Source organism: Klebsiella sp. 2019SCSN059 (assembly GCF_021739525.1).
GTDB lineage: Bacteria > Pseudomonadota > Gammaproteobacteria > Enterobacterales > Enterobacteriaceae > Klebsiella > Klebsiella quasipneumoniae.
The window spans coordinates 56,310-113,980 of the sequence record NZ_JAKKOM010000016.1 but is presented as its reverse complement, the minus strand read 5'-3'; the positions used below and the strand labels follow the sequence as shown (position 1 = coordinate 113,980).

At 56.0% G+C, this 57,671-nt stretch carries 51 protein-coding genes, 1 other RNA gene, 4 pseudogenes and 1 other annotated feature (1 of these 57 only partly in view); of the genes and pseudogenes, 31 read left to right on the top strand and 25 right to left on the bottom strand.

What is annotated here, in order from left to right:
* Positions 1-45 precede the first annotated feature (45 nt).
* From bamD to pheA, 4 genes are all read left to right on the top strand, one after another.
* The gene (gene bamD, locus L2I46_RS17350; RefSeq protein WP_004145664.1) at positions 46-783 is read left to right on the top strand and encodes an outer membrane protein assembly factor BamD; all 738 of its coding nucleotides are present in this window, start codon (positions 46-48) and stop codon (positions 781-783) included.
* A 271-nt stretch (positions 784-1,054) separates the two neighbouring features.
* Positions 1,055-1,390, top strand: a complete 336-nt coding sequence (gene raiA, locus L2I46_RS17345; protein WP_002914111.1) for a ribosome-associated translation inhibitor RaiA — start codon at positions 1,055-1,057, stop codon at positions 1,388-1,390.
* A gap of 105 nt (positions 1,391-1,495) precedes the next feature.
* Positions 1,496-1,620: a sequence feature (Phe leader region), on the top strand.
* A complete protein-coding gene (gene pheL, locus L2I46_RS17340) occupies positions 1,497-1,544 on the top strand; it encodes a pheA operon leader peptide PheL (protein ID WP_100250063.1) in 48 nt (15 codons plus the stop codon). (Overlaps the previous feature by 48 nt.)
* 24 nt (positions 1,621-1,644) lie before the next feature.
* Complete coding sequence (gene pheA, locus L2I46_RS17335) at positions 1,645-2,805, top strand: bifunctional chorismate mutase/prephenate dehydratase (protein WP_060589671.1); 1,161 nt, start codon at positions 1,645-1,647, stop codon at positions 2,803-2,805.
* Here the strand turns inward: pheA and L2I46_RS17330 are convergent.
* The 3 genes from L2I46_RS17330 to aroF form a co-directional block, all read right to left on the bottom strand.
* Positions 2,802-3,674: an SMP-30/gluconolactonase/LRE family protein gene (locus L2I46_RS17330; protein ID WP_101976862.1), complete on the bottom strand. Its 873-nt coding sequence runs from the start codon at positions 3,672-3,674 to the stop codon at positions 2,802-2,804. The two genes, pheA and L2I46_RS17330, sit on opposite strands and share 4 nt — an antisense overlap.
* Positions 3,675-3,736: 62 nt before the next feature.
* The gene (gene tyrA / locus L2I46_RS17325) at positions 3,737-4,858 is read right to left on the bottom strand and encodes a bifunctional chorismate mutase/prephenate dehydrogenase (protein WP_004206843.1); all 1,122 of its coding nucleotides are present in this window, start codon (positions 4,856-4,858) and stop codon (positions 3,737-3,739) included.
* 9 nt (positions 4,859-4,867) lie between these two features.
* The gene (gene aroF / locus L2I46_RS17320; RefSeq protein ID WP_023290684.1) at positions 4,868-5,938 is read right to left on the bottom strand and encodes a 3-deoxy-7-phosphoheptulonate synthase AroF; all 1,071 of its coding nucleotides are present in this window, start codon (positions 5,936-5,938) and stop codon (positions 4,868-4,870) included.
* Between the two features lie 342 nt (positions 5,939-6,280).
* Here aroF and L2I46_RS17315 point away from each other — a divergent pair, with 342 nt between their 5' ends.
* From L2I46_RS17315 to L2I46_RS17305, 3 genes and pseudogenes are all read left to right on the top strand, one after another.
* Entirely contained in the window at positions 6,281-6,790 is a 510-nt protein-coding gene (locus L2I46_RS17315; RefSeq protein ID WP_023290685.1) for a YfiR family protein, read from the top strand.
* Positions 6,783-8,005, top strand: a pseudogene (gene dgcN / locus L2I46_RS17310) (diguanylate cyclase DgcN). Before L2I46_RS17315 ends, dgcN begins: the two are co-directional and overlap by 8 nt.
* Before the next feature lie 13 nt (positions 8,006-8,018).
* Entirely contained in the window at positions 8,019-8,501 is a 483-nt protein-coding gene (locus L2I46_RS17305; RefSeq protein ID WP_023290687.1) for an OmpA family protein, read from the top strand.
* A gap of 8 nt (positions 8,502-8,509) precedes the next feature.
* Here the strand turns inward: L2I46_RS17305 and L2I46_RS17300 are convergent, their stop codons facing one another.
* From L2I46_RS17300 to ffh, 7 genes are all read right to left on the bottom strand, one after another.
* Positions 8,510-9,868, bottom strand: a complete 1,359-nt coding sequence (locus L2I46_RS17300) for a PepSY-associated TM helix domain-containing protein (protein ID WP_236948062.1) — start codon at positions 9,866-9,868, stop codon at positions 8,510-8,512.
* A gap of 57 nt (positions 9,869-9,925) precedes the next feature.
* Positions 9,926-10,384, bottom strand: a complete 459-nt coding sequence (locus tag L2I46_RS17295) for a DUF2946 domain-containing protein (protein ID WP_032453748.1) — start codon at positions 10,382-10,384, stop codon at positions 9,926-9,928.
* A gap of 119 nt (positions 10,385-10,503) precedes the next feature.
* Entirely contained in the window at positions 10,504-10,851 is a 348-nt protein-coding gene (rplS, locus tag L2I46_RS17290; RefSeq protein ID WP_002914145.1) for a 50S ribosomal protein L19, read from the bottom strand.
* Positions 10,852-10,890: 39 nt separating this feature from the next.
* Positions 10,891-11,658 (bottom strand): tRNA (guanosine(37)-N1)-methyltransferase TrmD, encoded by a 768-nt coding sequence (gene trmD, locus L2I46_RS17285; protein WP_002914147.1) that lies wholly within the window; start codon positions 11,656-11,658, stop codon positions 10,891-10,893.
* Between the two features lie 31 nt (positions 11,659-11,689).
* On the bottom strand, positions 11,690-12,238 hold the full coding sequence (gene rimM, locus L2I46_RS17280) for a ribosome maturation factor RimM (protein ID WP_004150977.1): 549 nt from the start codon (positions 12,236-12,238) through the stop codon (positions 11,690-11,692).
* A gap of 18 nt (positions 12,239-12,256) precedes the next feature.
* On the bottom strand, positions 12,257-12,505 hold the full coding sequence (rpsP, locus tag L2I46_RS17275) for a 30S ribosomal protein S16 (RefSeq protein WP_002914149.1): 249 nt from the start codon (positions 12,503-12,505) through the stop codon (positions 12,257-12,259).
* 306 nt (positions 12,506-12,811) lie between these two features.
* On the bottom strand, positions 12,812-14,176 hold the full coding sequence (gene ffh, locus L2I46_RS17270; RefSeq protein ID WP_002914152.1) for a signal recognition particle protein: 1,365 nt from the start codon (positions 14,174-14,176) through the stop codon (positions 12,812-12,814).
* A 163-nt stretch (positions 14,177-14,339) separates the two neighbouring features.
* Here ffh and L2I46_RS17265 point away from each other — a divergent pair, with 163 nt between their 5' ends.
* The gene (locus tag L2I46_RS17265; protein ID WP_002914153.1) at positions 14,340-15,131 is read left to right on the top strand and encodes a cytochrome C assembly family protein; all 792 of its coding nucleotides are present in this window, start codon (positions 14,340-14,342) and stop codon (positions 15,129-15,131) included.
* Positions 15,132-15,150: 19 nt separating this feature from the next.
* Positions 15,151-16,437 carry an HlyC/CorC family transporter gene (locus L2I46_RS17260; protein ID WP_023290690.1) on the top strand — a complete coding sequence of 429 codons (1,287 nt, stop codon included), beginning with the start codon at positions 15,151-15,153 and terminating at the stop codon, positions 16,435-16,437.
* A gap of 118 nt (positions 16,438-16,555) precedes the next feature.
* Here the strand turns inward: L2I46_RS17260 and grpE are convergent, their stop codons facing one another.
* Positions 16,556-17,146: a nucleotide exchange factor GrpE gene (gene grpE, locus L2I46_RS17255; protein WP_004174800.1), complete on the bottom strand. Its 591-nt coding sequence runs from the start codon at positions 17,144-17,146 to the stop codon at positions 16,556-16,558.
* Positions 17,147-17,270: 124 nt separating this feature from the next.
* Here grpE and nadK point away from each other — a divergent pair, with 124 nt between their 5' ends.
* The 3 genes from nadK (at position 17,271) to bamE (ending at position 20,385) form a co-directional block, all read left to right on the top strand.
* Positions 17,271-18,149, top strand: coding sequence for an NAD(+) kinase (gene nadK / locus L2I46_RS17250; RefSeq protein WP_163589320.1), 879 nt, complete (start codon positions 17,271-17,273; stop codon positions 18,147-18,149).
* A gap of 86 nt (positions 18,150-18,235) precedes the next feature.
* Complete coding sequence (recN, locus tag L2I46_RS17245; protein WP_004206849.1) at positions 18,236-19,897, top strand: DNA repair protein RecN; 1,662 nt, start codon at positions 18,236-18,238, stop codon at positions 19,895-19,897.
* A gap of 146 nt (positions 19,898-20,043) precedes the next feature.
* Complete coding sequence (gene bamE, locus L2I46_RS17240; RefSeq protein WP_004206850.1) at positions 20,044-20,385, top strand: outer membrane protein assembly factor BamE; 342 nt, start codon at positions 20,044-20,046, stop codon at positions 20,383-20,385.
* A 69-nt stretch (positions 20,386-20,454) separates the two neighbouring features.
* On the opposite strand, the gene L2I46_RS17235 is transcribed toward bamE, so the two are convergent.
* On the bottom strand, positions 20,455-20,745 hold the full coding sequence (locus L2I46_RS17235) for an RnfH family protein (protein WP_004206851.1): 291 nt from the start codon (positions 20,743-20,745) through the stop codon (positions 20,455-20,457).
* Positions 20,735-21,172 carry a type II toxin-antitoxin system RatA family toxin gene (locus L2I46_RS17230; protein ID WP_008806099.1) on the bottom strand — a complete coding sequence of 146 codons (438 nt, stop codon included), beginning with the start codon at positions 21,170-21,172 and terminating at the stop codon, positions 20,735-20,737. Before L2I46_RS17230 ends, L2I46_RS17235 begins: the two co-directional genes overlap by 11 nt.
* A 149-nt stretch (positions 21,173-21,321) precedes the next feature.
* Here L2I46_RS17230 and smpB point away from each other — a divergent pair, with 149 nt between their 5' ends.
* From smpB to L2I46_RS17210, 4 genes and pseudogenes are all read left to right on the top strand, one after another.
* Entirely contained in the window at positions 21,322-21,804 is a 483-nt protein-coding gene (gene smpB / locus L2I46_RS17225) for an SsrA-binding protein SmpB (RefSeq protein ID WP_002914164.1), read from the top strand.
* 144 nt (positions 21,805-21,948) lie between these two features.
* Positions 21,949-22,311: a transfer-messenger RNA gene (gene ssrA / locus L2I46_RS17220) on the top strand.
* Positions 22,312-22,505: 194 nt separating this feature from the next.
* Positions 22,506-23,722, top strand: a pseudogene (locus L2I46_RS17215) (integrase domain-containing protein).
* Positions 23,723-23,749: 27 nt separating this feature from the next.
* Complete coding sequence (locus tag L2I46_RS17210; protein WP_236948061.1) at positions 23,750-25,108, top strand: SIR2 family protein; 1,359 nt, start codon at positions 23,750-23,752, stop codon at positions 25,106-25,108.
* A gap of 97 nt (positions 25,109-25,205) precedes the next feature.
* On the opposite strand, the gene L2I46_RS17205 is transcribed toward L2I46_RS17210, so the two are convergent.
* The gene (locus tag L2I46_RS17205; RefSeq protein ID WP_147734092.1) at positions 25,206-26,102 is read right to left on the bottom strand and encodes a hypothetical protein; all 897 of its coding nucleotides are present in this window, start codon (positions 26,100-26,102) and stop codon (positions 25,206-25,208) included.
* Between the two features lie 473 nt (positions 26,103-26,575).
* Between L2I46_RS17205 and L2I46_RS17200 the strand changes: the two are divergent.
* The 6 genes and pseudogenes from L2I46_RS17200 to L2I46_RS17175 all read left to right on the top strand — a co-directional run.
* Positions 26,576-27,640, top strand: a pseudogene (locus L2I46_RS17200) (DNA primase family protein); the annotation flags it as partial.
* 691 nt (positions 27,641-28,331) lie between these two features.
* Positions 28,332-29,684 carry a hypothetical protein gene (locus L2I46_RS17195; protein ID WP_147734090.1) on the top strand — a complete coding sequence of 451 codons (1,353 nt, stop codon included), beginning with the start codon at positions 28,332-28,334 and terminating at the stop codon, positions 29,682-29,684.
* A gap of 1,029 nt (positions 29,685-30,713) precedes the next feature.
* Positions 30,714-30,833 (top strand): annotated as a pseudogene (locus L2I46_RS17190) (integrase arm-type DNA-binding domain-containing protein); the annotation flags it as partial.
* A gap of 120 nt (positions 30,834-30,953) precedes the next feature.
* The gene (locus L2I46_RS17185) at positions 30,954-31,694 is read left to right on the top strand and encodes an SDR family oxidoreductase (protein ID WP_048335038.1); all 741 of its coding nucleotides are present in this window, start codon (positions 30,954-30,956) and stop codon (positions 31,692-31,694) included.
* A gap of 401 nt (positions 31,695-32,095) precedes the next feature.
* Entirely contained in the window at positions 32,096-32,662 is a 567-nt protein-coding gene (locus L2I46_RS17180) for a helix-turn-helix domain-containing protein (RefSeq protein ID WP_048298702.1), read from the top strand.
* A 449-nt stretch (positions 32,663-33,111) separates the two neighbouring features.
* On the top strand, positions 33,112-33,474 hold the full coding sequence (locus L2I46_RS17175; protein ID WP_060591865.1) for a cupin domain-containing protein: 363 nt from the start codon (positions 33,112-33,114) through the stop codon (positions 33,472-33,474).
* Positions 33,475-33,617: 143 nt separating this feature from the next.
* On the opposite strand, the gene L2I46_RS17170 is transcribed toward L2I46_RS17175, so the two are convergent.
* Positions 33,618-34,418: a hypothetical protein gene (locus L2I46_RS17170; RefSeq protein ID WP_072413481.1), complete on the bottom strand. Its 801-nt coding sequence runs from the start codon at positions 34,416-34,418 to the stop codon at positions 33,618-33,620.
* A gap of 120 nt (positions 34,419-34,538) precedes the next feature.
* Positions 34,539-35,423 (bottom strand): LysR family transcriptional regulator, encoded by an 885-nt coding sequence (locus L2I46_RS17165; protein ID WP_072421409.1) that lies wholly within the window; start codon positions 35,421-35,423, stop codon positions 34,539-34,541.
* 211 nt (positions 35,424-35,634) lie between these two features.
* Between L2I46_RS17165 and L2I46_RS17160 the strand changes: the two genes are divergently transcribed.
* Positions 35,635-36,207 (top strand): flavin reductase family protein, encoded by a 573-nt coding sequence (locus L2I46_RS17160; protein ID WP_044524415.1) that lies wholly within the window; start codon positions 35,635-35,637, stop codon positions 36,205-36,207.
* A 19-nt stretch (positions 36,208-36,226) separates the two neighbouring features.
* Here the strand turns inward: L2I46_RS17160 and L2I46_RS17155 are convergent, their stop codons facing one another.
* Positions 36,227-36,580, bottom strand: coding sequence for a helix-turn-helix domain-containing protein (locus tag L2I46_RS17155; protein ID WP_032429203.1), 354 nt, complete (start codon positions 36,578-36,580; stop codon positions 36,227-36,229).
* Positions 36,581-36,912: 332 nt separating this feature from the next.
* Here L2I46_RS17155 and oqxA point away from each other — a divergent pair, with 332 nt between their 5' ends.
* Positions 36,913-38,088 carry a multidrug efflux RND transporter periplasmic adaptor subunit OqxA gene (gene oqxA / locus L2I46_RS17150; RefSeq protein ID WP_023290702.1) on the top strand — a complete coding sequence of 392 codons (1,176 nt, stop codon included), beginning with the start codon at positions 36,913-36,915 and terminating at the stop codon, positions 38,086-38,088.
* Between the two features lie 23 nt (positions 38,089-38,111).
* A complete protein-coding gene (gene oqxB / locus L2I46_RS17145; RefSeq protein WP_105491343.1) occupies positions 38,112-41,264 on the top strand; it encodes a multidrug efflux RND transporter permease subunit OqxB in 3,153 nt (1,050 codons plus the stop codon).
* A 63-nt stretch (positions 41,265-41,327) separates the two neighbouring features.
* Here oqxB and L2I46_RS17140 read toward each other — a convergent pair whose 3' ends face one another.
* From L2I46_RS17140 to L2I46_RS17125, 4 genes are all read right to left on the bottom strand, one after another.
* On the bottom strand, positions 41,328-41,807 hold the full coding sequence (locus tag L2I46_RS17140) for an RrF2 family transcriptional regulator (RefSeq protein ID WP_023290703.1): 480 nt from the start codon (positions 41,805-41,807) through the stop codon (positions 41,328-41,330).
* Between the two features lie 272 nt (positions 41,808-42,079).
* Positions 42,080-42,472, bottom strand: a complete 393-nt coding sequence (locus L2I46_RS17135; protein WP_023290704.1) for a C-glycoside deglycosidase beta subunit domain-containing protein — start codon at positions 42,470-42,472, stop codon at positions 42,080-42,082.
* 11 nt (positions 42,473-42,483) lie between these two features.
* Positions 42,484-43,497: a sugar phosphate isomerase/epimerase family protein gene (locus L2I46_RS17130; protein WP_105491344.1), complete on the bottom strand. Its 1,014-nt coding sequence runs from the start codon at positions 43,495-43,497 to the stop codon at positions 42,484-42,486.
* Between the two features lie 20 nt (positions 43,498-43,517).
* Positions 43,518-44,291, bottom strand: a complete 774-nt coding sequence (locus L2I46_RS17125; protein WP_050533618.1) for a TIM barrel protein — start codon at positions 44,289-44,291, stop codon at positions 43,518-43,520.
* Between the two features lie 220 nt (positions 44,292-44,511).
* Between L2I46_RS17125 and L2I46_RS17120 the strand changes: the two genes are divergently transcribed.
* The 3 genes from L2I46_RS17120 (at position 44,512) to L2I46_RS17110 (ending at position 49,112) form a co-directional block, all read left to right on the top strand.
* Entirely contained in the window at positions 44,512-45,969 is a 1,458-nt protein-coding gene (locus L2I46_RS17120) for an MFS transporter (RefSeq protein WP_044524423.1), read from the top strand.
* A 127-nt stretch (positions 45,970-46,096) separates the two neighbouring features.
* Positions 46,097-47,596 carry a GMC oxidoreductase gene (locus L2I46_RS17115; RefSeq protein WP_105491345.1) on the top strand — a complete coding sequence of 500 codons (1,500 nt, stop codon included), beginning with the start codon at positions 46,097-46,099 and terminating at the stop codon, positions 47,594-47,596.
* Between the two features lie 268 nt (positions 47,597-47,864).
* Positions 47,865-49,112 (top strand): MFS transporter, encoded by a 1,248-nt coding sequence (locus L2I46_RS17110; RefSeq protein ID WP_023290709.1) that lies wholly within the window; start codon positions 47,865-47,867, stop codon positions 49,110-49,112.
* A gap of 11 nt (positions 49,113-49,123) precedes the next feature.
* Here L2I46_RS17110 and L2I46_RS17105 read toward each other — a convergent pair whose 3' ends face one another.
* Positions 49,124-49,768 carry a TetR/AcrR family transcriptional regulator gene (locus L2I46_RS17105; RefSeq protein ID WP_012967405.1) on the bottom strand — a complete coding sequence of 215 codons (645 nt, stop codon included), beginning with the start codon at positions 49,766-49,768 and terminating at the stop codon, positions 49,124-49,126.
* A gap of 202 nt (positions 49,769-49,970) precedes the next feature.
* On the opposite strand from L2I46_RS17105, the gene L2I46_RS17100 reads away from it, so the two are divergent.
* Genes L2I46_RS17100 through L2I46_RS17090 form a run of 3 tightly spaced genes read left to right on the top strand, consistent with a single transcriptional unit; the run spans position 49,971 to position 54,128 of the window.
* On the top strand, positions 49,971-51,065 hold the full coding sequence (locus L2I46_RS17100; RefSeq protein ID WP_014907086.1) for an LLM class flavin-dependent oxidoreductase: 1,095 nt from the start codon (positions 49,971-49,973) through the stop codon (positions 51,063-51,065).
* Positions 51,066-51,085: 20 nt separating this feature from the next.
* A complete protein-coding gene (locus L2I46_RS17095; RefSeq protein ID WP_236948060.1) occupies positions 51,086-51,709 on the top strand; it encodes an NADPH-dependent FMN reductase in 624 nt (207 codons plus the stop codon).
* Entirely contained in the window at positions 51,684-54,128 is a 2,445-nt protein-coding gene (locus L2I46_RS17090) for a beta-glucosidase family protein (RefSeq protein WP_236948059.1), read from the top strand. Before L2I46_RS17095 ends, L2I46_RS17090 begins: the two co-directional genes overlap by 26 nt.
* A gap of 135 nt (positions 54,129-54,263) precedes the next feature.
* On the opposite strand, the gene L2I46_RS17085 is transcribed toward L2I46_RS17090, so the two are convergent.
* The 3 genes from L2I46_RS17085 to L2I46_RS17075 form a co-directional block, all read right to left on the bottom strand.
* Complete coding sequence (locus L2I46_RS17085; protein ID WP_236948058.1) at positions 54,264-55,574, bottom strand: carbohydrate porin; 1,311 nt, start codon at positions 55,572-55,574, stop codon at positions 54,264-54,266.
* A gap of 197 nt (positions 55,575-55,771) precedes the next feature.
* Positions 55,772-56,974 (bottom strand): MFS transporter, encoded by a 1,203-nt coding sequence (locus L2I46_RS17080; protein ID WP_236948057.1) that lies wholly within the window; start codon positions 56,972-56,974, stop codon positions 55,772-55,774.
* Positions 56,975-57,203: 229 nt separating this feature from the next.
* Positions 57,204-57,671, bottom strand: partial view of a cyclase family protein gene (locus L2I46_RS17075; protein ID WP_023290715.1) — the 3' portion only. The gene runs 324 nt beyond the window's last position; only the last 468 of its 792 coding nucleotides appear in the window; its start codon lies off the right edge, out of view; it ends in the stop codon at positions 57,204-57,206.

Here is a 57,671-nt window from a genome sequence, read left to right as displayed (position 1 = left end):
AACAGAGATTCTCCCGCATAAACATTTTGAGGAAGTCAAAACGTCATGACGCGCATGAAATACCTGGTGGCAGCCGCCACACTGAGCCTGGCTTTGGTGGGTTGCTCCGGCTCTAAGGAAGAGGTGCCTGATAATCCGCCGAATGAAATCTACGCGACCGCCCAGCAAAAACTGCAGGACGGTAACTGGAAACAGGCGATAACGCAACTGGAAGCGTTGGATAACCGTTATCCATTCGGCCCTTATTCCCAACAGGTACAGCTGGATTTGATTTATGCGTATTACAAAAACGCCGATCTGCCGCTGGCTCAGGCCGCCATCGATCGCTTCATGCGCTTGAACCCCACCCATCCGAACATCGACTACGTCATCTATATGCGCGGCCTGACCAACATGGCTCTGGATGACAGCGCCCTGCAGGGCTTCTTCGGCGTCGATCGTTCCGACCGCGATCCGCAGCACGCGCGCGATGCCTTCAATGACTTCTCCAAACTGGTACGTGGCTACCCGAACAGCCAGTATGCCACTGACGCCTATAAGCGCATGGTGTTCCTGAAAGATCGCCTGGCGAAGTATGAGCTGTCGGTGGTGGATTACTACACCGACCGCGGCGCATGGGTTGCCGTCGTTAACCGCGTGGAAGGTATGATGCGTAACTATCCGGATACCCAGGCCACCCGCGATGCCCTGCCGAAGATGGAAAACGCCTATCGTCAAATGCAGATGAACGCTCAGGCGGACAAAGTCGCGAAGATTATCGCCGCGAACAGCAAGAACACCTGAGCCTGATTCATAGATCGCAAACGGCAGCCACTGGCTGCCGTTTTTTTATCCATTATCCTGGCTAGCTGAAGCGGTTTAGCGCCGGGTTAACTCATCAAATATGGCCTGCTTTGTCGGGTTCGACAAGTAAAATCTCATCTCTTCCTGCCCTGTCTCACAAAATGAATTCGTTGACAAAAAGTGACAATAAAATGTGATTTAGATCACACATTTTGACATTGGGAAAGGTATGCTGGATTCACCAAGACGGGAAAGACAAGAGGTAAAATTTATGACAATGAACATTACCAGTAAACAAATGGAAATTACTCCGGCAATCCGCCAGCATGTCGCAGACCGTCTCGCCAAACTGGATAAGTGGCAAACTCATTTAATTAACCCGCACATCATTCTGTCTAAGGAGCCGCAGGGTTTTATCGCTGACGCAACCATTAACACGCCAAACGGCCATCTGGTTGCCAGTGCGCGTCATGAAGATATGTACGCCGCCATTAACGAATTGATCAACAAGCTGGAACGGCAGCTCAATAAAGTGCAACACAAAGGGGAAGCCCGCCGCGCCGCGACGTCGGTGAAAGAGGCAGGCTTTGTGGAAGAAGAAGAGTAATCCTTAACTTAAGTTGTGTCATGCCACGCGCCTTCGGGCGCGTTTTTTATTGACAGAGTGAAAACAGTACAGGTACTGTAATCCCCACTACTTAAAGGAATTCATCATGAAACTCGTCCCGTTCTTCTTCGCATTCTTTTTTACCTTCCCCTGACCGGGAGGCAATTCGTCGTATAAGAAAGAATGCGAAGACGAACAATAAGGCCTCCCACCCGGGAGGCCTTTTTTATTTGATAACAACAAAGGCAACATCTATGACCGAGGAAAACCCATTACTGGCGCTGCGCGACAAGATAAGCGCGCTGGATGAGAAACTGCTTGCTCTGCTGGCGGAGCGTCGCGGGCTGGCTGTTGAGGTTGGTAAAGCCAAACTGGCCTCCCATCGTCCGGTGCGTGATATTGACCGCGAACGCGATCTGCTGGAGCGTCTGATGACCCTCGGCAAGCGTCATAATCTGGATGCACACTACATCACCCGCTTGTTCCAGCTGATTATCGAAGACTCTGTTCTGACCCAGCAAACCCTGTTGCAGCAGCACTTGAATAAAATTAACCCGCATTCGGCTCGCGTGGCGTTCCTCGGTCCCAAAGGCTCTTATTCGCATCTGGCGGCGCGTCAGTACGCCGCTCGCCACTTTGAGCAGTTTATTGAAAGCGGCTGCGCGAAGTTCGCCGATATTTTTAATCAGGTGGAGACCGGTCAGGCCGATTACGCCGTAGTGCCGATTGAAAACACCAGCTCCGGCGGGATCAACGACGTCTACGATCTGCTGCAGCACACCAGCCTGTCGATCGTTGGCGAACTGACGATCCCTATCGATCATTGCGTACTGGTCAGCACCTCGACGGATGCCGATAAAATTCAGACCGTCTACAGCCATCCGCAGCCGTTCCAGCAGTGTAGCCAGTATCTGAGTCGCTACCCGCACTGGAAGATTGAATATACCGAGAGCACCTCAGCGGCGATGGAAAAAGTCGCGCAGGCGAACTCCCCGGCCGTCGCGGCACTGGGCAGCGAAGCGGGCGGCGCCCTGTACGGTCTGCAGGTGCTGGAGCACTGCCAGGCCAACCAGACGCAGAATATTACGCGCTTCCTCATTCTGGCGCGCAAAGCGGTGAACGTCTCCGATCAGGTTCCGGCGAAGACCACGCTGTTAATGGCGACCGGTCAGCAGGCGGGCGCCCTGGTGGAGGCCTTACTGGTGCTGCGCAATCACAATCTGATCATGACCAAACTGGAGTCTCGCCCAATCCATGGCAATCCATGGGAAGAGATGTTTTATCTCGATATTCAGGCAAACCTGGACTCGCTGCCCATGCGCAAGGCGCTGAAGGAGCTGGCGGAGATCACCCGCTCCATGAAGGTTCTCGGTTGCTACCCCAGCGAAAACGTCGTGCCGGTGGATCCGGTTTAGCGTTCGCGGAACGGCAATTTCTTCATCCCTGCCACCGCCACCGGCAGGGTGAAGATAGCGCCGGACAGCGGATACTGCGCCAGCTCATCGTCCGCCATGTTTTCCCGGGTGGTGGTGATGTAGAGCGTTTTCATATCCGCCCCGCCAAAGCAGACCATCGTCGGGCAACGTACCGGCATCGGGTAGGACTCCAGCTCCTCACCCTGCGGAGAGAAACGAGCGATCCGCCAGCCGTCAAACATTGCGCTCCAGTAACATCCCTCCACGTCAATCGCCGCCCCGTCCGGGATCCCTTCGCCCGGCAGAAAACGGCGAAAGACTTCGCGCTGGCCAGGCTCACCCTGCTCATCCAGCGGCGTACGGTAAATCACGGCGTTCGGCGTATCGGAGGTATACATCCAGCGCCGGTCGGCGCTAAACGCCAGACCGTTGGCGCCATGGATGTCGCACTGGATCACCGACGGCTTCAGGTCGTTATCGACCCGCATCAGCAGCGCGCCGTTGTAATCCCCCGGGCCCCAGAAGGTGCCGGCATAAAAGCGCCCGTCGCGATCGGTCCCGCCGTCGTTAAAGCGCGCCAGTTCCGGGTTGCTCGGGTTATCGCAGACTTTCCGCCGCAGCAGACCGTGGGCGTCGGTCAGCCAGATACCGCTGCGCAATGCAACGATAAAACCGCCCTTCTCGCGCAGGGAAAAACAGCCGACCTCCTCCGGAAACTGCAGCACCTGGTGTTCGCCGCTGCGGGTATCGTAGCGGTGAATTTCACATTCCATGATATCGGCCCAGTAGAGGGCCTGCTCTGCCTCACTCCAGGTCGGGCATTCCGGCAGGTATCCGGTGTAGTCAAACAGCGGTTGTGGTTCAGCCATCGTTGTCATCCCTATAAAAAAAGCCAGCGGTCGCTGGCTTTATTGTATACATCTTTTTCGCTTTACTGCCGATTATCGTTCGCCTGACGCAGCAGCGTGCGGCTCTCGCTCTGGAAACGCTGGGCGTAATCGCCAAACCAGTGTTCGACTTTACGGAAGCTATCGATAAACGCCTGCTTATCGCCCTGCTCCAGCAGACCGATCGCCTCGCCAAACCGCTGGTAGTAGCGCTTAATCAGCGCCAGGTTGTTTTCCGAGGACATAATAATGTCGGCGTAGAGCTGCGGATCCTGGGCAAACAGACGGCCCACCATCGCCAGCTCCAGCCGGTAAATGGGTGACGAGAGCGCCAGCAACTGCTCAAGGCGCACATTCTCTTCCGCCAGATGCAGACCATAGGCGAAGGTGGCAAAGTGGCGCAGCGCCTGAATAAAGGCCATGTTCTGATCGTGTTCCACCGCGCTGATGCGATGCAGGCGCGCGCCCCAGACCTGAATTTGCTCGAGGAACCACTGATAGGCCTCCGGCTGGCGTCCATCGCAATAGACCACCACCTGCTTGGCAAGGCTGCCGCTGTCCGGACCGAACATCGGGTGCAGGCCGAGTACCGGGCCCTGATGCGCCGCCAGCATCGCCTGCAGCGGCTCTGCTTTAACCGAGGCAAGGTCGACCAGAATGCAATCCGCCGGCAGCGGCGGCAGCCTGGCGATCGTCTCCACGGTGGTGTGAATCGGCACGCTGACAATGACCATACCGGCATCGGCGACGATATCCGTCGCCCGCGCCCAGTCCTCTTTTTCCAGAATGCGCACCTGGTAGCCGGACAGCGTTAACATCTTCTCAAACAGACGCCCCATCTGCCCGCCGCCGCCGACGATCACCACCGGCCGCAGATTTGGGTAAAGGGTTTTGAAGCCTTTGTCGTTTTCGCTGGAATAGGATTCCCGCATCACGCGACGCAGAACGTCCTCGATCAGATCCGGCGGAACGCCGAGCGCAGCCGCCTCTTCACGCCGGGAGGCGAGCATCGCCGCCTCGCGTTCCGGGACGTAAATCGGCAGGCCATACTGGCTCTTCACCTCGCCGACTTCGGCCACCAGTTCCAGGCGCTTAGCCAGCAGGCTAAGCAACGCTTTATCCACTTCATCAATTTGATCGCGTAACGCGGTCAGTTCAGCAACCATACTTTCCTCTTACACCAAACGGGCCGCCAGGTGGCCGCGGAGATCCTTATCCAGTTCACGCAACAGCGCATCGGTGGTTTCCCAGCTGATGCAGGCATCCGTTACCGAAACGCCGTATTTCATCGCCTCACGCGGCTGTTCAGAGGACTGATTGCCCTCGTGGATATTACTCTCGATCATCAGGCCGATAATGGAGCGATTGCCATCTTTGATCTGCGCGACAACGGATTCAGCCACGGCCGGCTGGCGGCGGAAATCTTTATTGGAGTTCCCATGACTGCAATCTACCATCAGCGACGGCTTCAGTCCCGCCTGCGCCATCTCTTTTTCACATTTCTCCACATCTTCCGGACCGTAGTTCGGCGCCTTACCGCCGCGGAGGATCACATGGCCGTTCGGGTTACCCTGCGTTTGCAGCAGGCAGACCTGCCCGGCCTGGTTGATACCGACGAATCGGTGCGGCATCGCCGCGGCGCGCATGGCGTTGATAGCCGTGGCCAGGCTACCGTCGGTGCCATTTTTAAAGCCTACCGGCATGGAAAGACCAGAGGCCATTTCGCGGTGCGTCTGAGATTCCGTGGTTCGCGCGCCGATGGCGGACCAGCTGAACAGATCCCCAAGGTACTGCGGGCTGTTGGGATCCAGCGCTTCCGTCGCCAGCGGCAGTCCCATATTCACAAGCTCGACCAGCAGACGACGCGCAATCTTCAGGCCGCCTTCAACATCAAACGAACCATCCATATGCGGATCGTTAATCAGCCCCTTCCAGCCGACGGTGGTACGGGGTTTTTCAAAATAGACGCGCATCACCAGGTAGAGGCTATCGCTGACCTCTGCGGCAAGGGCTTTAAACCGACGAGCATATTCGATCGCCGCTTCCGGATCGTGAATGGAGCAAGGACCGCAGACCACCAGCAGGCGCGGATCGCGACCGGCGATGATATTGGAGATGGTTTCACGGGCGTGCGCGATCTGCGCTTCCTGTTCAACGCTCAGGGGGAATTCCGCCTTCAGTTGCTCCGGGGTCATTAATACATGTTCGTCGGTAATATGTACGTTGTTCAGCGCGTCTTTTTGCATGATTGCGATCCTGTGTAGCTCGTTTGCGATAAGGGTTGCCTCAGCGGGCATGACGTAACGATACCATACGAAGTAAAGAATTCAATCCATATTCCGTAAATTTTACTTTACAGTGATAAATTAATTGGCCCTTACCACGGCATTAACCGTACAATAATATTTACAGGTAATGAAATCGCGCCAAAATTGCTCGCCAGCGCCATCGGCATTACGAAAAATCCTGGTGAGATTTGTCCCAAAGCAAAGGGCGCATCTAATGACGGGTTTTGCTATCAGTGGTATTCTTCGCCGGGCATCGGCAGCGGCTATTCCCGCGCTATGGCGAATTTGACGGAAGCGTTAATGACAGTATTACACCGTCTTTTATTGACAGTATTTTTTCTCATCGCGGTATCTCCTGTTTTTGCTGCCGGACCTTCAGAACATGTTCGCGCTATTGTTTCCGGGATCGTGACCTACACCCGTTGGCCGTCATTAACAGGGGCGCCGAAGCTATGCATTTTTGCCTCATCACGCTTCACCCATAGCCTGGCTCATGAAGCGCCGGATGCATTGCCTTATCAACCGGTGATAGTACGTAATAGTGAAGAAGCGTTAAAAACGACCTGCGATGGTTTTTATTTTGGCAGCGAAACGCCGACCCAACAGTCGGAATTAACTCGCCGCTATGGCTCGAGGCCGCTGTTACTCATCGCAGAACAAAATACGGATTGCTCAATTGGTAGCGCGTTTTGCCTGATCATCAACGACGACAGGGTCCGCTTCTCCGTTAATCTGGACGTTCTGACGCACAGCGGGGTTCGGGTTAACCCGGACGTCCTGATGCTTGCCCGGAAGAAACCACATGAATAAGGACTTTTCACAGACATCGCGCCCGACGTTCAAACGCGCGCTGCGTCGCATTAGCGTGATAAGCGTGGTGATCTCCATGACGCTGGTCTGGCTGCTGCTGAGCACGGCCTCTATTTTCACGCTCAAGCAGTACGCGCAGAAAAATCTTGAGCTCACTGCCGCGACCATGGGCCGCAGCCTCGAAGCCGCCCTGGTGTTTGGCGACAGCGCGGCAGCAGAGGAGACCCTCGCTTCGCTGGGGAAGCAAGGGCAGATTTCCCAGGCGATCGTGCTCAACGGCCAGAAGCAGCACTTCGCCGCCTGGCGCCACGAACCGCTGGCCAACAAAGAACAAGTGAGCGGCCTTATCAGTAAATGGCTGTTTCCGGAGCCCACGGTACAGCCCATCTGGCACCAGGGGAAACAAATCGGCGAGCTGCGACTGACCGCGCTTGACGAACTGATTAGCCACTTTCTCGGCATCTCGATTCTGGTACTGACCGGCAGCATTCTGCTCGCCTCGTTCATCGGCCTGCTGCTGACCCACTCCCTGCACCGGGGGATCGTCGCCGCCCTGCAGAGCATCACCGAGGTCGTGCATGATATTCGCGAAAACCGCCACTTCTCCCGGCGGGTGCCGGAGGAGCGTATCTAGGAGTTCCATCTGTTTGCCCAGGACTTTAACAGTCTGCTGGGGGAGATGGAGGACTGGCAGCGCCAGTTGCAGGCCAAAATGCTCAGCTGTTGCGCAGCTCGTTACACGATCCGTTGACCGGCCTGGCTAACCGCGCCGCCTTTCGCAACGCGCTCGCCGAGCTGATGAAAAATGAAGTGGATCACCAGACCTCAGCGTTACTGTTTCTCGATGGCGATAACTTCAAATTGATCAATGACAACTGGGGACATGCGGCGGGCGATAAAGTGCTGATGGAAGTCGCCAGCCGCCTGATGACTTTCGCCGGTAAACGCCATCTGGCGTGGCGTCTTGGCGGCGACGAGTTTGCCGTTCTGCTGCGCGAGGTGCGCTCGGAAGCAGAAGTCCAGGCCCTGTGTCAGGCGCTGTCAGAACAATTTCTTCCGCCATTCAACCTGCACAATGGCCATAGCGCCACGCTCTCGCTGAGCGTCGGTTATGCCCTGGCGTGGGAACACGCCACGGCGGAATCACTGCAAGAACTTGCCGATCAGAATATGTATCGGATGAAAAACCAACGTATCCAGCAGATGCTGAAATAATAAAGGACGCATTATGATCAGGAAATATTTCGCCCCCGCCCTGATGGCGGCGGCGCTTTTGACAGGTTGCCAGGCTCCTCAGGGAAAATTTACCCCCGAGCAGGTGGCGGCGATGAAATCTTATGGCTTCACTGAAAGCAATGGCGATTGGTCCCTGGGCTTATCCGATAGCATCCTGTTTGATAAGAATGACTACCGACTACGTCCCGACAGCCGCCAGCAGATCACCCAAATGGCCTCGCGGCTGGCGACAACCGGGATTACACATAGCCGCCTTGAAGGCCACACCGATAATTATGGTGAGGATAGTTATAACGAAGCCCTGTCGCTTAAGCGGGCCAACAGCGTAGCCGATGCCTGGGCGGAAGGCGCCCATATCCCGCGCAGTAATTTAGTCACCCGCGGCCTTGGCAAAAAATACCCGATCGCCAGCAACGATACCGCGGCCGGGCGCGCTGAAAACCGCCGGGTCACGGTGGTCATCAGCACGCCGTAGACGTCCGCTTAATCGCTAGACTTCGCTATCCTCATTGCCGTTGCCGCGCGCCAGCGCAGGTAGTCAACGGCAATGAACAGCACCAGGCTGATCCCCATCAACGGCATGGCCAGCCCCAGGGCTAACGCTATCCCCAGCACCAGCCCACGGGCAGGCCAGGCGAGCGACAGCCATGCCTGCAGCAGGGAATGCGCCGGATCCCAGACGGCCTGTGACGGACGGCGTATCCACCACAGCCGGTACCCCACGCCGATGGTTACGCACAGCGCGCAGCCAAACCCCACCAGCAGCAGCTGATTCGCCAGACCAAAGAGGATCCCCATATGGAAATCGACGCCCCAGCGGGTAAGTTTCGCCATCAGCGGAAAGTCGGCAAAATGGGTGCGATCCACCACCTGCATCGAGGCGCCATCGATCGCCACCGCGTCCACCTGCGTCGGCCAGCGGCGGTCGATCTCATTCACCGTCCAGGCGCGTTCGTCTGACACCGGCGGACGGATCTCCAGCCGGCTGGCGTTCAGCCCCGCCTGACGGGCCACCGCCAGCGCCTGGTCAAACTGCGCTGGCTGATGCTGGGTCATGGCCATCGCCTCCCTATGATGCCCGGCATGGGGATCGTGCGCCATCGGCGCCTCACCGTGCAGCACGGTATTGACCTGCGGCGTCCACCAGCCGAAAGCCGCCCGCATTTTATCCACGTTGCCGCCGGCCCATTGCGACCAGGTCAGGCCGGTGGCGGAGAAGAGCAGCATGCCCAGCAGTAAGCACCAGCCCAGCGTCACGTGCAGCCGACGATGATTCTGCAGGGCGTTATTTAGCCGCCGTTTTGGACGCGTCATCGCCCACAGGGCAATGCCCCCCAGGGCGGCCACCCACATCCATGAGGCAGCCAGTTCGCTGTAGAGCCGCCCGCTGTCGCCCAGCAGCAGCGAACGATGCGCATAGTCAATCCACTGCCGCAGCGGCAGGATTCCGCTGGTGCCGTAGACCGTCATATCGCCCTTCACCCGCAGCGCGATCGGATCGACAAAAATGGCCCGGGATTCCGACTCCCCGAGACTCGGATCGGCAAACATAATGCGGGTGGTCTCGCCCACCGCGGGGGCCGGACGTACCGCCAGCAGCCGCAGATTACCCTGGGTCGCTTCTTCTGCCACCGCAATCTGGGCGCTGAGCGGCTGCTGGGTGCCTTCGGGAAGGCCATACAGCGCATCGTGATAGAGCCAGTTTTCCAGCTGCGGCGTCGCCACGTACAGCGTGCCGGTCAGGGCAGCGACAAAGATAAACGGTCCGATAAACAGCCCGATATAGAAATGGAGGCGACGCAGCAGGTTCAGCCATGCCGCGCGCGAGGTGCAGGTTGTCATACTTTTCCTTTTTCAAAGCAAAAAGAGGTCGTTGCGCAGTGCGCAGATTCATTTTTATTAAAGGGAAAAAGCAGACAGCCGCGGCGGGGCGCGGGTTTCGGGGTAGAGCCAGGGAAAGTAACGCCAGTGTTTTAATACCGGCCGAGAAGCCGGCAGGCGAATGCGCCGCAGGAGCATGGCGACGAACAACGCCAGCGCGAAAAGCAGCCCCGGGACGTGGGCTAACAGCACGCAATAGCCACACGCTTCGGCATGATCCAGCGGCAGTTCGTGTCCGGTATGCGTAGCGCCGTCTGCGCTATGCGTCATCGCCATCTCGTGGCCAGGCATCTGCGCCATACTCGCTGGCGAGCTGTCCATCATCATGGCGTGGTGCATGCCGGGCATGGCGCTCATGGGGTCTTTTTGCAGGGAGACGGAGATCAGGGGAGCCACGACGATCAGCAGGATCGCCAACAGCGCCAGCCAGGCGGCTCGCCGTTTAGGTGTCGTTTGCTGAAAACTGTTGCTGACCACCGCCCCTCCGAATAGAGGGCGTATTGTAAATGATTTACATCACGATGGTTACAACAAAGATAAAAAAAGGGCCGGCCCTGAGGCCAGCCCTTTTTGTCAGGATGTCGCGAAAGCGAATCTTAGTTAAGACGCTCTTTGATACGAGCAGACTTACCAGTGCGCTCACGCAGGTAGTACAGTTTAGCTTTACGTACAGCACCACGACGTTTAACAGCAATGCTGTCAACTACCGGAGAGTGAGTCTGGAAGACACGCTCAACGCCTTCGCCGTTGGAAATTTTGCGAACAGTGAATGCAGAGTGCAGACCGCGGTTACGAATAGCGATAACCACGCCCTCGAATGCCTGCAGACGTTTTTTGGAACCTTCAACAACCCATACTTTCACTTCCACGGTATCACCCGGACGGAAGGAAGGTACGTCCTGCTTCATCTGTTCTTGTTCAAGTTGCTTAATAATGTTGCTCATAATTTAATCTCTTATCCTGGGTAAACTGATATTGGGGGCTCACGCCTGCCCATCATGTTTATGCTGCTGTTGCGCGTGTTCAGTTTTGAACTCCGCCAGCAGCTTTGCTTGCTCTTCAGTCAGAGCCAGGTTTTCCAGAAGTTCAGGTCTTCTAAGCCAGGTTCGGCCCAGCGACTGCTTCAGACGCCAGCGACGTATCTCAGCATGGTTTCCCGACAGCAATACTGGCGGTACTTCCATCTCTTCTAACACTTCAGGACGGGTATAGTGGGGACAATCCAGCAACCCATCAGCAAAGGAATCTTCCGTTGCTGATGCTTCATGGCCCAGTACCCCCGGAATGAACCGGGAAACGGAGTCAATCAGCGTCATTGCCGGTAACTCACCACCGCTGAGAACGTAATCGCCGATTGACCATTCTTCGTCAATTTCGGTTTGGATTACGCGCTCGTCTATCCCTTCGTAGCGACCGCACACCAGAATCAGTTTCTGATTCGTTGCCAGTTCGCTGACGCCCGCTTGATCAAGCTTGCGTCCCTGAGGTGACAGATAAATCACCTTCGCGCCTTCACCTGCCGCGGCTTTTGCTGCATGAATGGCATCCCGTAAGGGTTGCACCATCATTAGCATCCCCGGTCCGCCGCCGTAAGGACGATCGTCCACGGTACGGTGCCGGTCATGCGTGAAGTCGCGAGGACTCCAGCTTTCGATGCTCAGCAGGCCATTTTTTACTGCCCGGCCAGTTACCCCGTAATCGGTAATTGCGCGGAACATTTCAGGAAACAGGCTAATTATGCCAATCCACATAGCGCCGTCTTTTACCGTTTATCCGGAGAATTTAAAAACCAGGATCCCAATCTACTTCGATAGTACGCGTAGTGAGATCGACTTTCTTGATAACCTGCCCATCGAGGAACGGAACCAACCGCTCCTTGATACCAAATGCATCTTTCAGGTTTGCCTTGATGACGAGCACGTCATTAGACCCGGTTTCCATCATATCGATGACTTTACCGAGGCTATAGCCTTCCGTTGTCACTACCTGGCAGCCCATCAGGTCTTTCCAGTAGTAGTCACCCTCTTCCAGCTCCGGCAACTGCGATGAATCCACGATAATTTCGCAATTAGTCAGTAGATTCGCGGCATCACGATCGTCAACGCCTTTCAGCTTGATGATGATGTCCTGATTGTGGTGGCGCCAGCTTTCCAGCTCAACGACCTGCCACTGACCCGCCTTCTGGATTAACCAGGGCTGATAGTCAAAAATGCTTTCGGCGTCTTCGGTGGAGGAAAACACTCTGAGCCAACCACGGATACCGTAGGAAGAACCCATTTTCCCCAATACGATCGGATCAACAGGTGCTTGTGCGGTGTGTTGCTTGCTCATCATGACCACCGTGACAGATTAAGCTGCTTTGTTAGCGGCTTTGATCAGCGCGGCAACGCGATCGGAAACAGTAGCGCCCTGGCCAACCCAGTGAGCGATACGATCCAGATCCAGGCGAGTCTCTTCTTCCGCACCGTTAGCGATCGGGTTGAAGAAACCAACGCGCTCGATGAAGCGACCGTTGCGTGCATTACGGCTGTCGGTGACAACAACCTGGTAGAACGGACGCTTTTTAGCGCCGTGACGTGCTAAACGAATAGTTACCATAACATCCTCTTGTGTGAATAAAACAACCGGGCCCCATCGAGGAACGGAGCCCGGTGTCATATTAAAAGCCCGAAAATTTTACTGATTTCTGTGCAAAAATCAATTCAAAACTACATACGCTAAATAATTCGAGTTGCAGGACAAAACGCGAAAGCGTTTTGAACAGCGCTTGCGCTGGCCCCGAAGGGGTGAGGCCGAATGGCCGAATCACGCGGCAAGTGAGTAAATCCCCGGGAGCGTACACAAGTACGTGACCGGGGTGAACGAACGCAGCCAACGCATCTGCGGCTTGAATTATGACGCGTATTAGCGGCCCGGGAAGCCTGGAGGCATCATCCCTTTCATCCCGCGCATCATCTTCATCATGCCGCCTTTCGACTTCATCTTCTTCATCATGCGCTGCATGTCGTCGAACTGCTTGAGCAGACGGTTCACATCCTGCACCTGCATTCCGCAGCCGGCGGCGATACGTCGCTTACGTGAACCTTTGATGATTTCCGGCTTGGCGCGCTCTTTCAGGGTCATCGAGTTGATGATCGCTTCCATACGCACCAGCACTTTGTCATCCATTTGCGCTTTCACGTTGTCCGGGATCTGGCCCATACCCGGCAGCTTGCCCATCAGGCTGGCCATGCCGCCCATGTTTTTCATCTGGCGCAGCTGCTCAAGGAAGTCGGTGAGATCGAAACCGTCTCCTTTCTTCAGCTTGGAGGCCAGCTTCTCGGCCTGCGCGCGGTCGACTTTGCTCTCGATATCTTCGATCAGCGACAGCACGTCGCCCATGCCGAGGATGCGGGAGGCGACGCGGTCCGGATGGAACGGCTCCAGCGCTTCGGTTTTCTCGCCGACGCCGAGGAATTTAATCGGCTTGCCGGTAATATGGCGAATCGACAGCGCCGCGCCGCCGCGGGCGTCGCCGTCCACTTTGGTCAGCACCACGCCGGTCAGCGGCAGCGCTTCGTTAAAGGCTTTGGCGGTATTCGCCGCATCCTGGCCGGTCATCGCATCGACGACGAACAGGGTTTCAACCGGATTAATGGCGGCGTGGACGTGCTTAATTTCGTCCATCATCGCTTCGTCAACGTGCAGACGACCGGCGGTATCCACCAGCAGCACGTCGTAGAATTTGAGCTTCGCTTCTTTCAGCGCCGCGTTGACGATATCAACCGGCTTCTGGCCGACGTCGGACGGGAAGAAGTCGACGCCGACCTGCTCGGCCAGGGTCTCCAGCTGTTTGATCGCCGCCGGGCGGTAAACGTCCGCGGAGACCACCAGCACTTTCTTCTTGTGCTTCTCGCGCAGGAATTTCCCCAGCTTACCGACGCTGGTGGTTTTACCGGCGCCCTGCAGGCCCGCCATCAGCACCACCGCCGGCGGCTGCGCCGCCAGGTCGAGGGTCTGGTTCTCTTCGCCCATCGCCGCCACCAGTTCGTTGCGGACGATTTTGACGAACTCCTGACCCGGGGTTAGGCTTTTATTGACTTCATGGCCGACCGCGCTCTCTTTGACGCGGCTGATGAAATCACGTACCACCGGAAGCGCAACGTCCGCTTCCAGCAGCGCCATGCGCACTTCGCGCAGGGTGTCTTTAATATTGTCTTCTGTAAGGCGTCCGCGGCCGCTAATGTTGCGCAGCGTACGCGACAAACGATCGGTTAAATTATCAAACATTGTCTCTCGCCTGAGGTGGAAACGGTCGGTCGCCGCAGCGACACACAAAACGAATGTGGCGGAGTATAACACGACATCAATCTGAATGTGCTGCAACGGTTGGAGCAGAGGCCTGCTGACGTTATACTGCTTCTCTTTCTTATTTATCCAACAGCCGACACCTATGCCTGTTTTTGCTCTACTCGCCCTTGTCGCCTACTCTGTCAGCCTCGCGCTGATTATCCCCGGCTTGCTGCAAAAAAACAGCAGCTGGCGGCGAATGGCGATTTTATCAGCGACTATCGCGTTGATCTGCCATGCTTTTGCGCTGGAAGCACGGATATTCCCCGGCGGCGAGAGCGGGCAAAACCTCAGCTTACTGAACGTCGGGTCGCTGGTGAGCCTGATGATCTGTACGGTAATGACTATCGTGGCCTCGCGCAATCGCGGCTGGCTGCTGCTGCCTATCGTCTATGCCTTCGCGCTGATCAATCTGGCCTTCGCCACCTTCGTGCCTAACGAATATATCACCCACCTGGAAACCACCCCGGGGATGCTGGTGCATATCGGCCTGTCGCTCTTCTCCTACGCCACGCTGATCATTGCCGCGCTGTATGCGCTACAGCTGGCGTGGATCGACTACCAGTTAAAGAACAAAAAGCTGGCCTTCAGTAGCGAAATGCCGCCGCTGATGAGCATTGAGCGCAAAATGTTCCACATCACCCAGGTCGGCGTGGTGCTGCTGACCCTGACGCTGTGTAGCGGTCTGTTCTATATGCACAATCTGTTCAGCAGCGAAAACATTGATAAAGCGGTGCTGTCGATTATTGCGTGGTTCGTCTATATCGTCCTGCTGTGGGGCCACTATCATGAAGGGTGGCGCGGACGTCGTGTGGTCTGGTTCAGCGTCGCTGGCGCCGGTCTGCTGACGCTGGCCTATTTTGGTAGCCGCGTGCTGCAACAGTTCGTGAGCTAAGTCTTTTAAGGAATCCTACGTGGAACATATCTCCACCACCACGCTGATCATAACGCTGATCGTCATGGTGATTATCTCTGCCTATTTCTCCGGTTCCGAAACCGGCATGATGACGCTGAACCGCTACCGGCTGCGTCATATGGCGAAACAAGGCAACCGCCCCGCCAAGCGCGTGGAGAAGCTGCTGCGCAAGCCGGACCGCCTGATTAGCCTTGTGCTTATCGGCAATAACCTCGTCAACATTCTCGCCTCGGCGTTGGGCACCATCGTCGGCATGCGCCTCTACGGCGATGCCGGCGTCGCGATCGCCACCGGCGTGCTCACCTTTGTGGTGCTGGTATTTGCCGAAGTCCTGCCGAAAACCATCGCCGCCCTCTATCCGGAAAAGGTCGCCTACCCCAGCAGCTTCCTGTTGGCGCCCCTGCAGGTGCTGATGATGCCCCTGGTGTGGCTGCTGAATACCATCACCCGCATGCTGATGCGCATGATGGGCATCCGCACTGATACCGTCATCAGCAGCGCCCTGAGTAAAGATGAACTGCGCACGATTGTGAATGAATCCCGTTCACAAATCTCACGACGCAATCAGGATATGCTGCTGTCGGTGCTGGACCTGGAGAAGGTCAGCGTTAACGACATCATGGTGCCGCGCAATGAGATTGTCGGCATCGACATCAATGACGACTGGAAATCTATCGTCCGCCAACTGACCCACTCCCCACACGGCCGCATTGTGCTCTACCGCGATTCGCTGGACGATGCCATCAGCATGCTGCGCGTCCGCGAAGCCTACCGCCTGATGACGGAGAAGAAAGAGTTCACAAAAGAAATCATGCTGCGGGCGGCAGATGAGATCTACTTTGTTCCGGAAGGGACGCCGCTCAGCACCCAGCTGGTGAAATTTCAGCGCAATAAAAAGAAAGTCGGCCTGGTGGTTAATGAATACGGCGATATTCAGGGGCTGGTTACCGTAGAAGATATTCTTGAAGAGATTGTCGGCGACTTCACCACCTCCATGTCACCCACCCTGGCGGAGGAAGTGACCCCGCTCAACGACGGTACGGTGATAATCGACGGCAGCGCCAACGTTCGCGAGATCAACAAAGCGTTCAACTGGAACCTGCCGGAAGATGAAGCGCGCACCATCAACGGTATCATCCTTGAAGCGCTGGAAGAGATCCCGGTCCCGGGCACCCGCGTGCGCATTGAGCAGTATGATATTGATATCCTCGACGTGCAGGACAACATGATCAAACAGGTGAAAGTGATGCCGGTGAAATCATTACGCGAGAGCGTCGCGGAGTAGCGCGAGCGAAGGAATTAACATCACGGTGGGCTGCGGCCCGCCGTTTTTTTTCTCGCGCCGGGAGCGATGGCATAAAAAACGGCCGCCCGCGGGCAGCCGTTGAGCAAGGCAGCAAACGTTATTTCGCTTTTGCTACCGTCACCATCGCGGCGCGAATGGTGCGGCCGTTCAGGGTGTAACCTTTCTGCATCACGGCCAGCACGTTGCCCGCCGCCACGTCTTCAGACTCGACCATCGCAATGGCCTGGTGGACGTTCGGATCCAGCGGAACGTTGGTGTCGGCGATCACTTCCACGCCAAACTTACGCACTACGTCCAGCATAGATTTGAGGGTCAGTTCGATCCCTTCCACCATCGGCGCCAGCTCCGGGTTAGCCTTGTCGGCCACTTCCAGCGCGCGGTCCAGGCTGTCGATCACCGGCAGCAGTTCATTGACGAATTTTTCCAGCGCGAATTTGTGCGCTTTCTCGATATCCTGCTCGGTACGACGACGCAGGTTATCTTCGTCGGCTTTGGCACGCAGCATCACTTCACGTTCACGTTTCTGCGCTTCAGCCAGCTGGGCTTCCAGATTCGCAATTTTTTCATCGCGCGGATCCACCTGCTCAGCCGAAACTTCAGGCTCTACCGCCTCAACGTCGTCGTGCTGCTCCGTGATAATTTCTTCCGGGGCTTGCCCCTCAGGCGTTTTCTGTTCTTTACTACTCATGAATTTCTCCGCGTTTTTTTCGCATTCATCTCGCTAACTTCGCTTATTATGGGGATCAGTTTCCGGGTTTCAAGGGAAGCGGACAGATTGTCACTATTTCATTTAACGCAAGGACATCCAGATCATGAAGAACCATTTCAAGTGTATCGGCATTGTGGGACATCCTCGTCACCCCACCGCCCTGACCACACATGAAATGCTCTGGCGCTGGCTGTGCAGCAAAGGGTATGAAGTGCTGGTTGAACAGCAGATCGCCCATGAACTCCAGCTCAGCAACGTGAAAACCGGCACGCTGGCGGAGATTGGCCAACAGGCCGACCTCGCGGTGGTAGTGGGCGGCGACGGCAATATGCTCGGCGCGGCGCGGACTCTGGCCCGTTATGACATTAATGTCATCGGCATTAACCGCGGCAACCTCGGCTTTCTCACCGACCTGGACCCGGACAACGCCCTGCAGCAGCTCGCCGACGTACTGGAAGGCCACTACATCGCGGAAAAACGCTTTCTGCTGGAGGCCCAGGTGTGCCAGCAGGATTGCCAGAAACGCATCAGCACCGCCATCAACGAAGTGGTGCTGCACCCCGGCAAAGTGGCGCATATGATTGAGTTCGAAGTCTATATCGATGAAGTCTTTGCCTTCTCCCAGCGCTCCGACGGCCTGATTATCTCCACTCCGACCGGCTCCACGGCCTATTCGCTGTCGGCCGGCGGCCCGATCCTCACCCCGTCGCTGGACGCCATCACCCTGGTGCCGATGTTCCCGCACACCCTCTCGGCGCGACCGCTGGTGATCAACGGCGACAGCAACATCCGCCTGCGCTTCTCTCACCGCTGCAGCGATCTGGAGATCAGCTGCGACAGCCAGATTGCCCTGCCGATCCAGGATGGCGAAGACGTTCTCATTCGCCGCTGTGATTATCACCTCAATCTGATTCACCCTAAAGATTACAGCTATTTCAATACATTAAGCACCAAGCTCGGCTGGTCGAAAAAATTGTTCTGATTTACATCGCTGCCTCTTTACTGGATAAAAAACCAGTCTATACTGTACGAAAACACAGTATTGGTTTTTCATACAGGAAGGCAGCTATGTTGGCGCAACTCACCATCAGTAATTTTGCTATCGTTCGTGAACTGGAAATTGATTTCCACAGCGGCATGACCGCCATCACCGGGGAAACCGGCGCCGGGAAATCCATTGCCATCGACGCGCTGGGGCTGTGCCTCGGCGGCAGAGCGGAAGCCGACATGGTGCGTCGCGGCGCCACCCGTGCCGACCTGTGCGCGCGCTTCGCGCTGAAAGATACCCCGGCCGCCCAGCGCTGGCTGGAAGAGAACCAGCTGGAGAGCGGGCGTGAGTGTTTACTTCGCCGGGTGATCAGCGCCGACGGCCGCTCGCGCGGCTTCATCAACGGCACCGCCGTCCCGCTCTCGCAGCTGCGCGAGCTGGGCCAGCTGCTGATCCAGATCCACGGCCAGCATGCGCACCAGCTGTTGACCAAACCCGAACACCAGAAAACGCTGCTCGACGGCTATACAGGTGAGTATGCGCTCACTCAGCGCATGGCAGAGCACTATCGCCAGTGGCACCAGAGCTGCCGCGAGCTGGCCCAGCATCAGCAGCAGAGCCAGGAGCGCGCCGCCCGCGCCGATCTGCTGCAGTACCAGCTTAAAGAGCTGAACGAATTTAACCCGCTGGCGGGAGAGTTTGAGCAGATTGACGAAGAGTACAAACGCCTGGCCAACAGCGGTCAGCTGCTCAGCACCTGTCAGCACGCCCTGACGGTACTGGCGGACGGCGAAGAGGCCAACCTGCAGAGCCAGCTTTATACCGCGAAGCAGCTGGTCAGCGAGCTGGTGGGTATGGACAGCAAGCTTTCCGGCGTGCTGGATATGCTGGAAGAGGCGGCCATTCAGCTCAGCGAGGCCAGCGATGAGCTGCGCCACTATCACGACCGTCTGGACCTCGATCCTAATCGTCTGTTCGAACTTGAGCAGCGGATTTCCCGGCAAATCGCGCTGGCGCGTAAACACCAGGTGATGCCGGAAGAGCTGCCGGCGGTTTATCAGGCGATGCTCGAAGAGCAGCGCCTGCTGGACGACAGCGCCGGCTCGCTGGAATCCCTCAGCCAGCAGGTGGTCGAACATCATCAGCTGGCGCTGGAGACCGCGCGCCAACTGCACGCCCTGCGCCAGGCCAGCGCCGACGAGCTAACCCAGCTTATCACCGAGAGTATGCACTCACTTTCGATGCCGCACGGGGTCTTCGCGATTGAGGTCGCTTTCGATGAACGCCATCTCACCGCCGACGGCGCCGATCATATTGAGTTCCGCGTCACCACTAACCCGGGGCAGCCGCTGCAGCCGATCGCGAAAGTGGCCTCTGGCGGTGAATTGTCGCGTATTGCGCTGGCGATTCAGGTGATCACCGCGCGTAAAATGGAAACCCCGGCGCTGATCTTCGACGAAGTGGACGTCGGCATCAGCGGCCCTACCGCGGCGGTGGTCGGCAAGCTGCTGCGCCAGCTGGGCGAGTCCACGCAGGTGATGTGCGTTACCCACCTGCCGCAGGTCGCAGGCTGCGGCCACCATCATTTCTTTGTCTGCAAAGAGACCGATGGCGAGATGACCGAAACCCATATGCAGCCGCTGGATAAGCGTGCTCGTCTGCAGGAGCTGGCTCGCCTGCTGGGCGGCAGCGAGGTCACGCGCAACACCCTGGCGAACGCGAAAGAGTTGCTTGCGGCGTAAACTTTTTGATTTTCACAGGGTCATAGTGAACAGCAAATTGCCTGCTGACCGCAGCCGGAGGTTTCCATCGGCGCGAAGGTCTATTATTATCGGCATATTACAGATGAGCCACGTACTGCTCGGGCCCAAAAAGGAATCAAATCACTATGCGCTGTAAAACGCTGACTGCTGCCGCAGCGGTTCTTCTTATGTTGACCGCAGGCTGTTCCACTCTGGAACGAGTGGTTTACCGTCCTGACATCAACCAGGGTAACTATCTGGCACCTAACGATGTAGCAAAAATTCGTGTCGGTATGACGCAACAGCAGGTTGCTTATGCTCTCGGAACGCCAATGATGTCGGATCCGTTCGGTACCAACACCTGGTTCTATGTATTCCGTCAGGAGCCGGGCCACGAGAAAGTGACTCAGCAGACCCTGACCCTGACCTTCAACAATGGCGGCGTGTTAACCAACATTGATAACAAGCCCGCGCTGACCAGTCAGTAAGGCCCGGAAAAGCAAAAAGCGCTCAATGAGCGCTTTTTTTATGGCCGATAGCGGGTCTGCAGCTGCCGGTTACTTCGCGGCGTTTTTCTCCGCCCGCTGGCGACGCAGCTCTTTCGGATCTGCGATCAGCGGGCGATAGATTTCCACCCGGTCGCCGTCATGGACTTCGTCGTGCAGCTTAACCGGACGACTGTAAATACCCAGCTTGTTTTTCGCCAGATCGATGTCATCACGCAGCGCCAGCAGGCCGCTGGCGATAATCGCCTGCTCGACCGTCGCCCCCTCGTCCAGAGTGACCCGCTGCAGGTACTGCTTTTCAGGCAGTGCGTAAGCGACCTCAACACGAATATTAGCTGGCACTGTAGACCTCTTTGGCGCGCGAAGTGAACGCCTGCACCATGTTGGCGGCCAGTTCCTTAAAGACCCGGCCAAAGGCCATCTCAATCAGCTTATTGGTAAACTCAAAATCGAGATGGAACTCGATTTTGCACGCCTCCGGGCTCAGCGGAATAAACTTCCAGCCGCCAATCAGCTTCTTGAACGGGCCATCCACCAGGCTCATCAAAATGCTCTGGTTGCTGGTCAGTGTATTCCGGGTCGTGAAGGTCTTACTGATGCCGGCTTTGGACACATCAACCGCCGCCGTCATTTGCGTCGGCCCGAATTCCAGCACGCGGCTACCGGTGCAGCCTGGCAGAAAATCAGGATAGGACTTCACATCGTTTACCAGTTGATACATCTGTTCCGCGCTGAAAGGCACCAGCGCAGTACGGCTAATCTGAGGCATAGCAGGTTCCACATTTAAACACAGTGCAAATAATATCATTTATCTGCTGCTAAAAAAAACGCTGTGCCGCAACTCGTGCTAAGATGCGCAGTACACCTCGCAGGATGCGATCGAGGTAACTGTGTATAAGACGATGACTTCAGGACATTATGACTAAGAAAAAAGCCCACAAACCTGGATCAGCCACCATTGCGCTGAATAAACGCGCCCGTCACGAATACTTTATCGAAGATGAATACGAGGCTGGTCTCGCCCTGCAGGGCTGGGAAGTCAAATCCCTGCGTGCAGGCAAAGCCAACATCGGCGATAGCTATGTCATCCTGAAGGATGGCGAAGCCTTCCTGTTCGGCGCCAACTTTACGCCCATGGCCGTGGCTTCCACCCACTATGTCTGCGACCCGACGCGTACCCGTAAGCTGCTGCTCAACCAGCGCGAACTCGATACGCTGTACGGCCGCATTAACCGCGAAGGTTACACCGTTGTCGCTCTGTCGCTGTACTGGAAGAATGCCTGGTGCAAAGTGAAAATCGGCGTCGCCAAAGGTAAGAAACAGCATGACAAGCGTACCGATCTGAAAGATCGTGAATGGGCGCTGGATAAGGCGCGTATTATGAAGCACGCCGGACGCTAACCCCCTCCCCTGAGGGCCAGCTCTCGCTGGCCCTTACGCTATATCCTTGTTGATGCTGCTTTTTCGTCCACCCCTGCTGAAAGAATCCTGCGTTATGGGGCTGGTAACGACATTCACAAATCTGTTATACTTGACCTACACATTGGGGCTGATTCTGGATTCGACGGGATTTGCGAAACCCAAGGTGCATGCCGAGGGGCGGTTGGCCTCGTAAAAAGCCGCAAAAAATAGTCGCAAACGACGAAAACTACGCTTTAGCAGCTTAATAACCTGCTCTGAGCCCTCTCTCCCTAGCTTCCGCTCTTAAGACGGGGATCAAAGAGAGGTCAAACCCAAAAGAGATCGCGTGGATGCCCTGCCTGGGGTTGAAGCGTTAAATCTAATCAGGCTAGTTTGTTAGTGGCGTGTCTGTCCGTAGCTGGCAAGCGAATGTAAAGACTGACTAAGCATGTAGTGCCGAGGATGTAGGAATTTCGGACGCGGGTTCAACTCCCGCCAGCTCCACCAAAATTCTCCATCGGTGATTACCAGAGTCATCCGATGAAGTCCTAAGAGCCCGCACGGCGCAAGCCCTGCGGGCTTTTTTGTGTCTGTCGTTGTCCGAGAACATCCGGTCAAATCCTGTGATTATTGGTACACGTTTAGATACACGCTATAGTGTTGTCCATTAAACGTGTACCAATCATGGAAGGAATCCAGATATGGGGCGCATCACACGCCTCCTCACTAACAACGAAATCCTCAAAGCTAAACCCCGTGCAAAAGACTTCCCCCTTCATGATGGCGATGGCCTGTTTTTACTCTTCAAACCTCCGGTAAAAAACTCTAGCGTTTCCGTTATCAACGACCGGGAAGCAGCAGCCGCATGAATTTGAGTCTCGGCTCATACCCTGCCCTTACACTCGCAGCAGCTCGTCAGATACGTGACCAGCACTTGACCATACTCGCGCAAGGTATGGATCCACAATAGGAACAGGAACAGTAACAAGCGTCAGAACAACGCCAGATTGAGTTAGACAGCATTTTTTCAACTGTGACTGCCAACTGGTTCCAGATAAAAAGCAGAAGTGTCACACAGGATTATGCAAAGGATATTTGGCGTTCTTTGGATAAAGATGTGTTCCCGGCAATCGGTACGATACCCGTACTGGAGGTAAAGGCCAGAACGATAGTTGAAGCACTTGAGACAATCAAAGCGCTAGAGGCATTGGAGACAGTTCGCCGCCTGGTACAACGTATTAATGAAATAATGATTTATGTGGTTAACACTGGTCTGATAGATGCGAATCCGGCCTCAAGTGTTGGCATGGCCTTTGAGAAACCAAAAAAGCAAAACATGCCGACGCTGCGGCCAGAAGAATTGCCAAAATTGATGCGGTCACTGGTTATGTCTAATTTAACTGTTCCGACACGCTGTCTTATCGAGTGGCAGCTTCTAACACTTGTGCGTCCCTCTGAGGCTTCAGGTACTCGATGGTTAGAGATCGATATAGATGACAAGCTTTGGACAATTCCAGCCGAACGGATGAAGGCCAAGCGTGAGCACATTGTAGCTGTATCTCCTCAGCCATTAGAGATTCTGGAAGTGATGAAGCCAATCAGTGCTCATCGTGAACATGTTTTCCCCAGTAGGAATGATCCTAAGCAACCTATGAATAGTCAGACTGCTAATGCTGCACTGAAGAGAATTGGTTATGGTGGGAAACTTGTTGCGCATGGATTACGCTCTATAGCAAGTACAGCGCTAAACGAGGCTGGTTTTAATCCAGACGTAATTGAAGCGGCGCTTGCTCACAGCGATAAAAATGAAGTTCGTAGAGCATACAATCGTTCAACTTATCTTGAACAACGTATAGACTTGATGAATTGGTGGGGTGAATTTGCGCACAAAAACCACCACCTCATGCAAGCAATTTAATAAGATTGCACAGCAAAGGAGTCTTAAATGCCAAATAATTACCATCAATACATTGAAGACGTTAGTGATGATATAAAGACATGCCTTGAAGGAATGGGATGTCAGCCCATCCTTTTTGTTGGTTCGGGGTTAACTAAGAGGTATCTTTCTGGCCCAAACTGGGAAGAGCTTCTTCAACAACTTGCTTCTGAATGTCCTAATATTGATAAAAGATTTGCTTATTATAAACAGAAATATCCTGAGTTAATTGATATTGGAAGCGTATTCTCTGATTCTTATAACGAGTGGGCATGGGGTGCCGGAGAAAAAGAATTTCCAGTAGAATTATTTGAAGAGGGGAATGATCCAAGCATTTACTTTAAACACAAAATATCTACTATTTTTAATTTATTATTACAAGAAAAGGAAATTTTAGACAATGGCGAGATTGAACTTTTAAGAAAGATCCATCCTCACTCAATTATCACAACAAATTATGATAAACTACTTGAGTCGATATACCCTGAATTCACGCCAATAATAGGTCAAAAAATTCTGTATGCTAACCATGGTAGCATTGGCGAAATTCTTAAAATACATGGTTGTTGCTCTACACCTAAAAGCATAATAATAAATCGTGATGATTACGATGACTTCATAAAGAAAAAGAAATATTTAAGTGCAAAATTACTTACTTTCTTTGCTGAACACCCTCTTCTTTTTATAGGTTATAGTGCAGAAGATTCAAATATAAAAAACATATTATCTGATATTGATGAGCTACTTTCAGAGAATGGAGATGTCATCCCCAACATATACATTCTAGAATGGGCCGAAAAGCAGAATGAGAATGAATACCCACGCCGTGAACGGTTGATCCAGGTATCTACAAACAAAAGCATCCGAATAAAAAGCATCGTTGCAAATGATTATTCTTGGGTGTTTTCAGCATTTGGCTCGAATAGAGCCCTTGATAATATAAACCCCAAATTATTACGGGCACTTTTAGCTCGCACTTATGACCTTGTAAGAACTGACATACCTCGTAATCCTGTTCAGGTCGATTACCGGGTTTTATCAAATATTAGCGAATCAGAAGGTGAACTAGCAAAATTATATGGCATAGCAACGTCATCTGATGGTATGGCATTTAATGCCAGCTTCCCTTTTACTTTAACCACACTAGGTCAGTCACTTGGCTTCAAAGGCTGGCATGATGCGAACAAACTATTAGAAATAGTTAAAAATATTACTGGCGTAGACATTAAGACGTTCGATAACAAATATCACTATGCAATAATGAACGATGATGAAATTCAATCTCATAGATATTCTAACTATCTTCGTGAACTCCTTGAAAAAGTTCGAAATGGAGATGAGTTTGATTTAGGGGTAAAGGCTCCGTAATCATTCCTAACCTTGCCACTTCTTATAGCCGCTTAAATAGCGGCTTTTTTTTACGATAAGTTCGATTTCCCATGCTCTTTAGTTTGTTGTTTAGTATCTATTTATTCTCTAGTTGTTCGGGGTTTTTATTATTTAAATAACGAACAAAATCCTCGTCAAAAGAATTAATTATACGCATCGATTCATAACCTATCTTACCATTCCCCGGGATGTGATAGTCATATTTAAAAGGTTTACCCCTTCCATTTTTGGAAATTAGATTGATAGAAACATACTTACCATCAACATTGACCATAAAAGTGTGACCATTAAATTTCTTATCGCTGTTTATATGATTTTCTACCGATGCTTTGATGTGTTCAGGGCCCGTTATTAATAATCGAGAATTTCCTGACAAATTGGATTTATTATCAAAAAATGGTTCATAGTTATAGTTTTGTTCATCATCGTGAGTGATTTCCGCCTCTCTATTAACTTTTTTTGATGATTGCGTCTCAGATATATTTGCAGAGTCACCCCCCTGATTTTCATTTATTTTTTTAATTATACTGCGCAATGATAAATTTTCTTCACGAAGTTTTTCTATCTCTTGTTCAAATTCAATGCTCATTTTGACAGCATCAGAACGAATCTTTCTTGCCTCATCACGAGTCAAAGGTGTTTCATCATCTATTTTTTGTTGTATTTCTTTGAGCTCGACCTGTCTTTTCCTAAAAAATGCGTATGCAAACTTTGCAGGGTATGGATAAATGAAGATAAAGAATAAAGTTGTAACAAAAGGGAGTAGCAGCCCATATATAAAATGGGAGTAATCGCCTGGATATATAGAACCATCTATAAACTTGAATTTATCTTCTATTTTCATATCGGAGAACAAAGTAAATATAAACTTATAGTTCCATATTACCCATGACAACAAAAAACATCCCAGTAGCGGACTGGTTAATCTATCGTACAGTTGTGCCTTTACCGTTTTTATTAAATCTTCAAACATATTAATCACCCAGTAAAAGATGAGATTCTAGTTGTGAAATATAATAATCTTGAGGCATCAAAAAAATCAAGCAGTTACATTATTTTAGCTAGCCTGATTTTGCTTCCAAAAAATTCATTTGTGAGCAGTCTCACTATGAATTGGGAAAATGACGGGTTTAAGTAGATTAGCGATAGATCTTAACTAGTTATCTCGCTACAGCGCGCAATGCTCTTCCCACCTCGCTAACAACGTCTTGAGGGGCTGTTCTCCATACCAGCGAATCGATGGTCACAGGCCGATACAGACACGAATACATCAGGTGAATACATGGAATAGAGATGAGAGGCTTCAGAAGAAACAGTATCAGCACCGAAATAACTGATTTTCCTCATTCTCCGGGCGGCCTTTTCCTGCACTTATCCTGACCGCCTAAGAAGCTCGCCACGCACCCGAACAGCACGGCGCCACCCACTGACACTCCCGTGAACCCGCGCAGCGACGCGCTCAGCCCGCACAGCAAATCGCACTGGCTGCGCACGCTGTGCGACGTGGATTTCACCCCGCCGGTGGAAGGGGAAACGCTGGAAACCCACGCGCCGAACTTCTGGCGCTGGCTCGACCGGGCAGCCAGTAGCAACCCGACAAAACGTAACGTGATTCTGGCCGCACTGTTTATGGTGCTGGCGAACCGCTACGACTGGCAGCTCTTTCTCGAAGTCACCGGCCCCGGCGGCAGCGGGAAAAGTATTCTCGCCGAAATAGCCACGATGCTGGCCGGAGAGGATAACGCCACGTCAGCCGATATCGACACGCTGGAAGACCCGCGCAAGCGTGCCTCCCTGATTGGCTTCTCACTGATACGTCTGCCTGACCAGGAGAAATGGAGCGGTGACGGTGCCGGACTCAAGGCCATCACCGGCGGCGATGCGGTCTCCGTTGACCCGAAATACCAGAATCCGTACTCGACGCATATTCCGGCGGTCATTCTGGCCGTGAACAATAACCCGATGCGCTTCACCGACCGCAGCGGCGGCGTGTCACGTCGCCGGGTAATCATCCACTTCCCGGAGCAGATTGCGCCGGAAGAACACGACCCGCAGCTCAGGGATAAAATCGCCCGCGAGCTGGCCGTGATTGTGCGCCAGCTGATGCAGCTGTTCAGCGACCCGATGAGCGCCCGCTCCCTGCTCCAGTCGCAGCAGAACTCCGACGAGGCGCTCAGCATCAAGCGCGATGCTGACCCGACGTTTGATTTTTGCGGTTATCTGGAAGCGCTGCCGGAGCCGGACGGGATGTATATGGGGAACGCCAACATTATCCCGCGCCAACCGCGCCTGTATCTGTATCACGCCTATCTGGTGTATATGGAGGCCCACGGCTACAGGAACGCGCTCAGCCTGACCATGTTCGGCAAGGGGCTCTCAGCCATGCTGAAAGAGTACGGACTGAATTACGAGAAGCGCCGCACAAATCAGGGCATGCAGACCAATCTCGCCCTCAGGGAGGAAAGCAACGCCAACTGGCTGCCGAAGTGCGACGAACCCACCGTGACATAACCTACCCGGACCGGTATTGCCGGTCTTTTTTTGCCTGCACACCGACCAGAGTGAACAGTAAAGTGTTTATCCTGCCCGTAAGTTCATCTGCTAAAATAAAAAAATTAATTAACGAAACTTACCCGCGCACAAAACCGTTCCCTTTAATCAGTCACATATATAGTAATACACTACTAAATTTCGACCGTTCCATACCAAAAAATGATTCATTAGGTATTAAGTTGCCTCCATCTTTTACACAACCTATAACTATTATTTGTTAAAGCACCCCCAAATCAATGGGGTAACATAAGAAAAATAAATAAGAACAATCCAAATATACTTTTATAAGCGACAATTACTGCAAACCATAATCAGAAAGTATAAAAACCTTCATTTACCCTTGAGTAAAACACTATTATTCAAACACAAATTAATAATATTAATCATACTTTTGCCATTCCTTATATATAAAAATAAAAGAGCATGATATCTTAAAAATTTAAATTTTAAAAAACAAAGCACCACTCAAAAAATCAATGTAAAAAATTAATCTTATCGGATATCCCCAGTGTCATTTAAATACCTATCAAGTTGACTTTATGCTTCTCAAGCTTAGAGTATTGAAGTATAATTTCACTTACTCCATATGTACTCTCTAGATTCATTGAGATATAATCACCTATCAGCTAAGGCAAAAGGCATTTTGTCGATGAACATTACAAACAAACATGTAGTTATTCTCACTCTCCCATTTGTAGCATTAATCCTCGTCAGCGAGCATTCATTCATATGGAAAAATATTGATAAAATTGGTTCACTGGCCACAGCAGCAGCCCTATTTGCTGCCATGTATCAAAGTTATGTTGCATGGATTGCGGCCAGGTCGACGAGTGAAGCTAATGCTCAAAATTTTTTTCAACAAAAATTTAATTTAATACTCGAACAACACAACAATTCTTTAGCACTTGTTACTCACTGGCTAAAAAACAACCCATTAGATATAAAGATAACAACTCATGCCGTATGCTATATACGAGGTCATGAAAATTTAAGCCCTTACATGAGAATTTTATACCATACTCTTAAAACCATAAGAACCGAATTCCCATCCTCCTCTAATGACAAACAATATGATTCAATTTCATTACAAAAAAAATACTCTTCACTTGTAAGATCATTTATACCCAACGATGTTTTATATACCATCGCAATAAATTCATCTCTTTTTGATGAGAAAAAAACATCAATCCCTAACAGCTCACAATATGAATATTATTACAAGATGCTTGTAGATTATGATTTTTTTGAGCATCTTATTATAAAATCCGAAAATAAACTTCATCTAAAAAAAGAGATACATGAGATCTGCATATATACATATGATGCTTGTTTTGCATTTTATGCAAAGCAAGCTAATATTGTTCACAATGATAGAATCCATATCGAAAAGCTTGATGGTTTACTAAATGATATAAATTTCCACATTTGTCTAACCTATAACTTACATGATAAATACATAGTCACCCCTGAATACATAAGTAAAAAAATAAAAATATCAGAATTAGCACTTAAGTTCTTCATAAATTATGAAAGTTCTCTATCACCCCATGAGCTTATGAAGTTCCTAGTATCTAAAACAAATGACTTAATAACTACAACCACAAGAGAAATCATCAGAAATCACAACTACTTCTACCATAACCAGATCAGTAGTACATATGGTCTCTTTAACGAAAATTGCATATGTGATTATTTTTCAAAAAACCTAAAATTCAATAATAAAACAGCAGACATCATTATATTTAGAGATAACTTCCATCAAAACCTAAAAAAACTAATTGAAGATACATCAAGTTATTATAAAAACACCAATGCTTACAGGAGCAATATATCCAATGCAGCAAATATGATATCTAATGAAATAGAGAATCTTATTGGAAAAATAATAACCATGCGGCAATTAATTGATTACTATAATATTCCTGAAGAAATCTTAGATTGTAAAAGAAAAGAACTAATGCGCCGTGTAAAAGATAAAATCGACGCTAATCACATATATTAAAAACGTCATGACTTAGACTAGTAATATGAAGAAGTCTCCATGGATATTAAAAATATTTTACTTTCCATCACTGATAATACAGTCAGGCTAGAGAGAGTAGTTAAAATGTTCTCCTCATAATGTTCTTTAAAATTATCTTACCTAGCGCCGTCTTTTGATATAGTAAGACAGGATTCATGTATGATCACTATACAACCTAACCAGGCTGGAAGTATAGATCACTCTCACATAAGAAAGCAGAGCAGACTTGGTGCAGAAGTGCGATGAACCCACCGCAACACAATCTAACCTGGCCGGCAACAGCCGGTCTTTTTTTACTGACTGACTGTCCAGAGTGAACAGTAAAGTGTTCACTGTTCACCGAGTATTCACACGCTAATATCTTGAAAATAAATAACAAAGACCTGCAGTGAACAGTGTGAACAGTTTTCACCAAAAAAACTTTTTGCTTCCCCCTCATCACCATCGTATTGCCGTGATAGTCGCCGGAAACCGGCCAGAGACGCGCTGAGGTGAAGAGTTGACTGTTCACTCTTCACCAACTGGTCACCATCTATCATTATGATATAAAAAGAAAAATAAGAAGGTGAACAGTGTGAACAGTTAAATGCAAAAAACTTTTTCTCTAGCCGCCTTAGTAGATACAGAAAAATCATCAGGAGGAAGGGCAATCGACAACTTTAGATAGGTAAGAATGCTATGACATTCCATAATTGGTACACGTTTAGGTACATAAATGAAAGTTGAATACAATAAAATAATTTAAATTCAAACAATTACATTGTCTATTCAGACTCCGCCAGCCCACCAAAATTCTCCATCGGTGATTACCAGAGTCATCCGATGAAGTCCTGAAAGCCCGCACGGCGCAAGCCCTGCGGGTTTTTTTGTTACCTGTGCGGTCATATTCTCTGTATAAATCTCGAGCATCATCTATGCTTGTTTTGCACCACGATGCCATATCGTAAAAAACCATGGTGCAAAAAGATACCTAACCAATTGAAATACCAAACTAATACCGAGTAGCGGCTACGCGATGGCGACGGGCTGGCGTTGTTGATTAAGCCATTCGGCAGAAAGATCTGGTTCTTCAAATACACTCCCCCGGCGCTGAAAAAAAGGGCCACCATCAGCATTGGCCCCTACCCCGCTTGGTGCCAAATGCCAACGCTGCAGCCATAATCTCACCATGGCGTGATGTAACAGATGACGACTGATGGTTATCTTCGTCAGGTACTTGATGTTTCTAAAGACAAAGAAAGGCGAATCATGGGCAGATTTCAAGGTAAACGCATCCTTATCACTGGCGGTACCAGCGGTATGGGATTTGCAGGCGCACTGCGCATTGTTAGTGAGGGCGGCAATGTTGCCATTACGGGCCTCAATGATGAAAGGCTGAAGCGCGCCCGTAGTCTACTGCCTGAATCATCTCTCATTCTGAAAAACGATGCAGCCAGCGAAGCAGATATAAGCGTTCTTCAGGCAGCGATAAGCGGCTGGGGTTCACTCGACGGACTATGGCTTAATGCTGGCTTCGCAGAAGTAGGTGCTCCGGAATCGGTGACAGCGGATGCTTTTAACCGCATGATGAATGCTAACGTCCGCGGCCCGATGCTGCAGCTTGCCGCTCTTTCTGGATCCCTCAATTCAGGCGCATCTGTTCTTGTCACCTCATCTTCATCTGTATATGAAGGTGCGGCAATGACCAGCCTCTATGCAGCAACGAAAGGCGCAGTTGTCGCAATGGTTAAAAGCTGGGCCTCTGCGCTGGCTGTGCGGGGTATTCGCGCCAATACGCTGGTACCGGGTCCGATCGAAACGAACTTTAGACATTTCATGCCGGAAGAGTCGCGTCAGCAGTTTGAGGATTTTGTTGTCAGCCAGGTCCCCCTCGGCCGGGCAGGAACCGCGGAAGAAGCCTCTGCTGTCGCACTTTTCCTGCTTTCTGATGACGCATCCTATGTCACCGGCAGTCAGTACGCGGTAGATGGCGGGCTGGTGCATTACTAGATATGGCAACACCGGCATCATTTCCTGATACAGATCCTCAAACCCCCACTGTAGAAGTGGGGAAAATAACGGCCCCTGCTTACATCAATAAACAATCCGTTACTCCAGAATCGTCCATTTTTCGCTTAAAACAGCCCGGCAACATCCGAACGCAACGAACAGATTCAATGTGCAATATCTCCCGTGACCCAGACTGCCCATCAAACCGGTAAACACCAAAATGATTCATTTGAAAGGATAAACGTGGTATTCAGGCATGGCGGGCGCGTGAAGAATCACAGACTGTTGATGCAGCGATGACATATCAGGCCAGCGACAGCAGTGTTATGTCCCTACCGCAATCTCAACTGGGCGGGGCGTTTATTCGGATGAGAAGGACTCACTCGGGGAGGGAGGCAATAATGGCAGATTCAGAACGCGATAAACCAGCTGCGTTGTCATTAAATATCGGCAGTAAAATAAGACGACTACGGCAGTCCCGGGGGATTTCGTTAAACGATCTGTCTAAATTGTCAGGGGTTTCAAAGGGAGCGTTATCCAAGCTGGAATCAGGATCTTCCAGTCCCCGAGTTGATACGCTGGACGCTATCGCCACCGCGTTACGTTTACCGGTCGGCGATTTGCTAAGCGGCAGCAGGATGTATCCCCGCTTTGAAAAATATCGCCCTGTGCCGGGCGATTATTCGCAAATGATGAAATTCCGCATCGGCCCCGGCAATACCTCCGAGATATGGTTGCTGCAAATGGAACCGCGGGTCACCATCCACAGCCCCGGACATTCAGAGGGGGCGCATGAACATATTCTGGTACACAGCGGAACTCTGCGCCTGCGCTTGAGCCAGTATGAAGTCATCACCCTGGAGCCCGGGGATTTTTATGCCTTCTCTGCGGAGATTGCGCACACGTACAGCGCAACGGAAACGGCGGTTAGCGCGACGGTGGTGATGACTCACCTCGAGCCCGGTTAACTCCGCCGCGCCATTATCGGACCTGGAGACCTGAGATATGGCGCCAGAGTTTCGGGCATCTGTTCACTTAAAGAAACAAAAACGGTCCGCTGAATGCCTGAGGGAAAATTATTTTAAAAATAAAATTAATTAAATTCAGGCGATTGATTGCGAACTGATAAATATCTTCCCCCGTCATCGGGAAACCCGTTGTTCAGTTTGCGGGTTAACTGTATTGTTATTTCGAACAGCAGAACCGGCCTGCTTGCGCTGTATTTCCCCACAAAGCAAAGCAGGCGTAATAGCCGGGAATCTGGCCATAATACGGTCACTTTCCTGATGGTCCTGGCGTCTTTATATTAGCGCTCAATATCGCCTAACCCGGCTGTGCGCCGTGCGGCCCAATGCCTGCTCTTTTTTTATGATGAAATCAACCCACCCGCATTAAATATGTGTGACGGAGAAAATGAATGCGTAAAGTTAATTTAAAAGACAGTTTTGCTCTGTTCAGCGATTACTGGAGCCCGAAAATTGTCGGCGAAATGAATAACGAATATGTCAAACTGGCTAAATTATCCGGAAAATTTGACTGGCATCATCATGAACAGGAGGACGAGCTTTTTCTTGTGATCAGCGGCCGCTTGCGAATGGGCTTAAGAACAGGCGATATCATTCTTGATGCCGGTGAGTTTATTATTGTGCCGAAAGGAACTGAGCATTGTCCTGAAGCGTTAACCGAAGAGTGCTGCGTCGTTTTACTGGAGCCAAAATCGACCCTGAATACGGGTAATATCGTCAATGAACGTACCGTGCGTGAACTGGATAAACTCTAATCGTCTGGCGGTGCGGAACAAACCGGGCCAGGGGAAGTTTTAGCGTTACCGGTTACCCGGCCCCCCTCTCAGGATAAAACCACCCATAACATCTCGCGCAACCCTTTCATACTCCGGCCGCGTCAGCGGCCGGAGGGATAGATTTACTCCTTGTCAGAATAGGCGTCCAGCATGGCAAAGACCGCCCACCGCGCCGCATCGTCTGCAATATTGTCAGGCAGCGCATCAGCCCGCAGATTGACATAAGCGTCGGCAGCCCTTCGGATGGCAATCCCGACAGAGTGACGATCGTGCGTTGCCAGAGTGGAAGTCAGCAGGCCATCGGGATCAATGCCGAGGGCTTCTATTCGGCGAACCCCGCGTTGCGGTAGATTGGCGCGACGGAACAGCATCGGTCCCAGCACTTGTTCGCGGAAGAAGGACAGCATCCCCAGCGCTTCGAAGAGTTCGCCCCTGCCCAGTTTAACCCCGGCATAATGCAGCCAGATCCAGGCTCGGGACTCAAACCACTCCGGCGTCATGTTCGGCCAGTAAGCGCTAAATTTTGCCAGCTGGCGCTTGAGAGCATCGCTATCACGGGTAAATAGCACGGCAGGCTCCTCAACGCGCTGAGTGAGCATGTCCAGGGTGATAAATTTGAGATCGACATGCAGAAGTTGCGGGCCAAACAGACAGATCAGCAGGCGAGGCTCGCCGACGTGTTCCCCGGTGAAAGCATGTAGCAGATGGCCGAGGGTTCCGGCGAACGCCATACGCTGAGCCATGATTTCGTCATAATAGAGAGGGTCGACCACCACCACGAAATCCAGATCGGAGTATTGATCAAACCCGCCATGGATAAACGATCCGCCGGCGAGAAGGGCGTGGATCCGCGGGTCAGACTGTAATTTAAGCTTCAGTTGCTCTGCAAAACTTCTGTGTAAATCGGGGAGCGTATTAAACATACTTTTTCCTGTTCACAAAAAAGACAAAGCATTACAGAATATCGAGTGATTGATCGGCAGACCAGATATTTCTGCAGGAGCCCTGCGCTCCCATGAGGGGCTCCCGAAACGATAATCCCCTCAAACCACCTCGCTCATCCACTCAGCAAACGCCCGCACGGCGGGAGAGAGAAAGCGCTGGTGCGGATAGAGCAAAGTGACGGGTACCGGGGGCGGCTGCCAGTCCGCCAGCACTTCCACCAGCCTCCCCTCCCGCAGGTGGTCAGCAACGATATTCTCCGCCAGCTGCGCCAGCCCAAATCCTGCCAGGCACATTTTTATATAGAGCCCCGTTTCATTCACCGCGGCGGTGCCGCTGACGGGTACAGAAAAAGTCTCGCCGTGGCGAAGGAAGCGGAACTCATCGGCCCGCCTCGCCTGGCCGGAGAAATAATGCACGGCCCGGTGCTGAGAGAGCGCCTCCGGTGATGACGGCACGCCATATTCCCTGAGATAGTCCGGTGACCCGCAGGTGACCCAGCGAAAGCGGCCCAGAGGCCGGGCCACCAGGCTGGAGTTGTTCAGCTCTCCCGTGCGTATCACGCAGTCGACGCCTTCCTGAATGAGATCGACCTGCCGATCGCTGACCCCGATCATCAGGTAGATATCAGGGTAACGTCGGTAAAAGTCTTGCAGATGGGGCATGACGATGAAATGCGCGATGCCCGCGGGCATATCAACCCGCAGGCGCCCCTGAGGCCGCGCGACAGACTCGCTCAGGCTGGATTCGCTATGTTCGATGAGGGCGAGAATTTCCCGGCACTGCGCCAGATACTGCATCCCTTCCGGAGTCAGGCTCACCCGCCTTGTGGTCCGGTTCAGCAGTCGCACCTTCAGGTATTTCTCAAGGTTTTTAATGGTACTGGTGACAGTGGAGGCCGGCAGGGAAAGGGTTTCCGCGGCACGCACGAAGCTCCCTGCCTCCGCGACGCGCATAAACATCTGCATAGCCTGGATACGATCCACCTTCTTTCTCCCCTGTAGCGAGCAGCCTACCGACAGGCGGCATGATTATTCGTTGATTATGAATAATGAAAACAATTTACGCATCTTTTTGCGCTTAATCGCCTGGCGTATCGTTGCGCTGTGGATATCGCGTGAGGGGCCAAAAATGACCATGCCCTCAATAAATATCCAGAGAATCAACACGTTAAATAACACGCATAAAGGAAAAATAATGTCCGTTCAGCCTGTCGAATTACGTAAGGCGTATCGTTTATTGCAGGTCGGGTCCACCACCATGATTTCCGCAAAATATGATGGCGTCGAAAATGTCATGTCAGCCGCCTGGGTTGGGCTGGCAGGCGAGCGAAAAGTGGTGGCCTATATCGGCCCCCAGGCCTTCACTCGTCAGCTGGTGGAAAAGAGCGGCTATTTCGTCGTGCAGATCCCCGTAGTCAGCCAGATGGCAACCGTCCTCTACGCTGGCGGGCGCAGCTATGCCGACGCGCCGGATAAAAACGACACCATCCCCTTCTTTTATCAGCCGGGGTTCGATCTCCCCCTTGTCGCCGGCTGCGCGGGCTGGCTGGTGTGCAAAGTGATGCCTTACCCGGACATCCAGCAACAGCACAATCTGTTTATGGGCGACATCGTCGCCGCCTGGAGCGATGACCGGGTATTCCGCAACGGACACTGGATCTTTGATGATGCGCCGGACGAGCTGCGGACCGTTCACTATGTCGCAGGCGGGCAGTTCTATGCCATCGGCAAAGGCAGCAAATTCGATCATGGACCGGGTAAGGACTGACCCTCCCCGGTCATGAGCATCACTGACGAGATGTCTGCGCGGCAGAGCGGCTGATACTCCGGCGCCAGACGCCGGGCGCCTGGCCAAACTGGCGCTTGAAGCTGCGGTTGAAGGACTGCTGGGAGTCAAAGCCGAGGGCGATCGCCACGTTGAGGATCGGCTCGTTGCTGTGGGCTAAGCGTTCGACCGATTTTTGCAGCTTTTGCGCCCGGATATACTCCCCGAGGGGGTGCCCGGTATGTTCTTTGAAGATCCGCTGCAGGTGCCACTTCGAATAGCCGGCTCGCCGGGCAACGGTATCAATATCCAGACGGCTATCAAGATGGTTGTCGATCCAGTCGATCAGATCCTGAATGATGGCGCCAGTGTTCATCATATTTCCCCCTCGCGGCCGGTTAAAAGCATCTTTAGCAGTTGCATTAAAAGGTGGCCTGGTTTTACACAAAATGCAAGTTTTATTGTTGCATTTAAAACCCTGCCAGATCGCGCCTTTTTTCTCCGGTGAGGATCGCACATAAAGTGCAACAATTATTCTTGCACTTAGTTAAGCGCCTTCCTACAATCGCCGCGATAGTGTATTCGAAATTGTTACAATTTTGTGGCGATGATCGACACAAATGGCCTTAAGCCAGCCCGGACAAAGGAAGTGGCGCAGCCTCTCAGGCTGCGTCTTGCCCGGCGGCTACAATGACTGGAATAAAAATAATGAGCCTGCAAAAAAACTGGGGAAACATTCACCTGACCGCGCTCGGCGCGATGATGCTCTCCTTTCTGCTCGTCGGCTGCGACGACAGCGTCGCGCAAAACGCCGCGCCGCCCGCGCCTGCCGTCAGCGCCGCTAAGGTGTTGGTGAAGTCGATCAGTCAGTGGGATAGTTTCAACGGTCGCATTGAAGCGGTGGAGAGCGTTCAGCTCCGCCCCCGCGTCTCGGGATATATTGATAAAGTGAATTACACCGACGGCCAGGAGGTGAAAAAGGGCCAGGTGCTGTTCACGATAGACGACAGAACCTATCGCGCCGCGCTGGAGCAGGCGCAGGCGACGCTGGCGAGAGCCAAAACGCAGGCCAGCCTGGCGCAAAGCGAGGCGAACCGCACCGATAAATTAGTCCATACCAACCTCGTCTCCCGTGAAGAGTGGGAGCAGCGCCGGTCAGCCGCGGTACAGGCGCAGGCCGATATTCGCGCCGCGCAGGCGGCGGTGGATGCCGCGCAGCTTAACCTCGACTTCACCAAAGTGACCGCCCCTATCGACGGCCGCGCCAGCCGCGCGCTGATCACCAGCGGCAACCTGGTCACGGCGGGCGACACCGCCAGCGTGCTCACCACCCTGGTCTCGCAGAAGACGGTGTACGTCTACTTTGACGTCGACGAGTCAACCTACCTTCACTACCAAAATCTCGCCCGCCGCGGGCAAGGCGCGTCCAGCGATAATCAGGCGCTCCCGGTGGAGATTGGCCTGGTTGGCGAGGAGGGCTACCCCCATCAGGGCAAAGTGGATTTTCTCGATAATCAGTTAACGCCGAGCACCGGCACCATCCGCATGCGCGCCCTGCTGGATAACTCGCAGCGGCTGTTCACGCCGGGTCTGTTTGCCCGCGTGCGTCTGCCGGGCAGCGCGGCGTTCCAGGCTACGCTTATCGACGACAAAGCGGTGCTCACCGATCAGGATCGTAAATATGTCTATATCGTTGATAAAGATGGCAAAGCGCAGCGACGTGATATCACGCCGGGGCGGCTGGCCGACGGTTTACGCGTCGTGAAGCAGGGTCTGAAGCCTGGGGATAGCGTCATCGTCGACGGCTTACAAAAAGTGTTTATGCCGGGTATGCCGGTTAACGCCAAAACCGTTGCCATGACCCCCAGCGCCGCCCTCAACTGATCCCTAATCAGAGAATCCAAGACATGGACTTTTCCCGCTTTTTTATCGACAGGCCAATTTTCGCCGCGGTGCTGTCGATTTTAATTTTTATCACCGGGTTAATCGCCATCCCGCTGCTGCCGGTGAGCGAATATCCTGACGTCGTGCCCCCCAGCGTGCAGGTGCGCGCGGAGTATCCCGGCGCCAACCCGAAAGTGATTGCCGAGACCGTGGCGACGCCGCTGGAGGAAGCGATCAACGGCGTTGAAAACATGATGTACATGAAATCGGTCGCCGGCTCCGACGGCGTGCTGGTGACCACCGTAACCTTCCGCCCGGGTACCGACCCGGATCAGGCGCAGGTTCAGGTGCAGAACCGGGTCGCGCAGGCGGAGGCGCGTCTGCCGGAGGATGTGCGCCGTCTGGGGATCACCACCCAGAAACAGTCCCCGACGCTGACCCTGGTGGTGCATCTGTTTTCGCCAAACGGTAAGTACGACTCGCTGTATATGCGCAACTACGCCACGCTGAAGGTGAAGGATGAGCTGGCGCGTCTGCCCGGCGTCGGCCAAATCCAGATATTTGGTTCCGGCGAATATGCGATGCGCGTCTGGTTGGATCCCAATAAGGTGGCGGCGCGCGGGCTGACCGCCTCGGACGTGGTCACGGCAATGCAGGAGCAAAACGTCCAGGTCTCCGCCGGGCAGCTTGGCGCCGAGCCGCTGCCGCAGGAGAGCGACTTCCTGATCTCGATTAACGCCCAGGGCCGTCTGCATACCGAAGAAGAGTTTGGCAATATCATTCTGAAAACAGCGCAGGACGGCTCGCTGGTCCGCCTGCGCGACGTGGCGCGCATCGAGATGGGTTCCGGTAGCTATGCGCTGCGCTCCCAGCTCAACAACAAGGACGCGGTCGGGATCGGTATCTTCCAGTCCCCGGGGGCTAACGCCATCGATTTGTCGAACGCCGTGCGCGCCAAAATGGCCGAGCTGGCCACCCGCTTCCCGGAAGATATGAAGTGGGCGGCGCCGTACGACCCAACGGTGTTCGTGCGCGACTCCATCCGCGCGGTGGTGCAGACGCTGCTGGAGGCGGTGGTGCTGGTGGTGCTGGTGGTGATCCTGTTCCTGCAGACCTGGCGCGCGTCGATTATCCCGCTGATCGCGGTGCCGGTATCGGTGGTCGGTACCTTCAGCATACTCTATCTGCTGGGCTTCTCGCTGAATACCCTGAGCCTGTTCGGGCTGGTACTGGCGATTGGTATCGTGGTGGATGACGCCATCGTGGTGGTGGAAAACGTCGAGCGCAATATCGAAGAGGGGCTTGCGCCGCTTGCCGCGGCGCATCAGGCGATGCGAGAGGTCTCCGGGCCGATTATCGCTATTGCGCTGGTGCTGTGCGCGGTTTTCGTGCCGATGGCGTTTCTCTCGGGCGTGACCGGTCAGTTCTACAAGCAGTTTGCGGTGACCATCGCCATCTCCACGGTGATCTCGGCCATCAACTCGCTGACGCTCTCCCCGGCGCTGGCGGCCCTGCTGTTAAAGCCGCACGGCGCGAAAAAAGACCTCCCTACCCGGCTGATCGATCGTCTGTTCGGCTGGATTTTCCGTCCGTTTAACCGCTTTTTCCTGCGCAGCTCGCACGGCTATCAGGGGCTGGTGAGCAAAACCCTCGGCCGCCGTGGCGCGGTGTTTGTGGTGTACCTGCTGCTGCTCTGCGCCGCAGGGGTGATGTTTAAAGTCGTCCCCGGCGGGTTTATTCCCACCCAGGACAAGCTGTACCTGATTGGCGGCGTGAAGATGCCGGAAGGTTCGTCGCTGGCGCGCACCGATGCGGTGATCCGCAAAATGAGCGAGATCGGGATGAATACCGAAGGGGTCGATTATGCGGTCGCCTTCCCCGGTCTTAACGCGCTGCAGTTCACCAACACGCCGAATACCGGGACGGTCTTTTTTGGCCTGAAACCGTTCGACCAGCGCAAACACTCGGCGGCGGAAATCAACGCGGAGATCAACGCCAAAATCGCGCAAATCCAGCAGGGATTTGGCTTCTCCATCCTGCCGCCGCCGATTTTAGGACTGGGTCAGGGCTCCGGCTACTCCCTGTACATCCAGGATCGCGGTGGGCTGGGCTATGGCGCGCTGCAAAGCGCGGTGAATGCCATGTCCGGGACGATTATGCAGACGCCGGGGATGCACTTCCCGATCTCGACCTACCAGGCTAACGTGCCGCAGCTGGATGTCCAGGTCGATCGCGATAAGGCGAAAGCGCAGGGGGTATCGCTGACCGATCTGTTCGGCACGCTGCAGACCTATCTCGGCTCGTCTTATGTCAATGACTTTAACCAGTTCGGGCGTACCTGGCGCGTGATGGCCCAGGCTGACGGGCCGTACCGCGAGAGCGTGGAAGATATCGCCAATCTGCGCACCCGCAATAATCAGGGCGAAATGGTGCCGATCGGCAGTATGGTGAATATCAGTACCACCTACGGGCCGGATCCGGTGATCCGCTACAACGGTTATCCGGCGGCGGACCTGATTGGCGATGCCGATCCGCGCGTCCTCTCCTCCTCGCAGGCGATGACGCTGCTGGATGCCATGTCTAAACAGGTGCTGCCGAATGGGATGAATATTGAATGGACGGATCTCAGCTTCCAGCAGGCCACCCAGGGCAATACGGCGCTGATCGTCTTCCCGGTGGCGGTGCTGCTGGCGTTCCTCGTGCTGGCGGCGCTGTATGAAAGCTGGACCCTGCCGCTGGCGGTGATCCTTATCGTGCCGATGACGATGCTCTCCGCGCTGTTTGGCGTCTGGCTGACCGGGGGCGATAACAACGTCTTCGTGCAGGTGGGGCTGGTGGTCCTGATGGGCCTGGCCTGTAAAAACGCCATTCTGATCGTCGAGTTTGCCCGCGAGCTAGAGATTCAGGGCAAAGGCATCATGGAAGCCGCGCTGGAGGCGTGCCGCCTGCGACTGCGCCCGATTGTCATGACCTCCATCGCCTTTATCGCCGGGACCATTCCGCTGATCCTCGGCCACGGCGCAGGGGCGGAAGTCCGCGGCGTCACCGGGATCACGGTGTTCTCCGGGATGCTGGGGGTGACGCTGTTCGGTCTGTTCCTGACGCCGGTGTTTTACGTGACGCTACGGAAACTGGTGACCCGCAGTAAGCCGGTCGAGGAGGATCTGCCCGCCTAGCCTGCGGCAAATAACAAAAAACCGCCTTCAGCTGAAGGCGGTTTTTTTTCGTCAGGACCAGGATTAATGCGCTTTTTTAAAGCGGGCGATCATTTCCGGTACCGGGTCGCAGCCGCTGGTATCGGCGTTTTTAAGCGCCTCCAGCGCGCTGGCCACGGTATGGCGAGCGAGGACGTTTAGCGAAGCCTGCTCCGCTTCGTCAGCGACCGATTTGAAGTACCAGCAGGCGTTGGCGCTGACCACGCAGCGGGCCGGGACGTCAGGGCGCGACGCCCACAGTTTTTTATCTTCGATAACGGAAAGATAGATATCACGCAGAGTGATTTTGTCCGCCGGGCGGCCAAGATGAATAGAGCCGTTGCGGCCAAGCGTGGAGACAATGATGCCGTCACGGGTGAGCGGAACCATTAATTTGCGGATAAAGCTCGGGTTGGCTTCCAGGCCGTAGGCCAGAATCGCACTCGTCGAACGTTCACCCATCTGCTCCGCCATTGCTACGCTGAGAACCATCTGCAAAGCTGTCGGGAAGCGGTAATCTAACATGGTATTGTCCTGGGTTGCGGTGAATCTTGTTCTTTTTGGCACCGCAGAGGTGAGTAATCAATGAACAACAATATAACAAATACGGGAATTTTTTTGAAGCAATCTGCGGTTAGCCTGCGAAGTAAATTTTCCTATTTCGTCTGCACAGGCGGGCTGAGAAACCGCGCTCTTCCGAAGCGGTTTGACTGGACGGCAATCTCCTCAGCGCTCCCCGGTGGCTGCCCCGTGGTATAGAAATCCGCTGCCATAACGGCAGCGGATCCTGCGGGAGGTTACGCCGTTAACTCCAGCTCGGTTTCAAAGGTGGTCACCGGCACAAACGGCAGATAGGAGATCCGCAGCCTCTCGGCCACCTTCAGGCGATGCCAGCCGGCCGGCAGGCCGCCGGGTTTGAGCACCGTGATGGTCGCCTTTTCACCGAAGTTCCACCGGTCGTCGTAAACGCTCTCCAGCTCGTCGAGCGTCCACTCCCGGCCGCGCAGCGCCAGGCGGATCGCCTGCCGCGGGATGGCTTCGCCGTTGAGGGTCACGGCGATATCTTCCACCATCGACAAACCCAGACCGCGGTAGTAAGGCAGACGGGCCAAAAAGCGCACGCCGATAACTTCCCCGTCGCGGGTGACGTTGCCGAAACCTTCGCGGCAGATAATATGCTGATCAAACATGATAATGCTCCTTACTGACCCAGCAGCGCCGGGGGTGGGGTTTCATCTAACAGGCGACAGAACATCAGCTGCTGGCGGCGGACCTGCTCCAGGCTGTCCACCTCCTGCGCATCTTCCACCCAGCGGTTGCCTTCATACTCGGAGCACACATACCCCTCATAGCCGCCCTTCTGCAGCACGCGGAAGATCTCATCGTAGGGAATTGACCACTCGATTATCTCGTCGGTCATCTCATAGAATTTGGCATGAATGTTGTGGATCCGCGGCATAAAATCGAGCATCCGCTTCGGCTCGAACGCCGCGTTGTGGCGCAGCGTTTCCGCCATCGCCAGCTGCGGGCCTGGCCCCCATTTTTGCATCACATCCAGGATCACGTATTCGCTGAGCGTCCGCTCCTCATAGGCTTTCTCGATAAAATCCGCCGCCGCCTGCGGGCAACCGTTACGAATAAAGCGCTCTTTCCACACCCGCGGGAAGCGGGCTAAAAACATCCCCATATCCGGCAGGAAGCCCAGCGCCCGGGTGTTGGCTTTTTCATAGGCTTCGGCATGGCGAATAATCCACGGATGGTCGAAATGCAGCGGGGCGTGCACCTCCAGCAGAATGGTGATCCCTTTGTCTTCCGCATAAGGCGCCGCCGCCACCAGCACCTCCGGCGCCACGGAAACCAGAGAGCGGATAAAGCGCATGCCCAGCCGGGCGGCAAAATCGATGTCGTTTTGCACGCTGCGCACCTGCTCGTCAAACGGCATCGGCCGGTCTTTATAGCGTTTATAGTCGAGCATAAAGTCATGGCACACCGGCACCGTGTCATGGCGCTGCATCAGACGGTGCCAGTCGGCGATCGCCGCCTCCGGCATGCCGCACTCCGGCCAGCCGGCGAAGGTCTGTTCGCCGACGACTTCAATGCCGCGGGCGCCGAACGCCGCGCAGTGACCGATCGCCTGATCGAGGGACATCTTGCCGAGATAGGTCTCATTCTGAAAGCTGTACAGACTGACGCCGCGTTTTATTTTCTGAGTCATAAAAGTACCAGGTAAGTTGGTTAACAGGATAAGCCGGTCGCTTCGCGGGCGCGGGCCACCGAGGCCGCTGCGGGCAGCGACGGTTTATACTCCAGGCCAATGGCCCCGTTGTAGCCCAGGCGTTGCAGCCGGGCGATCACTTCTGGCCACTCGCCGCTGCGCGGATCCGGTTCGTTACGTTCCGGCGCCTGCGCTATCTGCACGTGTCCCACCCGGTGCATTCTGCCGCCGAGCACCTCCTCCATCTCCTCTTCCATCACCAGCGAGTGATAGACGTCAAACAGCAGCTGCAGCCGCGGGCTGTCGACCGCCTCGATAATGTCCAGCGCCAGCCGGGTGTCGTTTAAGAACATCCCCGGATGATCGATGCGGGTGTTGAGCGGCTCCAGCAGCAGAGTGACCCCGGCGGCTTCCGCCAGCGTCGCCGCCTGGCGCAGGATGTGGATCGCCTGCGCCTGCTGTTCGGCGATCGCCACCCCTTCGCGGCTGAAGCCGGAGGCCACCACCAGCGGCGGCGACCCCAGCTGGCGCGAGGCCGCCAGGCTGTCGCTCACTGCCGCCAGAAACTGCTCATGCTCCGCCGGATCCACCAGGCTGCGCCGGGGCTCCACCACGAAGCTCGACAGCCTCACGCCGGTCTCCTCCAGCGCCTGCGCCAGCGCCGCCAGCGGTTTATCACGCCAGAGATGAAACTCAACGTGGCTGAATCCCTGCGCTTTCGCCGCCCGGACCCGATCGCTGAAATCGGGATACTCTTCACGAAACAGCCATTCAATACATGCGGACAAATACATCCGACCCCCTTCTCTACTTGCCAGATCAAAACAAACAAAATTAGAATAAGAATTCTTATTCTGTTTCGGAGCGGCAGTGTGACGCCTTCCCTTCTGGCTTCGCGGTCAACAGCAGGATCTGACGCGGCATAACCAGAATGAGTGCTCTAATTCTAATCTCTGGTTGCTATAAATTGTCAACATTATTTAACAAGTTTTTAACCAAATCTGAAGGTACATCATGCTCAATAACGCTTCGGCGGCCGCGGTTCAGGCGCCTCCCTATACCAGCGAGCGGCAGCGCACGCTGGCCACGCTGGTGGTTTCGATAGCGCTGGTGCTGGAGATCATCGACGTCTCGATCATTAATGTCGCCATCCCGGTGGTACAGCGGGATCTGCTCGCCAGCCCGCGGCAAATTGAATGGGTGGTCACCGGCTACCTGTTCTTTTTCTCCATTCTGCTGCTCACCGGCGGTCGGCTCGGCGATCTGTATGGCTACCGGCGGCTATTTATCAGCGGACTGCTGGCGTTTGGCGCTGCGTCGGCCGGCTGCGGGCTGGCCGCCAGCCCGGAGATGCTGGTGGCGATGCGTATTGCGCAGGGGGCCAGCGGGGCGATGATGGGCCCGCAAATCCTCTCCCTGATGCAGGTTCTGTATCGCCCGCACGAACGTTTCCGGGTGATGAGTATTTTCGGCCTGCTCGGCGGCGCCGCCGGGATCCTCGGCCCGGTTCTCGGCGGGATCATCATCGAAAGCAATCTGTTCGGCCTCAGCTGGCGGCCGATCTTTTTGATCAACGTGCCGGTGATCGTCGTCGCCGTGATACTGGCCTGGCGGGCGCTGCCGGCGGTGCGCAGCCCGGCGGCCAAAGGTATCGATCCGCTGGGTACCCTGCTGGCGGTGGTGGGCGGCGGCGCGCTGCTGCTCACCCTGATCGAAGGCCCCGCCCTGCGCTGGCCGCTATGGATGGCGCTGCCGCCGCTGCTGTCGCTCATCACGGTGGCCCTCCTCTGGCGTCATCTGCTGGGCCGTGAACGCCGGGGCGGCACGCTGTTGTTACCCCCCGCGGTGCTGCGCGACCGCTTCTTTCGCGCCGGGATCGTCATCACCCTGCTCTATCAGCTGACCACCGCCTCGCTGCTGCTGGCCACCGCGCTGGTGCTGCAGAGCGGGCTGGGCTTCAGCCCGTTCCATACCGCCCTGCTGCACATCCCCTTCGCCCTCGGGGCGATGTTTTCCATCGCCGTCGCCGGCCGCCGGCTATCGCCTCGTCTTGGGCGTAACGTGACGCTGGTCGGGGTGGCCGTGCAGATGAGCGGCCTGCTGCTGATGGGCTACGGGATCGCCGCGGCGCCGGGGACGCTGCCGCTGACCGCGCTGGGTCTCGGGTTCGGCCTGTGCGGCTGTGGGATGGGGCTTATCTCCGCCCCGCTGCCGGCCTTTGCCATGGCGGCGATCCCGGTGGCCCACGCCGGCGCGGCGTCGGGATTATTTCGCACCGGCCAGCAGTTTGGCGCCGCCCTCGGCATGGCGACCCTTGGCGGCTTCTATCTGGCGCAAAGCGCCTCCGCGCCGGACGCCTGGCGCGGGGCGTTTATCACCCTGCTGACCCTTGGCGCCCTGATCCTGCTGGCGATTGCCGCCCTCAGCCGCCTGCTGCCCGTCTCGGTGCTTCCCCCGCCCGGGAAGCCATGACCTATCGCGTCCGGCAATGGCTGCTATCATGAGGAACCATTTATCAGGACGCACAAAGCTGTAGTACCTATTTTCTGTACACCTGCAACGGGCATGCGCCCGGAGAACAACAAAGGCAAGGACTGATATGGATGAGAACATCGATGTACTGATTATTGGCAGCGGCCCGGTAGGCGCCGCTTTCGCGCGGCGGATTGCCGACCGCCGCGCCGCGCGGATCCTGGTGGTGGAAGCCGGCGAAGCGCTGACGCCCGCCACCGGGGTTAATATCCGCAACCTGGCGCCAGCGCAGCGGGAAACGGCCTACGACCGCGCCCGGGCGTTTCCGCTGGCCGCCCTGCCGGAAAACCTGCCGGCAGACGCCCTGCAGGCGCGGCCCGGCACCCATCTTCTCGACCCGACGGCGCCCCACAGCGGCATGCCAGCCGCCGCGCTCTCCACTAACCTCGGCGGCATGGGCGTCCACTGGACCTGCGCCTGTCCGCGACCGGGCGGCAGCGAAGTCATTCCCTTTCTCGATCCCCGGGAGATGGCCGACGCCTGGGAGTCGGCAGAGCATTATCTGCAGGTGACCCGCGATGGATTTCCGGCCACCGCCATCGGCCGGCAAATCGTCGATGCCCTTAATCAGCACTTCGCCAGCGACCGTCCGCCGGCGCGGCTGGCGCAGCCTATGCCGCTGGCCTGCGCCGCGACGCCGGAGGGCAAGCCGCGCTGGTCCGGCGTCGACGCGGTGCTCGGCGAGCTGGCGGAGGAAGAGACCCGCCACCAGCGCGGGGTGGAGATCCGCACCGCCACCCTGTGCACGCGGATCCTCAGCGAGGACGGCGTCGCCCGCGGGGCGGAGCTGCGCGATCTGCGTACCGGCGAACAGTATGTGGTGACGGCCAAAGCGGTAGTGGTCGCCGCCGATGCGCTGCGTACGCCGCAGCTGCTGTACGCCTCGGGCATCCGTCCGCGGGCGCTGGGGCGCTGGCTCAACGATCAGCCGCAGGTGATCGCCCTGATTGAAGTGGACGCCCCGCCGGCCGCCGTCGCGCCGACCTCCCCGGTGCGCGACGGACGGGACAATGTCTCCGGCGTCACCTGGCTGCCGTTCCATGAGCCCGATTTTCCGTTCCACGGTCAACTGATGCAGATGGATACTTCGCCGATCGCCTTTGCCCAGCCGTCGGGTACCCCGGCGAAGCCGGTGGTGGGCCTGGGGCTGTTCCTCGCCAAGGAGCTGCGCGAGGAGGATCGGATCGTCTTCAGTGATGAAACCGACGCCGTAGGGCTGCCGAAAATGCAGCTGAACTATCAGTTAACCGACGGCGATCGCCGCCGTTTACAGCAGGCGGTGGCAGTGACTGAACGCGTCGGCGCCGCGCTGGGCCGCGTGGCGCCCGGCGGGGAGGCCATGATCCTGCCGGCGGGCACCTCGCTGCATTACCAGGGAACCTGTCGCCTGGGAGAAGCGAACGACGGCAACAGCGTGGCCGACCGCCGCTCGCGGGTCTGGGGTTTTCATAATCTGTACGTCGGCGGCAACGGCGCGATCCCCACCTCAACCGCCTGCAACCCGACGCTGACCAGCGTCGCGCTGGCGATCCTCGCCGCTGACGATATCGTGGCGCGGCTGCTGTAGCGTCTCTGGCTCACCGGGGCACAAGCGGCCCCGCTCCCCGCGAAAGGCGACACCGGTCGCCTTTTTATTGCCGCAAAAACCATACAAAACCAATGGTATTTTTGTTTGTGATGGATCACATACGTAATCACAATTTTTCCCCGCGCCGTTCCTGCTCCTACTCTTAAATCCGCGGCTATTCCCGCCGCCACCTGTATCCCTGACCTGCATACTAAAAAACCGCGCCGCCGCCAACGACAGGCGACCCGCGCGATAAAAGGAGAACGTCGTGAGCCATAGTCTGAATCCGCCCCACGCGCCGCAAGCCGGCGCGATCCAGGGCATCATCATCGCCCTGACCGCCTTTCTGCCCATCCTGGCGATCGTTTCCCTGGCGCCGGCGGTCCCGACGCTGATCCAGCACTTCGCCGGCGTGCCTTATGTCGAAACCCTGGTGCCGCTGATGCTCACCGCGCCCGGTCTGGTGATCGCCATCGCCGGGCCCTGCACCGGCTGGCTGGCGGATAAATTTGGCCGCCGCAAACTGCTGCTCAGCGCCACGCTGCTGTATGGCATCTGCGGCACAATGCCGCTGTACATCACCTCCCTGACCGGCATCTTTTGCAGCCGCCTCGGCGTCGGGCTGGCGGAGGCGGTGGTATTGACCATCGCTAACACCATGCTGATCGATTACTTTGACGACAAACAGCGCCGCTTCTGGCTGACGGTGCAGGGGGTGATTGGCCCGGCGCTGGCGGTGCTGGTACTGGCCAGCTCCGGCTATCTGACCGCCCTGCGCTGGAACGGCGCCTTTATGATCTACTTTGTCGCCATCCTGCTGTTTCTGGCGATGTACTTCTGGATGTTCGAACCCGCTCAGGCGGCCCGTCCGCAGCACGCCGCCCAGGCGGCGCAGCATAATCCGTTTCCGTGGCCGCGAGTGATCGCCCTCAGCGTGCTCACCTTTGTCTGCGCCATCATTTATTACGTGTACACCATCAACGGCGCCAACGCCTTTCATACCCTGCAAAACGCCAGCCCGCAGCGTATCGGCCTGATTATGTCGCTGGTCAGCCTCGCCGTGCCGGTCGGTTCGTTGCTGTTCGGTCTGGTCTCCCGCCGCTATACGCCGGAGCGCGTGCTCGCCATCATGCTCTGCCTGATGGGGATCGGAATGCTGGTGGTGGGCGAATCGCGGACGCTGATCGCCATGGGGATCGGCTCCGCCATTCAGCAGCTGGGTGCCGGCATGGCGATTAATGCGATGATTTACTGGGTAGGATCGTTGATTCCGCCCGCCTACTGCGGCCGGGCGATGGGCGCCTGGTCCGGGGCCTTCTTCGCGGGCATGTTCGTCAGCCCGATTATCGTCGGCGCGATCCGCCTGCGGGCCGGGAACGATGTGCTGAGCGCCTTCCTGACGCTCGGCATCGCGGCGCTGGTGCTGGCCGCCGCGATATTTCTTTATACCTTCTCCCGCCATAGCCAACGCCTGCGTCAGCACAAGCAGGCCAGCGCCTGGCAGTTAGCGAAGTAAAATCCCGCCGCTTAGCCGGCCTCGACGGGGGTAACCAGATAGCTCAGACACATCATGCCCAGATGGCGTTTGAGCTGTTCCCAGTCGCCCTCGCCGGCGGCTTCTGCCGCCGACCCCAGGCCGAGGAAGCGCGCCAGCGCGGCATACGAAACCGTAAAGCAGAAGCGGGCGGCCTGCTCTGGCTCCGGGTGGCGGATCTCCGCCGCGGCGTCGAGCAGCTGGTCGATAAAGGTCTGCTCATTTTTCTGGTAAGCGGCTTTACCAATCCCCGCCACGCGCTCATCATCCGCCCGCGCCATAAACGGCCGCAGGATCCCGGCATGGCGACGCAGATACTCCGCCTGGACATCCATCAGCGCCGGAAGCCGCTGGCGCAGCGGCAGATTGCGCGCGTGCAGCTGCTGGATCAGCTGCTGCCATTCGGCGTCCAGCTCCTGCATCACCTCCATCATGACGGCGATAAACAGATCTTCTTTGCCGCCGAAGCGGGCATAGATCGAGCCGACAGAAACGCCCGAGCGTTTACTGATTTCAGCAATGGTCAGCAGCTCAAAGGTGCCTTCATGCAGGATTTCACGGCTGGCGGCCATCAGCCGCTCCAGCGCCACCCGGCTCCGGTCCTGTTTCGGCTGGCGCATCGCGGGAAGATCGGTCATCGCAGTTCTCACCTCTTTATCCATAGAAAACCCCCGCAGTGTATTGCAGTTAGCGACCACGCTGCAAATTGCCCACCCGACTCCCCCGTCGGCGATGTGGCAAAAGTGTGATGGCGGTCATTTTCATTCTTTGATAAACAACTAGAATCATAATTCTAGTTCTATTTAATAATAACAACCACCACACAACCCAGGAGTTGCTATGCGTTTCTCTGTTTTCCTCGTCGGCCGTTCCACCGCCCCCGAGCAGGATCGTTTTGTCATGCAGTCGCTGATCGATCATGCGCGCCAGGCCGAAGATCGCGGCTTCGATGCGGTCTTTATGCCAGACCATCACTTCACCGGCTATGCGCCGATGTCCAGCGATCCGTTTGTCTTCGCCGCCTACCTGGCCGGCCAGCTGAAAAAGATCCACTTCGGCATGTCGGTGACCACCGTCCCGCTGCACCACCCGGTGCGCTTCGCCGAGCGCGTTAACCTGCTGGATCAACTCACCGAAGGCCGCCTGCTGGTGGGCATCGGCAGCGGCACCACGCCGGAAGAGATGATCGGCTTTGGCGTGAACTACAAGGACGCCTCCAGCCTGCTGCAGGAGAACCTCGATCTGGTCCAGCGGCTGTGGGAGAAAAATATTGAAGACGATCCGATCATTTTCGAAACCGGCCACTATAAGGGCGCGGTAGTCCAGCGCATCGTTCCTGCCCCCTGGCAAAAACCGTTCAACCGCATTATGCCGGTGGCGCTACGTGAAACCAGCATGCAGCGCGCCGCCGATAACGGCTGGCCGGCCTTTATTCCCGCGTTTACTCCGCCGATCCCGGCCAGCAACGATCCGTTTGGCCAGCTGACCCACTATTTCACCCGCTACCGCGATGCCCTGCTCAACGCCGGCCATAGCGACGAGGTGGTGAACCACTGCCTCTCGTGGACCACCCACACCTGGCAGTGCGTCCATATCGCCCCCACCGACGAGCAGGCCCGCGAAGAGATGCTGCAGATCATGGGCTGGTACCAGCAGGCCATCGACCGGGAATATGAGTACAACAAGCGGGCGGAAGAGTTCAGCGGCGTTACGCTGCACCGCCATCCGGACTGTTTCAGCGAAGAGTGGATCAAAACCTGGTGCCTGTACGGCAGCCCGGAGACCGTCGCCGAGGAGCTGGAACGCCATCAGCAGCTGGGCATCGGCAACGTGCTGCTCGGCTTCACCAACGGCCCGCTGACCGAGGAACGCCTGCGCCTGAGCCAGCAGTCGATCTCGTTGTTTGCGGACCAGATCCTGCCGCGCTTTCGCTAATCCGACCGGGAGATCCTGCTATGAATAAACCTGCTTTCTCACGCCCGCCGCTGCTGATCGGCATCGGCGGCACCACCCGCCCGGGCTCCAGCACCGAGCGCGCCCTCGCCGCCGCGCTGGCCCACGCCCGCACGCTCGGCGCGCAGACCCAGCTGTTCGGCGGCGCTGAACTGGCGGCCCTGCCGCCGTTTAACCCGGAAGTCACCACCCGCACGCCGCAGGAAACGGCGTTTGTCGACGCCGTGCGCCAGGCCGACGGCATTCTGCTGGCCTCGCCGGGCTACCACGGCGGGGTGTCTGGTCTGGTGAAGAACGCCATCGACCTGCTGGAAGATTTGCGCGGCGACAGCCGGGTCTATCTTGATGGCCGGGCGGTGGGCTGCATCGTCACCGCCGCCGGCTGGCAGGGTTGCAACACCACCCTCGGCGCCATGCGCGGGATCGTTCACGCCCTGCGCGGCTGGCCGACTCCGCTGGGGGTGACCCTCAACACCGCCGGCGTGTCGCTGTTCGACAGCGAGGGCCGCTGCACCGACGACGCGGTCCAGCGCGCGCTGACCACCGTAGCCGAACAAGCGCTGGCCTTCGCCCCCGCCGCCCCCTTACGGAGACATGCCGATGCCTGCGCTCAGTCTGTCGCTTAGCGTTGCCGAAAAAGCGCGGCTCACCGCCGGGATGGGGATGTGGTCCACCCACCCTATCCCCCACTCCACGCTGGGTTCAGTCACCCTGTCCGACGGCCCGATGGGGATCACCGGCGGCCGGGTTGACGAGCGGGATATTGCCCTGCTCAGCCCCTGCGGGCTGGCGCTTGGCGCCAGCTGGGACCGCCATCTGGTCAGCCGGGTTGGCGGCGTCATCGGCGAGGAGGCGCTGCGCACCGGAACGCAGGCGCTGCTGGCGCCTAACCTGAACCTGTTGCGCAGCCCCCTTGCCGGCCGCGCGTTTGAGCTTTTCGGCGAAGACCCGCGGCATATCGCCGAGCTCGGCGCGGCGTGGATCGACGGCGTCCAGCGTCAAGGGGTGGGCTGCATCGTCAAGCATATGGTCTGCAACGATTCGGAAACCGATCGGCGGACCATGAACGTGGTCGTCGATGAAGCCACCCTGCGCGAAGTCTATTTCTGGCCGTTCGAAGTGGCGGCCAGCCGCGGCGTCTGGGGCATGCTGACCGCCTATAACCGGGTGAACGGGATCTATTGCGCCGAGCAGCATCAGGCCATCAGCCAGTGGCTGAAGCGCGATCTCGGCTGGGACGGGCTGGTGATGTCCGACTGGTTCGGCACCCAGAACGGCCCGGCCAGCTTCCGCGCCGGGCTGGATCTGGAGATGCCGGGCCCGGCCCGCCATATGGGCGAGCGCCTGCTGCCCGCGCTGATGGACACCGACAGCGACGCCCGGCGGCTGGACGATGCCGCCGTCCGGCTGGCGCGGCTGGCCGAACGGGTCAGCCATCCCCTGCCCTGGGATGGCTCTGCCGCCGCCGAGGCGCAGCGGCGTCACACCCTCGAAGAGGCGGCGGCGGCGGGGTTTGTCCTGCTGCACAATCGCCAGCGGCTGCTGCCCCTCGCCGCGCAGGCGGGACAGCGGCTGGCGGTGATTGGCCCCAACGCCACGACGCCCTGCTTCCAGGGCGGGACCTTTGCCAGAGTGGCGCTGATGCCGGGGCTGATCTCTCCTCTGGAGGCCATTCGCCAGCGCTTTTCCGCCGCCGGGGTCGAAATAAGCTATGCCCAGGGGGTGGAGAGCGATTACCGCATCCCGCCTCTGCATCATCTGCCGCTGCGCACCGCCGCCGGCGAGCGCGGCCTGGACGTTGCCTACGCCACCGCCGACGGGGGCGTGGTTCATCAGGAGGTGCGCGACGCCTCCTCGCTGATCTGGTTCCGCGATATGCCGGGCGTCGGCGACATGCTGCGCCTGACCGAACGCGCCACCGTGACGGTAAGCTGCCAGTTCACCGCGCCGGTGAGCGGCCGCTACGGCTTCTGGATCGGCGGCACCGGGGAGATCGCCCTGCAGCTGAACGGCGAGCGTATGGCGACCTTTAACGGCGAGGCGCTGGAGGGGGATATCATGGGCAAGCTGATGCAAGCCCCGCATACCCGTCTCGACTTCCCGCTGCAGGCGGGGGAAACCCTGACCTTCCGGGCCGAGATGGCGCTGGGCAGCAGTATCGCCCACGGCATCTGGTTCGGCTGCCAGCCCCCGCAAACCATCGATCTGCTGCAGCAGGCGGTCGACCATGCCCGGGCGGCCGACAGCGTGGTGCTGGTGATCGGCGAAACGGCCGATGCCGGTCTGGAGAGCATCGACCGGGACGCTACCGCGCTGCCGGCGCATCAGGTCGCCCTGATCCGCGCCGTCTGCGCGGCGAATCCGCGGACGGTGGTGGTGCTGAACGTCGCCCATCCGGTGGATACCGGGTGTCTCGCCGACGCGGCGGCGGTCATGGTCGTCTGGTATCCGGGCCAGGAGTTTGGCCCGGCGCTGGCCTCGGTGCTGGCCGGGGATCGTGAGCCTGGCGGTCGCCTGCCGGTGACCTTCGCCCAGCGTCTGGACGACTATCCGGTGCGCAGCCTGACGCCGGACGCCGCAGGGGACCTCTGGTACCACGAGCGCCAGCAGGTGGGCTATCGCTGGTTTAACGCCCGCGAACGCCCCGCCGCCTGGGCCTTTGGTCACGGTCTGGGGTATGCCGATATCACCCTGAGCGCCGCCGCGCTGACAGGCGACGAGGTGGATGCTCTGCAGCTGCGCTGCCGGCTGGAAAACCGCGCCGCCCGCGCCGGAAAAGCAGTGGTCCAGCTCTACCTGCGGGGGCCGGAGACGGCCTGGTCGGCGCTGGCGGAGTTTGCGGCGGTCAGCGTCCCGGCGCACGAGGAAGCCGCCCTGACCCTTGCCCTGCCGCGTCACGCGCTGCAGCGCTGGCAGGTGCCCGCCCAGGAATGGCATCTTGCCAGCGGCCCCTGGCAGCTGGCGGTGGGTTTCGCCAGCGACGATATCCGGGCAACCTTCGATTTCGTGCTGACTCCCGACGGGAAAATCAGCCACCGGGGCTAAGCCCGGATCGATGTCAAAGAGGGTCGGCAACGTGCCGGCCCTCTTTTTTTATTCCTGCGCCAGCCGATTCGCGAAAAAAAACCGCCCGGCGGCAGCGTTCCGGCGGGCGGGGTTAAAAGCCTGAGGCGATCGGTGTCAGAAGTTCCAGTACATCGAGGACTGCCAGAGGACCGCCGACTCATGCTTCGGCACCAGCGTCGGGTTATCCTGCCAGGTGATACCGTTGATCCAGTAAATCCCTTTCGTCACGCGCAGGGCGTGCGACAGGGAGATGGCGTTGATGCTCTGCGGCGCCTCCATTCCCGCCTCGCCGACATAATCGCGGAACTTCTTACTGATAAAGGAGCGGGTGTAGCCCAGCGAGGTCATATCCTGCTCGCGGCCGGGAAACAGGCCGATGTCAAAGAAGGTCACCTGGAAGTCGCTGGTGTAAGCATTGCGATCGTCCGGCGCGTAGTCCGCTTTCACATCGAGATACAGCCCCAGCGGAAGCCCTTTTTTCGGCTGGGTCAGCTGCATGGTGTTGGCGACGTAGAACGCATAGTTACTACTGCTGTCGCCGGGCTGGTCAAAATACTGGTAGTGCGAGGTGTTATAGATAGCCCCGGCGCGGAACCACAGCGATCGCTGCGACTCGCCCGCCGCCTGCTTAAAGCCAAACTCATTCACCAGGATCGGGTTGGCGCCATCGACGTGCCATTTCAGCCCCGAGGGGTTCTGCTCCACGTCGTCGAGATGTCCGGCAGGCGACATACTGCGGCTGACGGCAAAGTTGTTATAGAACTTCTTATCGCTGTCGCGGACGATGGCGGTGAAGGTCGGCGTCGGCGCGTTGAGGCTGATCCCCACCTGCACCGGGATCACGCTGGTCGGCCCCAGCGCGGCTGAGGAGGAGTTACCCCCCAGCACCATGCCGTAAAACTGACGAATTAACGGATAAAAACCATACTGCAGTTCCAGCTGGCCGTTTAATAAGGGCTGGTTCACCGCCAGCACCGCAATATTATACAGTTCCGGATAGCTATCATGATAATTCGAGGTCGCCCACTGGGGAGAAAAAGTAAATTGCGCGTCTTTGCTAAAACCAATTCGGCTTAAATCGTAGGTGACGTTCAGCGACATATTTTGCGACCAGGTAAAATTCTGCCCGGCATATTGTTGCGGGTCGCCGGACTGCCCTTTCAGATCGTACATCACCATCGGGTTCCAGCTTAACTGGACGCCCCACCCGCGGTCGGCCAGCGCGCTGCGAAAGCCGCCAATATCGCCGATGAGCGATTCGCAGGTCGATGGAGGGCTGACGACCTGCGCAGAGCGGGTATTCAGTTTATCCAGTTGCTCACAGGTCCAGGTATCGGCCAGCGCGGTGCTGGAGAATATCGCCAGCGTCAGCGCCGAAAGTGGAAACACTATTTTCTTACTTACGTCGGTACAGCAGAGACTCATAATAAACCCTCATTTTTATTTTTTGCAGGTAAGATGCGCCATATCGTGAAAAATAAATTAGTCACAATACGTTTATTTACAGGGATTAATTAGGCTGAAAGTTAACGCTAAATAAGGTGTACGCTTTTTCTAAATAATGGCCTCCCCTTCCCGCCGGAAGACCGGCGGGCGTGTGGTAATTATGTTGTCAGGTGAAATTAACGAGCCAGCGCGCGGCGGCCCCCCATCCGGGCGCTGGCGATACCCGTCGCGCCGGCGATAGCCAGCGTCAGCAGCGCAAACAGCAGCAGGCTGTTCTGCATGCTGCCGGTCATGCCGTTCAGCAAGGTCATCAGAACCGGGCTGATGAACATGCCGAGGAAAAAGAAGGTGTGCCAGATGCCGATCCCCGTCGCCCGGTGCGGCGCCGGCAGGGCTTCCAACATCCAGGCCAGCATCAGAGGGATCAGCATTCCGTTACCAACCTGCGCGACGAACGCTGCCGCCACGCCGGCCAGCGGATTGTGGGCCACGGCGATAAACAGCAGACCAAGGCCAAAAATGGCGTAAAAAAGGAAAAACTGCCTGTCGACACGCTGCCTGGCGCTGCGGCCATACAGCCAGGCGCCCAGCGGCACGCCAATGCCCGCAACGGCGGTGGCGATGCCGATCTGGCTGCTGGAGGTCAGCCCGAGCTGACTGAACACCTGGCTTATCTGCAGCGGCTCGAGAAAGTAGAGGATCGCGCTGGCGAGCGTAATCAGACCGATCGTCGCCATTTTGCGCCGTGGAAAAGCGACAGGCTCCTCGTCAGCGACGCTGTCCGCGCGACGCCGGGTCGCCGGCTCAGCGGTGAACAGGCACAGGCCGATAAAGACCGGGATCGCCAGCGCATACAGGTAGATCGGGCCATACCAGCCCAGGGTGCCCAGCAGGCCAGCGCCCAGCACGATCAGCGTCGACAGTATCGAACCGATGCCGCTCTGCACCGCCAGCCATTTGCTGCGCGCCTCGCCGGCAAAGTAGTCGCCAATCAGCGCATTGGCGGTGGTAAGAATAAAGGCGTCGGCGATGCCCATCACCAGCCGCGCCAGCAGAATGGCATACAGATCGTCGAGCATCACCGGCAGCAGGCCAAACCCCGCGTACAGAGCAGTGGCGGCAATCAGCAGGCGACGACGGCTCAGGCGATCGCCCACCCTCCCCGCCAGCGGAGCCAGCAGCGCCATGCTCACCGCCGGAATGGTGATGATCATCGGCACCAGCAGCTGGGCGTGCGGCTGCGCGGCAAAATGGCCGAACAGGAGCGGCATCACCGGCAGCATGGTCAAGGTCCCCATGATCGGCAACAGGGCCGCCAACATCAGTAAAATCGCCTGTACGGCCCCCGCCTCGCGCGGGGTTGCTGAAACCTTGTGCATCACCATCTTCCGCTCTCCGTCACTGCTTTTTATTTAGAATATGAATTACAGTTCTATTTTTTATCGATAAAGAAAGGCGCTCTGTCGCCCCGGTATCCTGGCTGAACACGCCGCAGCGAACTCAGCACACATACCGTTCTACCCTACCGGATGCAGGTGGCATGGACTGCGATTGCTATCACAATTAATACAATGCATTCACATTAAATTAACATAACCATCGACTCCCTCAGGCGTCGACAATCGCCACCGCGCGGATAAAACCGGCCGAGCCGCGGCGGATCTTGTAGGGAAAACAGCTCACCCAGAAGCCGTGGTCGGGAAGCTGCTCCAGATTGCTCAACTTCTCCATTTGCCCATAGGCGATCTCCCTGCCGGCTTTATGCCCTTCCCAGATCAGCCCGGCGTCGCCGCTGGCCTGAAAGCGTTCGCGGGTAAAGTGGAAGGGCGCATCCCAGCTCCAGGCGTCGGTGCCGACCACCCGTACCCCCTGCTCCAGCAGCCACAGCGTTGCCGCCCGGCCAATGCCGCAGCCGCGCTGCAGATAATCCGGCTGGCCGTAGCGGGCGCCGGCGGCGGTATTGATTAACACGATATCCAGCGGCGACAGGCGATAATCGATCCGCGCCAGCTCGCGCTGCAGATCCTCCGGCTGGAGGATCGCCCCGTCGGCGACATGGCGAAAATCCAGCCGGAC

Bases quoted from the DNA above. Each gene is read 5' to 3' on its own strand.
- oqxA (WP_023290702.1), top strand. From the start codon at position 36,913: ATGAGCCTGCAAAAAAACTGGGGAAACATTCACCTGACCGCGCTCGGC.
- L2I46_RS17135 (WP_023290704.1), bottom strand. From the start codon at position 42,472: ATGTTTGATCAGCATATTATCTGCCGCGAAGGTTTCGGCAACGTCACC.
- aroF (WP_023290684.1), bottom strand. From the start codon at position 5,938: ATGCAAAAAGACGCGCTGAACAACGTACATATTACCGACGAACATGTA.
- L2I46_RS17175 (WP_060591865.1), top strand. From the start codon at position 33,112: ATGCGTAAAGTTAATTTAAAAGACAGTTTTGCTCTGTTCAGCGATTAC.
- oqxB (WP_105491343.1), top strand. From the start codon at position 38,112: ATGGACTTTTCCCGCTTTTTTATCGACAGGCCAATTTTCGCCGCGGTG.
- L2I46_RS17105 (WP_012967405.1), bottom strand. From the start codon at position 49,768: ATGACCGATCTTCCCGCGATGCGCCAGCCGAAACAGGACCGGAGCCGG.
- L2I46_RS17155 (WP_032429203.1), bottom strand. From the start codon at position 36,580: ATGAACACTGGCGCCATCATTCAGGATCTGATCGACTGGATCGACAAC.
- bamD (WP_004145664.1), top strand. From the start codon at position 46: ATGACGCGCATGAAATACCTGGTGGCAGCCGCCACACTGAGCCTGGCT.
- nadK (WP_163589320.1), top strand. From the start codon at position 17,271: ATGAAGAACCATTTCAAGTGTATCGGCATTGTGGGACATCCTCGTCAC.
- recN (WP_004206849.1), top strand. From the start codon at position 18,236: ATGTTGGCGCAACTCACCATCAGTAATTTTGCTATCGTTCGTGAACTG.
- L2I46_RS17100 (WP_014907086.1), top strand. From the start codon at position 49,971: ATGCGTTTCTCTGTTTTCCTCGTCGGCCGTTCCACCGCCCCCGAGCAG.
- ffh (WP_002914152.1), bottom strand. From the start codon at position 14,176: ATGTTTGATAATTTAACCGATCGTTTGTCGCGTACGCTGCGCAACATT.
- L2I46_RS17185 (WP_048335038.1), top strand. From the start codon at position 30,954: ATGGGCAGATTTCAAGGTAAACGCATCCTTATCACTGGCGGTACCAGC.
- L2I46_RS17170 (WP_072413481.1), bottom strand. From the start codon at position 34,418: ATGTTTAATACGCTCCCCGATTTACACAGAAGTTTTGCAGAGCAACTG.
- L2I46_RS17195 (WP_147734090.1), top strand. From the start codon at position 28,332: ATGAACATTACAAACAAACATGTAGTTATTCTCACTCTCCCATTTGTA.
- L2I46_RS17090 (WP_236948059.1), top strand. From the start codon at position 51,684: ATGCCTGCGCTCAGTCTGTCGCTTAGCGTTGCCGAAAAAGCGCGGCTC.
- L2I46_RS17160 (WP_044524415.1), top strand. From the start codon at position 35,635: ATGTCCGTTCAGCCTGTCGAATTACGTAAGGCGTATCGTTTATTGCAG.
- L2I46_RS17230 (WP_008806099.1), bottom strand. From the start codon at position 21,172: ATGCCTCAGATTAGCCGTACTGCGCTGGTGCCTTTCAGCGCGGAACAG.
- L2I46_RS17095 (WP_236948060.1), top strand. From the start codon at position 51,086: ATGAATAAACCTGCTTTCTCACGCCCGCCGCTGCTGATCGGCATCGGC.
- L2I46_RS17115 (WP_105491345.1), top strand. From the start codon at position 46,097: ATGGATGAGAACATCGATGTACTGATTATTGGCAGCGGCCCGGTAGGC.
- L2I46_RS17315 (WP_023290685.1), top strand. From the start codon at position 6,281: ATGACAGTATTACACCGTCTTTTATTGACAGTATTTTTTCTCATCGCG.
- L2I46_RS17300 (WP_236948062.1), bottom strand. From the start codon at position 9,868: ATGACAACCTGCACCTCGCGCGCGGCATGGCTGAACCTGCTGCGTCGC.
- L2I46_RS17305 (WP_023290687.1), top strand. From the start codon at position 8,019: ATGATCAGGAAATATTTCGCCCCCGCCCTGATGGCGGCGGCGCTTTTG.
- L2I46_RS17180 (WP_048298702.1), top strand. From the start codon at position 32,096: ATGGCAGATTCAGAACGCGATAAACCAGCTGCGTTGTCATTAAATATC.
- L2I46_RS17125 (WP_050533618.1), bottom strand. From the start codon at position 44,291: ATGTATTTGTCCGCATGTATTGAATGGCTGTTTCGTGAAGAGTATCCC.
- L2I46_RS17265 (WP_002914153.1), top strand. From the start codon at position 14,340: ATGCCTGTTTTTGCTCTACTCGCCCTTGTCGCCTACTCTGTCAGCCTC.
- trmD (WP_002914147.1), bottom strand. From the start codon at position 11,658: ATGTGGATTGGCATAATTAGCCTGTTTCCTGAAATGTTCCGCGCAATT.
- L2I46_RS17210 (WP_236948061.1), top strand. From the start codon at position 23,750: ATGCCAAATAATTACCATCAATACATTGAAGACGTTAGTGATGATATA.
- tyrA (WP_004206843.1), bottom strand. From the start codon at position 4,858: ATGGTTGCTGAACTGACCGCGTTACGCGATCAAATTGATGAAGTGGAT.
- pheA (WP_060589671.1), top strand. From the start codon at position 1,645: ATGACCGAGGAAAACCCATTACTGGCGCTGCGCGACAAGATAAGCGCG.
- rplS (WP_002914145.1), bottom strand. From the start codon at position 10,851: ATGAGCAACATTATTAAGCAACTTGAACAAGAACAGATGAAGCAGGAC.
- L2I46_RS17205 (WP_147734092.1), bottom strand. From the start codon at position 26,102: ATGTTTGAAGATTTAATAAAAACGGTAAAGGCACAACTGTACGATAGA.
- rpsP (WP_002914149.1), bottom strand. From the start codon at position 12,505: ATGGTAACTATTCGTTTAGCACGTCACGGCGCTAAAAAGCGTCCGTTC.
- L2I46_RS17080 (WP_236948057.1), bottom strand. From the start codon at position 56,974: ATGCACAAGGTTTCAGCAACCCCGCGCGAGGCGGGGGCCGTACAGGCG.
- raiA (WP_002914111.1), top strand. From the start codon at position 1,055: ATGACAATGAACATTACCAGTAAACAAATGGAAATTACTCCGGCAATC.
- L2I46_RS17130 (WP_105491344.1), bottom strand. From the start codon at position 43,497: ATGACTCAGAAAATAAAACGCGGCGTCAGTCTGTACAGCTTTCAGAAT.
- L2I46_RS17330 (WP_101976862.1), bottom strand. From the start codon at position 3,674: ATGGCTGAACCACAACCGCTGTTTGACTACACCGGATACCTGCCGGAA.
- L2I46_RS17120 (WP_044524423.1), top strand. From the start codon at position 44,512: ATGCTCAATAACGCTTCGGCGGCCGCGGTTCAGGCGCCTCCCTATACC.
- bamE (WP_004206850.1), top strand. From the start codon at position 20,044: ATGCGCTGTAAAACGCTGACTGCTGCCGCAGCGGTTCTTCTTATGTTG.
- grpE (WP_004174800.1), bottom strand. From the start codon at position 17,146: ATGAGTAGTAAAGAACAGAAAACGCCTGAGGGGCAAGCCCCGGAAGAA.
- L2I46_RS17085 (WP_236948058.1), bottom strand. From the start codon at position 55,574: ATGAGTCTCTGCTGTACCGACGTAAGTAAGAAAATAGTGTTTCCACTT.
- smpB (WP_002914164.1), top strand. From the start codon at position 21,322: ATGACTAAGAAAAAAGCCCACAAACCTGGATCAGCCACCATTGCGCTG.
- rimM (WP_004150977.1), bottom strand. From the start codon at position 12,238: ATGAGCAAGCAACACACCGCACAAGCACCTGTTGATCCGATCGTATTG.
- L2I46_RS17140 (WP_023290703.1), bottom strand. From the start codon at position 41,807: ATGTTAGATTACCGCTTCCCGACAGCTTTGCAGATGGTTCTCAGCGTA.